This is a genomic window from Kribbella koreensis (genome assembly GCF_039525325.1).
Taxonomy (GTDB): Bacteria; Actinomycetota; Actinomycetes; order Propionibacteriales; family Kribbellaceae; genus Kribbella; species Kribbella koreensis.
Window position 1 is genome coordinate 113,941 of sequence record NZ_BAAAHK010000006.1, and the last position, 56,935, is coordinate 170,875.

Annotated in this window: 52 protein-coding genes and 1 pseudogene (2 of these 53 running past the window's edge); 18 read left to right on the forward strand and 35 right to left on the reverse strand. The window is 68.5% G+C overall.

What is annotated here, in order from left to right:
* The 5 genes from ABD116_RS12865 to ABD116_RS12885 all read left to right on the forward strand — a co-directional run.
* A protein-coding gene (locus tag ABD116_RS12865; RefSeq protein ID WP_343968422.1) for an SDR family oxidoreductase crosses the window boundary here: on the forward strand, nucleotides 1-391 show its final stretch. It extends 545 nt beyond the left edge of the window; the window shows 391 of its 936 coding nt (coding positions 546-936); its start codon lies beyond the left edge, outside the window; its stop codon occupies nucleotides 389-391.
* Between the two features lie 61 nt (nucleotides 392-452).
* Nucleotides 453-1,277 carry a metalloregulator ArsR/SmtB family transcription factor gene (locus tag ABD116_RS12870; RefSeq protein WP_343968424.1) on the forward strand — a complete coding sequence of 275 codons (825 nt, stop codon included), beginning with the start codon at nucleotides 453-455 and terminating at the stop codon, nucleotides 1,275-1,277.
* Nucleotides 1,274-1,861, forward strand: coding sequence for a dihydrofolate reductase family protein (locus tag ABD116_RS12875; RefSeq protein ID WP_343968426.1), 588 nt, complete (start codon nucleotides 1,274-1,276; stop codon nucleotides 1,859-1,861). Before ABD116_RS12870 ends, ABD116_RS12875 begins: the two co-directional genes overlap by 4 nt.
* Before the next feature lie 32 nt (nucleotides 1,862-1,893).
* Nucleotides 1,894-2,130, forward strand: coding sequence for a ribbon-helix-helix domain-containing protein (locus ABD116_RS12880; RefSeq protein ID WP_343968428.1), 237 nt, complete (start codon nucleotides 1,894-1,896; stop codon nucleotides 2,128-2,130).
* The gene (locus tag ABD116_RS12885) at nucleotides 2,130-2,438 is read left to right on the forward strand and encodes a type II toxin-antitoxin system PemK/MazF family toxin (protein ID WP_343968430.1); all 309 of its coding nucleotides are present in this window, start codon (nucleotides 2,130-2,132) and stop codon (nucleotides 2,436-2,438) included. Before ABD116_RS12880 ends, ABD116_RS12885 begins: the two co-directional genes overlap by 1 nt.
* A gap of 4 nt (nucleotides 2,439-2,442) precedes the next feature.
* Here ABD116_RS12885 and ilvD read toward each other — a convergent pair whose 3' ends face one another.
* A complete protein-coding gene (ilvD, locus tag ABD116_RS12890) occupies nucleotides 2,443-4,293 on the reverse strand; it encodes a dihydroxy-acid dehydratase (protein ID WP_343968432.1) in 1,851 nt (616 codons plus the stop codon).
* A 123-nt stretch (nucleotides 4,294-4,416) separates the two neighbouring features.
* Here ilvD and ABD116_RS12895 point away from each other — a divergent pair, with 123 nt between their 5' ends.
* Genes ABD116_RS12895 through recQ form a run of 5 tightly spaced genes read left to right on the forward strand, consistent with a single transcriptional unit; the run spans nucleotide 4,417 to nucleotide 9,632 of the window.
* Nucleotides 4,417-5,355, forward strand: coding sequence for an RNA polymerase sigma factor (locus ABD116_RS12895; RefSeq protein WP_343968434.1), 939 nt, complete (start codon nucleotides 4,417-4,419; stop codon nucleotides 5,353-5,355).
* 54 nt (nucleotides 5,356-5,409) lie between these two features.
* Entirely contained in the window at nucleotides 5,410-6,438 is a 1,029-nt protein-coding gene (locus ABD116_RS12900; protein WP_343968436.1) for an SAM-dependent methyltransferase, read from the forward strand.
* A 34-nt stretch (nucleotides 6,439-6,472) separates the two neighbouring features.
* The gene (locus tag ABD116_RS12905; protein ID WP_343968439.1) at nucleotides 6,473-7,315 is read left to right on the forward strand and encodes an AraC family transcriptional regulator; all 843 of its coding nucleotides are present in this window, start codon (nucleotides 6,473-6,475) and stop codon (nucleotides 7,313-7,315) included.
* Nucleotides 7,312-7,758, forward strand: a complete 447-nt coding sequence (locus tag ABD116_RS12910; protein ID WP_343968442.1) for a VOC family protein — start codon at nucleotides 7,312-7,314, stop codon at nucleotides 7,756-7,758. Before ABD116_RS12905 ends, ABD116_RS12910 begins: the two co-directional genes overlap by 4 nt.
* 26 nt (nucleotides 7,759-7,784) lie before the next feature.
* Nucleotides 7,785-9,632, forward strand: a complete 1,848-nt coding sequence (gene recQ / locus ABD116_RS12915) for a DNA helicase RecQ (protein WP_343968444.1) — start codon at nucleotides 7,785-7,787, stop codon at nucleotides 9,630-9,632.
* A gap of 76 nt (nucleotides 9,633-9,708) precedes the next feature.
* Here the strand turns inward: recQ and ABD116_RS12920 are convergent, their stop codons facing one another.
* Nucleotides 9,709-10,995 (reverse strand): DUF2254 domain-containing protein, encoded by a 1,287-nt coding sequence (locus ABD116_RS12920; protein WP_343968446.1) that lies wholly within the window; start codon nucleotides 10,993-10,995, stop codon nucleotides 9,709-9,711.
* An 80-nt stretch (nucleotides 10,996-11,075) separates the two neighbouring features.
* A complete protein-coding gene (locus tag ABD116_RS12925) occupies nucleotides 11,076-11,321 on the reverse strand; it encodes a hypothetical protein (RefSeq protein ID WP_425552086.1) in 246 nt (81 codons plus the stop codon).
* Nucleotides 11,322-11,495: 174 nt separating this feature from the next.
* Here ABD116_RS12925 and ABD116_RS12930 point away from each other — a divergent pair, with 174 nt between their 5' ends.
* Nucleotides 11,496-12,215 (forward strand): class I SAM-dependent methyltransferase, encoded by a 720-nt coding sequence (locus ABD116_RS12930; RefSeq protein ID WP_343968450.1) that lies wholly within the window; start codon nucleotides 11,496-11,498, stop codon nucleotides 12,213-12,215.
* Here ABD116_RS12930 and ABD116_RS12935 read toward each other — a convergent pair.
* The 4 genes from ABD116_RS12935 to ABD116_RS12950 are packed head-to-tail and all read right to left on the reverse strand — an operon-like array spanning nucleotide 12,184 to nucleotide 15,065.
* On the reverse strand, nucleotides 12,184-13,353 hold the full coding sequence (locus tag ABD116_RS12935) for a serine hydrolase domain-containing protein (RefSeq protein WP_343968452.1): 1,170 nt from the start codon (nucleotides 13,351-13,353) through the stop codon (nucleotides 12,184-12,186). The genes ABD116_RS12930 and ABD116_RS12935 overlap by 32 nt on opposite strands.
* A 59-nt stretch (nucleotides 13,354-13,412) precedes the next feature.
* Nucleotides 13,413-13,805: a DUF1801 domain-containing protein gene (locus ABD116_RS12940; protein WP_343968455.1), complete on the reverse strand. Its 393-nt coding sequence runs from the start codon at nucleotides 13,803-13,805 to the stop codon at nucleotides 13,413-13,415.
* Entirely contained in the window at nucleotides 13,805-14,674 is an 870-nt protein-coding gene (locus ABD116_RS12945) for a LysR family transcriptional regulator (protein WP_343968457.1), read from the reverse strand. The genes ABD116_RS12940 and ABD116_RS12945 overlap by 1 nt, the downstream gene beginning before the upstream one ends.
* Nucleotides 14,675-14,702: 28 nt before the next feature.
* On the reverse strand, nucleotides 14,703-15,065 hold the full coding sequence (locus ABD116_RS12950) for a VOC family protein (protein ID WP_343968459.1): 363 nt from the start codon (nucleotides 15,063-15,065) through the stop codon (nucleotides 14,703-14,705).
* A gap of 128 nt (nucleotides 15,066-15,193) precedes the next feature.
* On the opposite strand from ABD116_RS12950, the gene ABD116_RS12955 reads away from it, so the two are divergent.
* Complete coding sequence (locus ABD116_RS12955) at nucleotides 15,194-15,727, forward strand: dihydrofolate reductase family protein (RefSeq protein WP_343968461.1); 534 nt, start codon at nucleotides 15,194-15,196, stop codon at nucleotides 15,725-15,727.
* Here the strand turns inward: ABD116_RS12955 and ABD116_RS12960 are convergent.
* From ABD116_RS12960 to ABD116_RS12995, 8 genes are all read right to left on the reverse strand, one after another.
* Nucleotides 15,720-16,163, reverse strand: a complete 444-nt coding sequence (locus ABD116_RS12960) for a hypothetical protein (protein WP_343968463.1) — start codon at nucleotides 16,161-16,163, stop codon at nucleotides 15,720-15,722. The genes ABD116_RS12955 and ABD116_RS12960 overlap by 8 nt on opposite strands.
* Nucleotides 16,164-16,245: 82 nt before the next feature.
* The gene (locus ABD116_RS12965; protein WP_343968464.1) at nucleotides 16,246-18,159 is read right to left on the reverse strand and encodes a DUF3352 domain-containing protein; all 1,914 of its coding nucleotides are present in this window, start codon (nucleotides 18,157-18,159) and stop codon (nucleotides 16,246-16,248) included.
* A gap of 46 nt (nucleotides 18,160-18,205) precedes the next feature.
* Nucleotides 18,206-18,835 (reverse strand): hypothetical protein, encoded by a 630-nt coding sequence (locus ABD116_RS12970; protein ID WP_343968466.1) that lies wholly within the window; start codon nucleotides 18,833-18,835, stop codon nucleotides 18,206-18,208.
* 22 nt (nucleotides 18,836-18,857) lie between these two features.
* Entirely contained in the window at nucleotides 18,858-22,406 is a 3,549-nt protein-coding gene (gene dnaE, locus ABD116_RS12975) for a DNA polymerase III subunit alpha (protein WP_343968468.1), read from the reverse strand.
* A gap of 131 nt (nucleotides 22,407-22,537) precedes the next feature.
* Complete coding sequence (locus tag ABD116_RS12980) at nucleotides 22,538-23,179, reverse strand: Type 1 glutamine amidotransferase-like domain-containing protein (protein WP_343968470.1); 642 nt, start codon at nucleotides 23,177-23,179, stop codon at nucleotides 22,538-22,540.
* Between the two features lie 2 nt (nucleotides 23,180-23,181).
* Nucleotides 23,182-24,090, reverse strand: a complete 909-nt coding sequence (locus ABD116_RS12985) for an RluA family pseudouridine synthase (RefSeq protein ID WP_343968812.1) — start codon at nucleotides 24,088-24,090, stop codon at nucleotides 23,182-23,184.
* A gap of 20 nt (nucleotides 24,091-24,110) precedes the next feature.
* Nucleotides 24,111-24,725 (reverse strand): signal peptidase II, encoded by a 615-nt coding sequence (gene lspA / locus ABD116_RS12990; protein ID WP_343968472.1) that lies wholly within the window; start codon nucleotides 24,723-24,725, stop codon nucleotides 24,111-24,113.
* Entirely contained in the window at nucleotides 24,698-25,153 is a 456-nt protein-coding gene (locus ABD116_RS12995) for a TraR/DksA family transcriptional regulator (RefSeq protein ID WP_343968476.1), read from the reverse strand. Before ABD116_RS12995 ends, lspA begins: the two co-directional genes overlap by 28 nt.
* A 665-nt stretch (nucleotides 25,154-25,818) precedes the next feature.
* Between ABD116_RS12995 and ileS the strand changes: the two genes are divergently transcribed.
* Nucleotides 25,819-28,974, forward strand: a complete 3,156-nt coding sequence (gene ileS, locus ABD116_RS13000) for an isoleucine--tRNA ligase (RefSeq protein WP_343968478.1) — start codon at nucleotides 25,819-25,821, stop codon at nucleotides 28,972-28,974.
* Nucleotides 28,975-29,338: 364 nt separating this feature from the next.
* Here the strand turns inward: ileS and ABD116_RS13005 are convergent, their stop codons facing one another.
* Nucleotides 29,339-29,818 (reverse strand): MarR family winged helix-turn-helix transcriptional regulator, encoded by a 480-nt coding sequence (locus tag ABD116_RS13005; protein ID WP_343968480.1) that lies wholly within the window; start codon nucleotides 29,816-29,818, stop codon nucleotides 29,339-29,341.
* Nucleotides 29,819-29,864: 46 nt separating this feature from the next.
* Here ABD116_RS13005 and ABD116_RS13010 point away from each other — a divergent pair, with 46 nt between their 5' ends.
* Nucleotides 29,865-30,332, forward strand: coding sequence for a pyridoxamine 5'-phosphate oxidase family protein (locus tag ABD116_RS13010; RefSeq protein WP_343968482.1), 468 nt, complete (start codon nucleotides 29,865-29,867; stop codon nucleotides 30,330-30,332).
* A gap of 149 nt (nucleotides 30,333-30,481) precedes the next feature.
* On the opposite strand, the gene ABD116_RS13015 is transcribed toward ABD116_RS13010, so the two are convergent.
* The 6 genes from ABD116_RS13015 to ABD116_RS13040 all read right to left on the reverse strand — a co-directional run bounded on the left by ABD116_RS13015 (nucleotide 30,482) and on the right by ABD116_RS13040 (nucleotide 34,909).
* Nucleotides 30,482-31,252, reverse strand: a complete 771-nt coding sequence (locus ABD116_RS13015; protein ID WP_343968484.1) for a DivIVA domain-containing protein — start codon at nucleotides 31,250-31,252, stop codon at nucleotides 30,482-30,484.
* A 184-nt stretch (nucleotides 31,253-31,436) separates the two neighbouring features.
* The gene (locus ABD116_RS13020; protein WP_343968486.1) at nucleotides 31,437-31,742 is read right to left on the reverse strand and encodes a YggT family protein; all 306 of its coding nucleotides are present in this window, start codon (nucleotides 31,740-31,742) and stop codon (nucleotides 31,437-31,439) included.
* A 38-nt stretch (nucleotides 31,743-31,780) separates the two neighbouring features.
* Entirely contained in the window at nucleotides 31,781-32,305 is a 525-nt protein-coding gene (locus tag ABD116_RS13025) for a cell division protein SepF (RefSeq protein ID WP_343968488.1), read from the reverse strand.
* 37 nt (nucleotides 32,306-32,342) lie between these two features.
* Entirely contained in the window at nucleotides 32,343-33,059 is a 717-nt protein-coding gene (locus tag ABD116_RS13030) for a YggS family pyridoxal phosphate-dependent enzyme (protein ID WP_343968489.1), read from the reverse strand.
* A complete protein-coding gene (pgeF, locus tag ABD116_RS13035) occupies nucleotides 33,056-33,799 on the reverse strand; it encodes a peptidoglycan editing factor PgeF (RefSeq protein ID WP_343968490.1) in 744 nt (247 codons plus the stop codon). Before pgeF ends, ABD116_RS13030 begins: the two co-directional genes overlap by 4 nt.
* A gap of 108 nt (nucleotides 33,800-33,907) precedes the next feature.
* A complete protein-coding gene (locus tag ABD116_RS13040; RefSeq protein ID WP_343968491.1) occupies nucleotides 33,908-34,909 on the reverse strand; it encodes a S41 family peptidase in 1,002 nt (333 codons plus the stop codon).
* A 57-nt stretch (nucleotides 34,910-34,966) separates the two neighbouring features.
* On the opposite strand from ABD116_RS13040, the gene ABD116_RS13045 reads away from it, so the two are divergent.
* A complete protein-coding gene (locus ABD116_RS13045) occupies nucleotides 34,967-35,491 on the forward strand; it encodes an ArsR/SmtB family transcription factor (RefSeq protein ID WP_343968493.1) in 525 nt (174 codons plus the stop codon).
* A 676-nt stretch (nucleotides 35,492-36,167) separates the two neighbouring features.
* On the opposite strand, the pseudogene ftsZ reads toward ABD116_RS13045, so the two are convergent.
* The 13 genes and pseudogenes from ftsZ to mraZ all read right to left on the reverse strand — a co-directional run.
* A pseudogene (ftsZ, locus tag ABD116_RS13050) lies at nucleotides 36,168-37,163 on the reverse strand (cell division protein FtsZ); the annotation flags it as partial.
* A gap of 232 nt (nucleotides 37,164-37,395) precedes the next feature.
* On the reverse strand, nucleotides 37,396-38,136 hold the full coding sequence (locus ABD116_RS13055) for a cell division protein FtsQ/DivIB (RefSeq protein ID WP_343968495.1): 741 nt from the start codon (nucleotides 38,134-38,136) through the stop codon (nucleotides 37,396-37,398).
* A gap of 21 nt (nucleotides 38,137-38,157) precedes the next feature.
* Nucleotides 38,158-39,597, reverse strand: coding sequence for a UDP-N-acetylmuramate--L-alanine ligase (gene murC, locus ABD116_RS13060; protein WP_343968497.1), 1,440 nt, complete (start codon nucleotides 39,595-39,597; stop codon nucleotides 38,158-38,160).
* Nucleotides 39,594-40,682 (reverse strand): undecaprenyldiphospho-muramoylpentapeptide beta-N-acetylglucosaminyltransferase, encoded by a 1,089-nt coding sequence (gene murG / locus ABD116_RS13065; RefSeq protein ID WP_343968499.1) that lies wholly within the window; start codon nucleotides 40,680-40,682, stop codon nucleotides 39,594-39,596. Before murG ends, murC begins: the two co-directional genes overlap by 4 nt.
* 5 nt (nucleotides 40,683-40,687) lie before the next feature.
* Nucleotides 40,688-41,992, reverse strand: a complete 1,305-nt coding sequence (gene ftsW / locus ABD116_RS13070) for a putative lipid II flippase FtsW (RefSeq protein ID WP_343968501.1) — start codon at nucleotides 41,990-41,992, stop codon at nucleotides 40,688-40,690.
* Nucleotides 41,993-42,007: 15 nt separating this feature from the next.
* Entirely contained in the window at nucleotides 42,008-43,447 is a 1,440-nt protein-coding gene (gene murD / locus ABD116_RS13075) for a UDP-N-acetylmuramoyl-L-alanine--D-glutamate ligase (RefSeq protein WP_343968503.1), read from the reverse strand.
* The gene (gene mraY, locus ABD116_RS13080; RefSeq protein WP_343968505.1) at nucleotides 43,444-44,520 is read right to left on the reverse strand and encodes a phospho-N-acetylmuramoyl-pentapeptide-transferase; all 1,077 of its coding nucleotides are present in this window, start codon (nucleotides 44,518-44,520) and stop codon (nucleotides 43,444-43,446) included. Before mraY ends, murD begins: the two co-directional genes overlap by 4 nt.
* Nucleotides 44,517-45,956, reverse strand: coding sequence for a UDP-N-acetylmuramoyl-tripeptide--D-alanyl-D-alanine ligase (locus ABD116_RS13085; protein ID WP_343968507.1), 1,440 nt, complete (start codon nucleotides 45,954-45,956; stop codon nucleotides 44,517-44,519). Before ABD116_RS13085 ends, mraY begins: the two co-directional genes overlap by 4 nt.
* Nucleotides 45,953-47,494, reverse strand: a complete 1,542-nt coding sequence (locus ABD116_RS13090) for a UDP-N-acetylmuramoyl-L-alanyl-D-glutamate--2,6-diaminopimelate ligase (RefSeq protein WP_343968508.1) — start codon at nucleotides 47,492-47,494, stop codon at nucleotides 45,953-45,955. The genes ABD116_RS13085 and ABD116_RS13090 overlap by 4 nt, the downstream gene beginning before the upstream one ends.
* Nucleotides 47,495-47,544: 50 nt before the next feature.
* Entirely contained in the window at nucleotides 47,545-49,512 is a 1,968-nt protein-coding gene (locus ABD116_RS13095) for a peptidoglycan D,D-transpeptidase FtsI family protein (RefSeq protein WP_343968509.1), read from the reverse strand.
* Nucleotides 49,513-49,918: 406 nt separating this feature from the next.
* Nucleotides 49,919-50,569, reverse strand: coding sequence for a cell division protein FtsL (gene ftsL, locus ABD116_RS13100; protein ID WP_343968511.1), 651 nt, complete (start codon nucleotides 50,567-50,569; stop codon nucleotides 49,919-49,921).
* Nucleotides 50,569-51,549 carry a 16S rRNA (cytosine(1402)-N(4))-methyltransferase RsmH gene (gene rsmH, locus ABD116_RS13105; protein WP_343968513.1) on the reverse strand — a complete coding sequence of 327 codons (981 nt, stop codon included), beginning with the start codon at nucleotides 51,547-51,549 and terminating at the stop codon, nucleotides 50,569-50,571. Before rsmH ends, ftsL begins: the two co-directional genes overlap by 1 nt.
* Before the next feature lie 209 nt (nucleotides 51,550-51,758).
* Entirely contained in the window at nucleotides 51,759-52,190 is a 432-nt protein-coding gene (gene mraZ, locus ABD116_RS13110) for a division/cell wall cluster transcriptional repressor MraZ (RefSeq protein ID WP_328322582.1), read from the reverse strand.
* Nucleotides 52,191-52,494: 304 nt separating this feature from the next.
* Here mraZ and ABD116_RS13115 point away from each other — a divergent pair, with 304 nt between their 5' ends.
* The 3 genes in view from ABD116_RS13115 to ABD116_RS13125 are tightly spaced (at most 3 nt apart) and all read left to right on the forward strand, a layout consistent with a single transcriptional unit that may run on beyond the window.
* Nucleotides 52,495-53,448 (forward strand): AAA family ATPase, encoded by a 954-nt coding sequence (locus ABD116_RS13115; RefSeq protein ID WP_343968814.1) that lies wholly within the window; start codon nucleotides 52,495-52,497, stop codon nucleotides 53,446-53,448.
* Nucleotides 53,449-53,451: 3 nt separating this feature from the next.
* Complete coding sequence (locus tag ABD116_RS13120; RefSeq protein WP_343968516.1) at nucleotides 53,452-54,738, forward strand: DUF58 domain-containing protein; 1,287 nt, start codon at nucleotides 53,452-53,454, stop codon at nucleotides 54,736-54,738.
* Nucleotides 54,735-56,935 carry the 5' portion of a transglutaminase TgpA family protein gene (locus ABD116_RS13125; RefSeq protein ID WP_343968518.1) on the forward strand. It continues 163 nt past the right edge of the window, so 2,201 of the gene's 2,364 nt are visible here — the first part of the coding sequence; it begins with the start codon at nucleotides 54,735-54,737; the stop codon falls past the right edge of the window. The genes ABD116_RS13120 and ABD116_RS13125 overlap by 4 nt, the downstream gene beginning before the upstream one ends.

Below are 56,935 nucleotides of genomic sequence, written 5' to 3' on the forward strand. Positions count from 1 at the left end.
CCTGATCGCACTCGCGAAAGAAAAAGGCTTCGCCGGCTACCCCGGAGACGGCTCAAACCTGTGGAACGCCGTACACATCCGCGACGTCGCCTCCCTGTTCCGCCTGGCGCTGGAGAAAGGCCCAGCCGGCAAACACTGGCACGCAGTCCAGGATGAAGGCATCCCGCTCCGCCAGATCGCCGAAGCCATCGGCAACCGCCTGGGCCTGCCCGCCGTAAGCATCCCCCTCGACGAACTGATGCTGCCGGGCTACTTCGGGTTCCTCGCGAACATCGTCACGCAGAGCTACCCAGCATCCAACCTCATCACCCGCCGGACCCTCGGCTGGGAGCCCACCCAACCCGGCCTGCTCACCGACCTGGACAACGGCCACTACTTCCCCACCGCCTGACGGCTGGGTGATCAGAAATATTCCTTGACAGGAATATTCTCCACGGGGAATGCTATGGGTCATGGACGCACTGATCACCGCACTTGCCGACCCGGCTCGGTGGCGGCTGGTGGAGTTACTGGCCGAGCGGCCGAGGTCAGTGGGAGTGCTGGCTCAGCTTGCGGAGGCGCGGCAGCCCCAGACGACCAAGCATCTACAGACGCTGGAGCGGGCCGGGGTTGTCACCTCGGAGCGCACTGGGCAGCGGCGGGTCTATGCGCTGCAGTCCCATCCGCTGCGGGAGCTAGCGGCCGCGCTCAACCGATTGGCCGACAGTGCTGACCAGGTCAGCGAGAGCTTCGATCGACACCGGCTCAGCGTCGACGCTGAGCGGCTCGCCGCCGAAGAGGCCGGCTGGGCCGATGGACGGGCCTTCAGGTTCGTACGGTCATTGCCGGCGTCTGCCGAGCAGGTATGGCGGTATCTGACCGAGGTCGAGCTGCTGGCTCAGTGGTGGGCGCCGGAGGATCTTCGGGTTTCGGAGCTCGTCTTCGAGGCGCGACCGGGTGGGCGGGTCGTACTGGAGTACCGCGACGCGGAGGATGCCGACGGCTCCGACCAGGTCGCGGGCCGTTCCGAAGGAGTCGTCACCGACGTGCGGGCCGGCGAGCAGCTCGCTTACCGCAACTCCCCTGTGCTGCCTGACGGAAGTACCGCCTTCACCGCTCACACCGGCTACACGCTCCGGCCGTCCGACGCCGGGACCGAACTGGAGGTGGAGCTGCGGATCACCGACAGCACGATCCAGTCCGCCGACTTCATCGCAGGGATCGAGCTCGGCTTCGGCCAGAGCCTCGACAAGCTCGCGGCGACCCTCGCCGCCACCACCCCAAGGAGTGCGCAATGACCCGTCTGGTGACCGCGAACCTCAGCCTCTCCCTCGACGGCCGCTACAACGGCCCCGGCGGCCCGTACGACCTGGCCGCGATCGTCCCGTACGCGACCACCGACGTGGCCCGCGACCACCTGACCCGCCTGCACGAGAACGCCACCACGGCAGTCCTCGGGCGGCTCAACGCCGAAGGATTCCTGGGCTTCTGGCCGACGATCATCGGCAACCAGGACGCCGACCCGCGCGATCGCGGCTACGCGCAGTGGCTCGTCGACACCGACAAGGTCGTCTTCTCCACCACTCTCACCGAGGCACCCTGGGAGCGGACCCGCCTCGTGAACGGCCCCGTCGCGGACGTCGTCACCGAGCTCAAGGCGACCGGCGAGGGCGAGATCCTGGTCAACAGCAGCGCCAGCATCATCAAGGCACTGCTCGCCGCGGACCTGCTCGACCGGCTCTACCTGATGGTCACCCCCGAGATCGCCGGCGGCGGACAGCGCCTGTTCGAGGACGGCGTACCGGCGACGAAGTGGGCCGTCACGCATCAGGAGACCGGCAAGCTCGGCGAGCTGGCGATGGTCTACGACCGCGTGCGGTAGAGAATTGAATCCCAGAACGGTATGGTTCTGGTATGAGCAAGCAGATCACCGTACGGCTGCCGGACGAGCTCGTCGAGTTCATGGACCGGTTGGTTGATGACAACAAGGCGCCCAGCCGGGCGTCGGTGGTCGCGCGCGCGATGGAGCGGGAGCGCCGGCGTGAGCTGGCCGAGCGGGACGCCGCCATCCTCGCCGCCCACGGAGACTACGAAGACCTCGACGGACTGGCGGTCGCCGCCGGTGGGACCGTACTGACCGACCTCGACTGATGCGGCCACTGCACATCGCCCGGCTGGACAAACCCCGGCCGGTCGTCGTCCTGACCCGCGAGCTGATCCGGCCGCGACTGACCAACGTCACCGTCGCCCCGATCACCAGCACCATCCGCGGCCTGTCGACCGAGGTACTGGTCGGCGCCCAGAACGGCCTGGATCACCCCAGCGCGATCAGCTGCGACAACATCCAGACCATCCCGAAACTCCAGCTCGGCCGCCTGATCGGCTACCTCCTCCCCGACCAGGAAGCAGCCCTCGCCGAGGCAATCACCCTCGCCTTCGACCTCGAAGGCGATCTGTAAGAGGTCAGCCGAGTTTGCTGACGTCGCGGACGGCGCCCTTGTCGGCGCTGGTCGCCATGGCGGCGTAGGCGCGCAGTGCGGCGGACACCTTGCGATCGCGCGCCTTCGGGGCGTAGACACCGCCGAGCGCTTCGCGGCGGGCAGCCAGTACGTCGTCGGTCACCAGCAACTCGATCGACCGGCCGGGGATGTCGATCCGGATCCGGTCGCCGTCCTCCACCAGCGCGATCGTCCCGCCCGACGCCGCCTCCGGCGACGCGTGGCCGATCGACAATCCCGAAGTACCGCCGGAGAAGCGGCCGTCGGTGATCAGCGCGCAGACCTTGCCCAGCCCACGACCCTTCAGGAACGAGGTCGGGTAGAGCATCTCCTGCATCCCGGGACCACCCTTGGGCCCTTCGTACCGGATGACCACCACGTCGCCCGGCTTGATCGCCTTGGCCAGGATCTTCTCGACCGCCTCTTCCTGCGACTCGCAGACCACGGCCGGCCCCTCGAAGGTCCAGATCGACTCGTCGACGCCGGCCGTCTTCACGACACAGCCGTCGACCGCGAGGTTGCCCTTCAGCACCGCCAGCCCGCCGTCGACCGAGTACGCGTGCGCCGCATCGCGGATGCACCCACCAGCCGCGTCGGTGTCCAGCGTCTCCCAACGCTCGGACTGCGAGAACGCCGTCGCCGACCGCTTGCAACCAGGGGCCGCGTGCCACAACTCGACCGCCTCGGCCGACGGTGATCCGCCGCGCACATCCCAGGTCTTCAGCCAGTCGTCGATCGAGGCGCTGTGCACGGTGTGGATGTCCTCGTTCAGCAACCCGGCCCGGTACAGCTCGCCGAGGATCGCCGGGATGCCACCGGCGCGGTGCACGTCCTCCATGTAGTACGTGCCACCGGGAGCGACGTTCGGCGCGACCTTCGCCAGGCAGGGCACGCGACGCGAGACGGCGTTGATGTCGTCCAGGTCGAAGTCGACCTCGGCCTCTTGGGCTGCCGCGAGCAGGTGCAGGATCGTGTTGGTCGAGCCGCCCATCGCGATGTCCAGCGCCATCGCGTTCTCGAAGGCCGCGCGCGACGCGACGTTTCGCGGCAACACGGTGAGGTCGTCGGTCTCGTAGTACCGCTTGGTGATCTCGACGACCGTCCGGCCGGCGTTCTCGTACAGGGCTTTGCGGGCGGTGTGGGTGGCGAGCACCGAGCCGTTGCCCGGCAGCGCCAGGCCGATCGCCTCGGCCAGGCAGTTCATCGAGTTGGCGGTGAACATGCCCGAACACGAGCCGCAGGTCGGGCAGGCGTTCTCCTCGATCCGCAGGATGTCGGCGTCGGAGACGTTCTCGTTGACGGCCTCGGACATCGCGTCGATCAGGTCCAGCTTGCGGACGGTGCCGTCGACCAGGGTGGCCCGGCCGGCCTCCATCGGGCCGCCGGAGACGAACACGGTCGGGATGTTCAGCCGGAGCGCGGCCATCAGCATGCCCGGGGTGATCTTGTCGCAGTTCGAGATGCAGATCAGCGCGTCGGCGCAGTGCGCCTCGACCATGTACTCGACCGAGTCGGCGATCAGGTCGCGGGACGGCAGGCTGTAGAGCATCCCGCCGTGGCCCATCGCGATGCCGTCGTCGACCGCGATCGTGTTGAACTCGCGGGCGATCCCGCCGGCCGCCTGGATCGCCTCGGAGACGATCCGGCCGACCGGTTGCAGGTGGGTGTGACCCGGGACGAACTCGGTGAAGCTGTTCGCTACCGCGATGATCGGCTTGCCGAAGTCCTCTCGGGCGACGCCGGAGGCCATCATGAGGGCACGGGCGCCCGCCATGTTGCGGCCGTGGGTGACGGTACGGGACCTCAGTTCAGGCACGACGATCTCTCCAAATCCACTGGCGAACGACTGCTTGTCATGGTGCCACTCCAGGTCCAGATGCCGAAACGCTGGTCCCGTATACCGGGAATGCGGCTGGTCGGCAGCACGTATCTTGGGCCTGTGGACGACGCAGAGCTGGTACGAGCGGCCCAGTCCGGCGACGTCGCCGCCGTCGGCCTCCTGCTCGCCCGGCACCGGCCCGGGATGACCGCCGTCGCGATCAGCATGCTCGGCTACGGCCCCGACGCCGAGGACGCCGTCCAGGAGGCGGCGACGGTCGCGCTGGCCCGGATCGGCGACGTCCGGGACCCGGAGGCGGTCGGGCCGTGGCTGCGCCAGATCGTTCGCAATGCTTGCCGGATGCAACTACGCGCCAGGCAGCCGTTGCCGCTCGACGAGCACCTCCACGCGGTACCACCGTCCGCCGAGCCCGATCCCGCCCAGCTCCTGGAGCAGCACGCGTCCCGCGACTGGGTGTGGCATGCGCTGGAACGCTTGTCGCCACCCCTACGACTCGTGGTCATGTTGAGGCACTTCAGCGGCGTCACGGCGTACCAGGACATCGCCGCCACCTGCGGAGTGCCGGTCGGTACCGTCCGCAGCCGGTTGTCCGAGGCCCGCAGCAAGCTCTGCGCGAGCCTCCTGGCGACAGCGGACGACGCGTACGGCGACGTGTCGGCACTCGCCTCGGTACGACGCCGCCAGGTCGAGGACGTCCTCGTCGCGGCGCAACGTGGCGACCTGCCCGACGTGCTGGCCGCGTCCTGGTCACCCGAGGCGGAGTTCGTCTTCTCGGGCGGCCTTCACCTGAAGGGCTTCGACGCCTTCGTCAAGGGGATGGACCACGACATCGACCTCGGTGTCCGTGGGCGGATCACCAACGTCGTCGCCAGCCATGACCTCACGGTCGCCGAGATCGACCTGATCAACCCCGCCCACGACCCGTACCACTGCCCGCCGGCCGTCGTCTGGGTCCAGCAGCTGAGCGACGGCCTGGTGCAGAGCTGCAGGTTCTTCCACGCCAGCCGGGCCGGGCAGGCGCACGCCATCTCAGCGTGATCCAGCTCACAATCAAACGATCGAACTTCGACCGTCCTCCTGCATCCTGTCCTCGTGAGCACCCTTGACGCGGAAAACCCACTGGAACGCTTCGCGCTGGCCTCGGCGGCCCGGGAGTCGCTGGCCGCCTGGACCACCGGCGCGCAGGTCCTGACCCTGATCACGACGCTGCGGGACCGTGGCTGGACGAAGTACCTCGCCGAGCCGCGCGACCTCGAGACGCTGGCCGAGTTCTCCGGCCTGCCGCCGGCCCGGCTCGCCGACATCTTGTCGGTGCTGGAAGCGAACGGCATCGTGCGGCAGCAGGATGGGACCGTTCAGCTGACCCGGCCGTTCGAGGCACTGGCCGCGGACGACTCCTACATCGGGCTGGACGAGCTGCTCGACCACTCCGAGGTGATGTCCCGGCTGATCCGTACGGCGGCCGAGGGTCCCGGACCGCTGCCGTTGACCGAGCCCGATGCCCTGGTCGTCGCGCGCGCCCTCGGCGGAAAAGCCACCACGGTCACCCGGACCCTGTACGAGCAGAGCTTCCTGCCGAAACTGCCTGAGGTGAGCGAAGCAATCCGTGCCGGGCGCTGGCTCGACGTCGGCTGTGGTGTCGCCGGAGCGACGCTGACGCTGGCCACTCTGCTCCCCGAGTTCCGGGCGGTGGCGATCGAACTGGTTCCTACCGTGGCCGCTGAGACTCTGCGCCGGGTGAAGGAGCACGGCGTGGCCGACCGGGTCGACGTCCGCTGCATGGACGCGCGGGACTTCGACGAGCCGGCCTCGTTCAGTGGCGCGTTCTGGGCTCAGCCCTTCTTCCCCGAGCCCACCCGGGCGGCGACGCTCGCGGTGATCCTGCGCTCGCTCAAGCCCGGTGGCGTGCTCGTCCTGCAAGAGATGGAACCGCCCGAGCCCGATGAGTCCGACCGGCCCGCGTACTCCCTGCGGAAGCTGGTCGCGCAGGGTCAGGAGGTGCCGTTCGCCCGGTCCGCGGAGGACCTGGCGGCCGAGGCCGTCGCGGCCGGCTTCGAGTTGGTCCGGCTGGCACCGACGGACTTCGGCCGGATGATCCTGGTGCGGCGGCCGCTGAGCTGAACTTTTTGTCCACGGCCGGCTTTAGCCTGGGCAGATGGAGGGCTTCGAGTACCACGTGCGCAGGGCGCATCCCGCCCTGCGCCCGTACCTCGGCGACCTCACCGGCTATGCGTACCGGGGTGCGCCTCTGGAGCTGCATCGCGGCCTGCCCTCGCGGTACCTCACGATCGTGATCAGCCTGGACGAGCCGCTCGGTGTCGCCTGGCCGGACGAGCCGGTGGAGAAGTTCCAGACCCTCGTCGGCGGGCTGCACTCGACCGCAGTCCGGATCGCCGACTCCCCCAACGTGGCCGGCATCCAGCTCGCGCTCACGCCGGCCGGGTCGCGAGCGCTGCTGGGGCTGCCGTCGGGTGAGCTCGTCACCACGATCATCGACCTCGACAAGCAGCTCGGAATGCCGGCACAGGAGCTCGGCGAGCGGCTTCGCGCGACGCCGCACTGGCATGAGCGATTCGACCTCGTAGAGCGGCTGCTGCTCGAGGCGTGGCGGGACGAGCCGATCGGCGCGCCACGGGCCGAGCTCGGCTGGGCCTGGCGACGGCTGTGCGAGACGGCGGGCGGCATCGGCGTACAGGAACTGGCTCAGGAGGTCGGGTGGAGCCGACGGCATCTGACCGAGCAGTTTCGTGCGGAGTACGGATTGGCGCCGAAGGTCGCATCACGGGTCCTACGGTTCGAGCGGGCGGTCCGCTGGTTGAAGGCGAAACCGCAGACCAGGTTGGCGGATCTCGCGGCTGATCTCGGGTACGCCGATCAAGCACACCTCACTCGCGAATGGCACGCGATCGCAGGGTGCTCGCCGCGGCAATGGATGCTCGAAGAGCTCCCATTCGTCCAAGACGACGCGCGGACCGAGGTCGCAGAGTCGGGGGTATGAACACGACGACGAACGACACCGTGATCGGGGTCTGGCCGACGCTGGTCTACCGCGACGGCCAGGCCGCACTGAAGTTCCTCACCGAAGGGCTGGGGTTCACTCTGGCCGCCTCGTACGCCGGGGTCGCCGAGGGCTCGATCTCGCACGCCGAGCTGGCCTGGCCGGCCGGTGGTGGCGTGATGGTCAGCTCGGTCGACCGCAACGCCGAGCCGAACGAGTTCGACCACTTCGCCGGGCAACGGCAGTCGGTCTATTTGGTCTGCGAGGACCCCGACGCGGTGTGGCCCAAGGTGATCGCGGCGGGCGCGACCGTAGTACGGGAGAGGCGTTCCGAGGACTACGGGTCGTACGGATTCAGCGTGGCTGATCCGGAGGGCAATGTGTGGAGCATCGGGACCTATCGCGGTGAGATCGGCGCGTTGTCCACAGGGGGCCAGCAGTGACTGCGGGAACTCCGTAGAATCGCCGGGTGACAGAGACGAGCCAGCCGCTGGACGACACCTCGAGCGAGGCCTTGCAGGTCTTGCACCGAGTGTTCGGGTACGACTCGTTCCGGGGTGAGCAACAGGACATCATCGAGACCGTCGTCGGCGGTGGTGACGCCCTGGTGCTGATGCCGACCGGTGGTGGGAAGTCGCTCTGTTACCAGATCCCCGCCCTGGTCCGGTCGGGCGTCGGGGTGGTCATCTCGCCGTTGATCGCATTGATGCAGGACCAGGTCGACGCGCTGACGGCACTCGGCGTCCGGGCCGGCTTCCTCAACTCGACGCAGGACTACGAGCAACGGCGCGAGGTCGAGCAGGCGTTCCTGTCCGGCGATCTCGACCTGCTCTATCTGGCGCCCGAGCGGCTCCGGGTGGAGGCGACGACGCGGCTGCTCGACCAGGGCAAGATCGCGCTGTTCGCGATCGACGAGGCGCACTGTGTGTCGCAGTGGGGGCACGACTTCCGGCCCGACTACCTGATGCTGTCGCAGCTGCACGAGCGCTGGCCCGACGTACCGCGGATCGCGCTGACCGCCACCGCGACCGAGGCGACGCACGCCGAGATCGCCACCCGGCTGAACCTGAAGTCGGCGAAGCACTTCGTCGCGAGCTTCGACCGGCCGAACATCCAGTACCGGATCGTGCCGAAGGACAGCCCGCAGAAGCAGCTGCTCGATCTGCTCCGCACCGAGCACGCCGGCGATGCCGGCATCGTCTACTGCCTGTCCCGCAACAGCGTCGAGAAGACGGCGACCTTCCTCACCCAGAACGGCATCGAGGCCGTCCCGTACCACGCGGGTCTGGACAGCCGGGTCCGCGCGAAGAACCAGTCGCGGTTCCTGCGCGAGGACGGGCTGGTGGTCGTCGCGACGATCGCCTTCGGGATGGGCATCGACAAGCCGGACGTCCGGTTCGTCGCGCACCTCGACCTGCCGAAGTCGGTCGAGGGCTACTACCAGGAGACCGGCCGGGCCGGCCGTGACGGCCTGCCGTCGACCGCCTGGCTGGCGTACGGACTGCAGGACGTCGTCCAGCAACGCAAGATGATCGACACCTCCGAAGGCGACGCGGCCCACCGTCGCCGGCTCGGCACCCACCTCGACGCGATGCTCGCGTTGTGCGAGACGGTTCAATGCCGTCGGCAACAACTCCTCGCGTACTTCGGGCAGACCGGTGAGCCGTGTGGCAACTGCGACACCTGCCTCACCCCGCCGGAGTCGTGGGACGGCACCATACCGGCGCAGAAGCTGCTCTCGACCGTCTACCGGCTGCAGCACGAGCGCAACCAGAAGTTCGGCGCCGGCCAGGTGATCGACATCCTGCTCGGCAAGACCACCGACAAGGTCAAGCAGTTCCGGCACGACGACCTGACCGTCTTCGGTATCGGCACCGAGCTCAAGGACACCGAGTGGCGCGGCGTCATCCGCCAACTGCTCGCGCAACGCCTGCTCGCGGTCGAGGGCGACTACGGCACGCTGCTGCTCACCGAGGACAGCGCCGAGGTGCTCGGCCGCCGCCGCGACGTGATGATGCGCCGCGAGCCGGAGCGGGCCGCCCGATCCAGTTCGCGGTCCAGTGGCGGCAAGAAGAAGGCCGTTGCCGACCTCGCTCCGGAGGCCGAGCCGATCTTCGAGCGGCTGCGCGCTTGGCGTGGCGCGGTCGCGAAGGAGACCGGCGTACCGGCGTACGTGATCTTCCACGACGCGACGCTGCGGCAGATCGCCACCGACCTGCCGGGCAGCCTGGCCGAGCTGGGCAAGATCAGCGGCGTCGGCGAGAACAAACTCGCCAAGTACGGCGAGGGCGTACTGGAGGCGCTCGCCGCAGAGTAAGCGGCCGCGATCGCCTGCCCACTACCGGGCCGTTCATCGCGGTCGGCAAGCAGCAGGTCGACCTGCCCGGTCATTTCTAGGCTGAATCAGCGACGGTGACTGGGGCTTGGGGTTCGAGGTCGGGTCCTGAACCGATGCCCTGCTGGTCGGGGGTGAGGGCGGCGTCTTGATCGGGTCCGTCGTCGAACTGATGCTTTACGGCGGCGGTCAGGAGGTCGATTTGGCGGTCGAGGGGCGGCTGGCGGTCGAGTGGTGCCACGGTTTTCAGGTCGGTGAGGGCGGCGAACAGCCGGCGTGGGATCTGGGGTGAGGCGGCGCCGGCCAGGCGGAGTTCGTCGAAGACGAGCCGTACGTAGCCTTCCCAGCTGAATACGCGCTCGATCAGGCGGACGTCGCCCGCCGCGTCGCGGTGGCGGCCGGTGGGGAAGGTTCGGGTCGCGAGCTGGCGCAGGCTGTCGTGGAGCCGATCGATCACCATGACAGCGGTGGTGGGGTCGTTGAAGGGCGTGGCGATCCCGCGCTCGGCGATGTCGACGAGTTTGCGGAAGCCGTAGGCGGGGTCGTCGGAATGGGTGCGTTCGGCCGCGAGGACGACGAGGTCGGCCAGGTACTCGCGGTCGAGGCGGACGGGGTGTCCGTGGATCCGGAACAAGGGCGCTCCCGCGGGCACGAAGTCACCCATCATCGGGACCAGCTCGAGCACGCTGTCGGCTTCCTGGGCGGCGGCGACCAGGGCGGGGTAGTCGAGCTGGACCACGATTCCTGGTTCAGGCGACACCACGAGGTCAGGCGGGATCGACACGACCTCGTCTGATGGATAGAGCCGGTCGATCTGTTCGTGGAGGTCGTCGCCGACCAGGTCGATCAAGCCGGCGGCGCGCAGCGAGTCCCCGGCGTGGTGGATGTAGAGGAACAAGGCGGCGATGCTGCCGAGCATCAGCAGGTAGGCCACCAGGACCGTCAGCCCGGGTACCGTGCCGTCGCCGATGGCGTCCACCTCTCGCAGCGCGAGCATGGCGAAGGTGAAGGTGGCGGCGAACAACCCGTACGCGAGTTGGCCGGCGCGATCCTGTAGCAGGGCTCGCACGATCCGCGGTGAGAACTGCCCCATGGCGAGCTGCACGGCCACGGTGGTGACGGTCAGCACGAGTGTGGTCAGCGTGACCATCGCCGATGCGATCGTGCCGAGGATCGCCGACACCGCGTCGGGCTTGCCGGTGATACTGATCGGGATGAGCCGGTCGCCGACGGCACGGTCGATCGCCACGGTGATCAAGGACAGCAGAATCGCAGCCAGCACACAGAGCAGCGGAACGATCCACATCTCCACGCGCAAGCGGTGGCGGGCGCGCAGCGACAGCATTGACGATTCCTCTCAGTGGGCGAGCTGAGTGCCCTTGCCGAGACGCAGGCCGAACCTCTGTCCGGCCCGCGTCCGCGGGATCAGGCCGGAAGCTTCGACGCGAGGATGTCGACGTTCTCGATCGCGGGTGCCACGGTGAACAGCTCGTCAGCGCGCTTCCCGAGCGCGGTCCCCACGCCGCCGGCCAGGTGCGCCTGCCGGCCGGCATCGTCGGGGAACACGTCGAAGATGCCGAACGTGGACGCGTCGAACTGGACGGCGAACCAGGCCCGGGTATCGGGCTCCTCCTCGACGATCGCCTGCGCGTCGGTCAGGAACTGAGCCACCTCCGACTCCTTACCCGGTCTTGCGTGTACGCGGAGCAGCAGGCCGACTCGTACCATGATTCTTCCTCAGAACTGGTGTTCGCTGGTGCCCGGCACCATCGGCCGGCCATGTACGTTCTCCAACGGAGAACAACCCCTGGTACCCAAAAGGTGCACGAACATGCATGGACGAGCATGAGCAATCTGACGAGTTCGTACGACGAGCTGGCCGACGCCTACCACGCGACCATCGATCCGGACGGTGCCGGCCTGGACGATCCGACCTTCGACGAGCTGGTGGGTGATCCCCGCGGCCAACGGGTCGCGGCGGTCGCCTGCGGGCAAGGACGGGAGGCGCGCCGGCTGGCGGATCTCGGCGCGCAGGTGGTCGGCATCGACGCCTCCGCGCCGTTGCTGGCCCATGCCCGGTCACTCGAACAGCAGACCCCGCGCGGGATCGAGTACGTGCACGGCAACGCGCACGACCTCCAACCGCTCGCCGACGCCTCGTTCGACGGCGCCGTCTGCTACATGGCGCTGATGGACATCCCCGAACTCGAACCGACACTGCGATCGGTCGCCCGCATCCTCAAGCCCGGCGGTTGGTTCGTGGCCGCGATCATCCACCCCTGCTACAAGCCGCCCGCCCACGGCGAACTGATCGACCACATCGAAGGCACCTACCGCCGGATCGCCGGCCGGTACTTCGAAGAAGGCCCGCACAACAGCCCGACCCGCTGGGAGATCCTGCCGCGGGTCTCCTACCACCGGACGCTCTCCACCTACATCAACACTCTCGTGGGTTCAGGGCTGCAGATCGAGCGGACGGCTGAGCCGGTGGGCAACACACCGGTCTGGAAGGAGGCCGCCCAGGTGATCTTCTTCAGCTGCCGAGCAGCGGCTGCAGAGCGGTGATCAGTTCGGTGACCACGCCCTCCGGTTGCTTGTTGCCGTCAGCAAGGATCACGGCGACGGAGACCTTGCGGGACGGGACGGTGACCAGCAGGCTGGTGTAGTCGGGCAGTACGCCGCGGTGCCCGTACGCCGTACCGATGCCGTAGATCTCCGAGAACAGCATCGTCCCGAGGCCGTACTCGCCGTCGCCGGCCGTCATCTGCTGGACCAGGTCGGCCGGTACGACGCGATCGCCGTACAACTCATATCCCCAGCGGGCCACGGTCGGCGCGTCGGCGGCGAGGCCGGCGTTGGCGGCCGACAGGCTCGCGACCGCGCGGCATGGTGTGTACCCGTCGACAGCTTTCCCGCAGACCGGGTTGCGGTCCTCGGCGAGCGGGGCGGCCGGCTTCTGGCCGTCCTGGAAGGCGGCGCGCTGCAACCCGGCTGGCTTGGCCAGGTCGCGGGTGAGCACGGTCGCGAGCGGTTCGCCGGTCACCTTCTCGATCAGCATGCCGAGCAGGACGTAACTGGGATTGCTGTAGTCGTAGCGGACGTCCGGTTTCGTCGGCTCGGCCGTGTCGTAGGAGAGCGCCTGCTCCGGCGTCCAGTGTTTGCCGGGCGCGGCTTTGATCGCGACGTCCATCTTGGCGTAGTCGTCGGCCAGGAAGTTCGGTACGCCGGAACGCATGCTGAGGTGTTGCCGCACGGTCGCGTTGTTGGCGGTCAGCTTGTGCTTCAGGTACTGCGACAGCGGGGCGTCGAGGTCGACCTTCTCGGCCTTCGCGAGCAGCATCACCTCCGAGGCGACGAAGGTCTTGGTGATGCTCGCGACGCCCATACTCGTCTGCGGGGTGAGCGCAGTACCGGCCGCGTCCTTGCCGGCCGCGCCCGACCAGATCCACTTGTCAGTCACCACTGCTGCGGTGACGCCACGGGAGCCCGACTCGGTCGACGGATCGCTGATCACCTTCGCCAGCACGGCCTGCAAGGCCGCCGCCTTCGCTGGGTCGAGCACGGTCGTCGCTGGGTCGGGCAGCATTTGCCCGCCGGCGTCGGTGAAGGTCGAGTTCGGCGCCGGTGACGAGTTGCCGTCCGGCGAGCAACCACCCACCAGCACAGCCATCGCCACCGCGAACACCACCCCAGTCCTCACCATCAACAGATCGTCTCGTGCCCCGAGGGTCACGTCGAGGCCCGATCGGGCAGCCCCTTGGGCTAGGCGTTCTTGAGTTTGCGCCAGCCGCCTGCGCGGTTGTTGGCGATGATCTGGCGGAGCATCGCGGTCAGGGCGGGCTCGTTGATCGGGTCGTTCTCGTGGAGGGAGATCATCCGGGCGGTCTTGTTGTCGTGGCCGCCGGTGATGATGCCTTCCGGGTCGGGGACGATCGCGCCGTCGTACAGGAAGATGTTGACGTGCGTCTTGGCGGCCAGCAGCGCGCAGACGTTGCCCTGCAGCACGAAGTACGGCTGGACCGTGCGCTTGATCGTCTCTTCGAGTTCGGGGTCGGCCGCGTGCACGAGGTCGCGCACACGGTGGCAGATCTCCTGCTGCCAGTCGGGCAGCTTGTCGATGTACTCGTCGACCCGCGGGTCCTTCTCATAGCTCATCAGGTGCTCCAGGTGAGTCCGATCGCGATCTCCGCGAAGTCATGGATGGTTCGGGCCCGCCGGCCGGCGCTCCAGGCCAGGCAGACGTGGTTCGGGCCGATGTCCTCGATCGGCACCGCGACCACGTCCGGGCGGGTGTAGAAGCTTGCGGTGGAGAGTGGCAGCACCGAGATTCCGTTGCCGGCAGCAACGTGCTCGAGTTTCTCCTCGACGTTGTGGAAGACCGGTACCCGGCCTGGCCGCCGTTCCCGGAGCTCGACGGCGATGTCGCGCCACTCCGGTACGGCGTCCGGGTCCTGCAACAGGTGATCGTCGGCGAGGTCGCTGATCCGCAGCGACGACTTGCCCGCGAGCCGATGGTCGGTGGGCAGCATGACCACCCGCGACTCCTCGAACAGCGGGCGGACCGTCAAACCCTGCTGGTCGATCGGCAGCCGGACGATGCTGACGTCGGCGCGGCCGTCTCGTAGTACCTCGACCTGGTCGTGCCACGACGTCCGGAGCAGCTCGATCGTCAGCTCCGGGTACTGCTTGGTGAACGCGCGCACCGCCGTCGTGACGGTGATACCCGGCATGAACCCGATCGTGAAGGTGCCCGCCGGCCGCGCGGCCCGAACCACCCGGACCCGGGCCGCCTCGGCCGCGGCGAGCAACGGACGGCCGTCCTCCAGCAACTGCCGGCCGGCCTCGGTCAGCTCGGTCGCCCGCTTGGTACGGACGAACAGCAGGACCTTGAGCTCGTCCTCCAGCGCCCGGATCTGCCGCGACAGCACCGGCTGGGCGATGTGCAACCGCTCCGCCGCGCGGCCGAAATGCAGCTCCTCGGCCACCGCGACGAAGTACCGGACCTTGCGCAGATCGACGTCCATTACGCCACCTCCTGATACCTGCAGGGTATTACTCCTGGGTCAGGTAGAGCCGGTTGCCGTCCTGGTCGGTGAAGGTGAACATCGGCGGCACGCCCGGCCAGGAGATCAGCTCGCTCGTCTCCACGCCCTGCTCGCCGAGCGCCGCGTGGGCAGCCGCGGCATCCGTCGTGGCGAGCCGGATGCCTGTGTCGACGCCGGTGTCCGACGCCTGTAGCAGCGCGATGGTGGTGGTACCGCCCGGCAGACCGACGACGAGCCAGCGGCCGCCGAGCTGTGGCAGCGGCGCGTCCCACAGCTTCTCGAAGCCCAGCTTCCGCTCGTAGAACTCCAGCGCCCGGTCCTGGTCGCTGACGGGGATCGAGATGGTCCGGACTGCGGTGATGTGAGGCATTTTCTGGTCCTTCCTAGGTGTCTTTACCCCTAGGTAGAGACTGCTTGCCGGATTTCGACACGATCCACCGATGAGTTTTCGCGGGCTCGCTCGTCTTGATGGTCAAACCCCACCAAGGAGGCGGAACGATGGCGAAGGTCCTGTACCACGTGACGATGTCCCTCGACGGTTTCATCGCCGGCCCGGAGCACTCGATGGAGTGGATGAAGGCGGCCGGCAGCGGCCCTCAACCGGAGGGCATGGAGGTGGCGAAGACGTCAGGCGCCGCGCTGGCCGGGCGGAACGGGTACGACGCCGGGCGCCGGGTCGGCGGCGAGCTGTACGGCGGCGCCTACGACGGACCGATCTTCGTACTGACCCACAACCCACCCGCCGACGAGCCGAACCCGGCGTACACGTTCGTCAGCGGCGACATCCGCCCAGTCGTCAAGACCGCCCTGGAGGCGGCTGACGGCAAGGACCTGCTGATCCTCGGCGGCACGGTAGCCGCCCAATGCATCGAAGCCGGCCTACTCGACGAACTCTTCATTCACATCGCCCCCATACTCCTCGGCCAGGGCATCCCACTGTTCCGCAGCACCGGCCCGCTCGTTTCTCTCGAACCGATCTCGATCACCCAGGTCGGCGCATCCGCCAACCTCCGCTACCGCGTCCTCACCTGACCTCACCCGGCGGCACCTCATTGAGATAGGCCTCAAGGTCCGGCTCACCGGTGAGCAGGTGCCGAACCCAAGCAACCCGCTCATTCTGAGCGAGCGCCAGCTCCCAGACGCAGCCGGTCGCGAAGGCGGGCATGGGTGTGATGGCGGTCGGCTGGTCCAGTGGCGACCGGAAGTACGCCAGCGAGAGGTCTACGTCGCTGCTCCACCAGTAGATGAGCAGGAAGTTCGCTGGGCGGGCGCGGTGAGCGATGACGAACGCGGCTCGGCCTTGGGAGTCGGCCGGCAGGGTTGCTTCTGCGAACATACGTGCGGCCTGCAGCAGTACAGGGTCTGGTTCTCCTTCAACCGCCAAGCCGTAGAGCTTCGTCGGCCAAGTACCGAGCATCTCCACGCCATAGTGCGTGACGGGACGTGGGCTGTGGCTGGCTGGCTGCATCCAGCCAGGGTGCATTGTTCGAGGGTCTTGAACGACAAAGCCCGGACAGCCGCTGGGGCTGTCCGGGCTTTGTGGGGTTGGGTTACTTGGCTACGACCCGCAAGGTGAATTCGCCTTGGCCGTCGCCGGTTACGCGGCTGGTCAGGCCGGCGGAGCGGAGGGCGGCGTAGTCCTTGTCGCGGCCGATCTCCTCATCCAGCGAGCCGATCGAGGCGAAGTCGACGTAGCCGACCAGCACGGCGCCGGACGTGTCGGGGACCGCCTGCTTGAAGCTCTCGGACTGGCCGAGGTTGCCGCCCTTGAGGACCTGATCGGCGTAGTCCTGATCGGTGGCGATGACGAGCGTCTTGTCGTCCTTCGCCTTCTTGATCGGGATCTCCCCGACCGGCGAGTGGGTCTGGATCAGGTCGGTCACCTTGTCGACGACCGCCTCGGCCTTGGCCGGGTCGGTCTCGATCCGGGCGGCGATCTTCGGGCCGTTGCTGCTGTCCTTGTCGACCGCGACCGACAGGTTCTTGCCCAGCAGCGGCTTCAGGTCGTCCGGCAGGACCAGCCCGTACTCCTCGGTGAAGCCCTTCGTCAGCTCGGGCAGGTTGAGGCCCGCGCCGGACTTCTCCAGTTGCTTCCAGACCGTGTCGACCAGGTTGGCGCCGTCGGACAGCGTCAACGCGGCGGCCGTGGTGTCGGGCAGCTTGGCGATCTGGTCACCGGCGTTGGCCGAGTTGACCTTGATCGACTTGTCGCCGCGCGCGATGCCCTTCAGCTCGACGTACTGCGAGTCGAACCGCAGCGCCGCGGCCGCGCTCCCCTCCGGCAGCGCGGAGCTCTCCGAGGCCATCCCCTTGGGAGCCAGCGCCGACAGCCCCTTCAGGTCCGCCCACATCGAGACGAAGCCCTGCTCGCCGAGCGCGTCCATGTCGGCCTTGAAGGTGGCGTTCTCGGACAGCGGGCTGTCCTTGCCGGCGGCAACGGCCGCGTCGACGGTCGCCTGGTCCTCGGACAGCAGCACGTAGCCTTCGGTGAACACCCGGCCCGGCTTCTTGTCCTCTCCTGCGAACAACTTGTCCAGCCCGGCGTTCGCCTTGTCCTCGTTCTTCACCTCGACCGCGACGATCGCGTCCGGCTCCTCGCCGTCCTTGCCCGGCACCGCGGCGGCACCCGCGCGGTCACCCAGCCACGGCTTGATGTCCTTGTCGAAGTCGACGTCGGCCAGCTCGTCGTCGGAGTCCTTCTTGATCAGGTCGAACAGCTTCTGGCGCAGATCGTCCTTGTCGCTCGTCAGCCCGATCTTCTCCTTGGCCGACGGGAACTTCAGCATGAACCGGACGGCGGCGACCTTCTGGCCGGCCGACGGGTTCAGGTCGACCCGCGCGTAGGCAACGGCGTTGCCCGGCAGCACGTCTGCCGGCTGCCCGCCACCAGCGAGCTTGCCGTAGGCGAAGATGCCACCACCGGCGACTACTGCGACGACCGCGACCCCTGCGATCAGCGGGATCAGCTTGCCGCGCTTCTTCGGCTCAGGCTGCCACTCCATGGTCTCCGGCGAACCGTACGGCGGTTGCCCGCCACCGCCATACCCCTGCTGCGGGTAGTCCGGCGACCCCGGCTGCGGCCACAACTGCCCACCCTGCGGCGGCTGCTGTCCGTACTGCCCCGGCTGCGCCTGCCCTGCGCCGTACTGCGGCTGCCCGGCCCCGTACTGCGGGCCCTGCGGCTGCTGCCCGTACTGCGGGAACGGCTGCCCCTGCGGCGGCTGCTGACCATACTGCGGGCCCTGCGCCGGCGGCTGACCGTACTGCGGCCCCTGCGGCGGCTGTCCTGGCTGGCCGGGCTGCGACCCGCCGTACGGCGCGCCCTGCGGCGGCTGGCCGCTATAGCCTGGTTGCTGGCCCTGCGGAGCGTACGGATTGTGCTGCGGCTGGCCGCTGTATGGCCCCTGCCCGCCAGCGGCACCCGGGTGGTGCCCGCCGGTCGGCGGATTGGTGTCGTCAGACATATGCCCCCCTCACGTCGCCGGTAGCCTCACCACCGGCCGAAACAGGCTAATGCACCTGCGGTGACGATTCTGACGCGGCAGATACCGATCCGGTTGCAACAGGATCTGCACGCCAGGTGGAGGCGGCGATGATGGCCGCGGCGAGCGCTGCGCCCACCAGCCAGGCGGCCAGCGGTGTCCAGGTGTGCAGCTCCAGCGGAGCGTCCAGCAGATCCCCCGGCTTGGCCGTCTCCAGCCGCGCCTGCAGCGGGTCATGCCCGAGCAACATGCCGACACCCCAGGCGACCCCGGAGCCCAGCGCCGACCCGAGTACGACGATGCTGACCGCCCACGGACCGTAGTTGCGCAACCACCAGAACAGCAACGCGCCCAGCACCAGGGCGGCCAGGAACCCGATCGCGGTGAAGGTGCCGTCAGGTCCGAAGACCTTCGTCATCTGCTCCTCGCCGAGCGACCCGCCGTTCTCGTCCACCGTGTACTGCGCGAGCGGCGAGAACTGCTGCCACGCCCACCCCGCGATCGCCCCGGCGACGAGGAACACCCCGATCGTCACCGCGATCGCCCGGCTCCACGGCAACTTGGGTTCCTCAACCACTACCGGCGTACCGAAGGGCGCTTGGCCATAGCCCTGTCCGTACGCTGACGGACCGAGCGGGTTCTCAACTGGCTGACTCACGTGGCAAGTGTTGCAGGTCCCGCTAGCCGGCCAGGCACGACGGGCCCAGCAATGCCTTCAGGTCCGCCATCAGCGACGAGGTCGGGGTCACCCGGAATCGGTCGCCGATCCGCATCACCGTCGTCTTCTGCCGCGCCTGCAACCGCAACTGCACCTCGGTCATGCCCGGGTGCGACTGCAGCACGTCGCGGAGCTGATCGACCACCGGCGGCGTACACCGGTTGACCGGCATGGTGATCACGACCGGGCCGCTCGGTCCCTCGGTCAGGTCGGGCACGGAGACCTCGTCACCGCTCAGCTCGACCCGGTCCTCGCGCCGGCGGATCCGGCCCTTCATCAAGATGATCGCGTCGTTGCTCAGCAGGTGCGCGTGCAACTGGTACGCCGAGGAGAACATCATCACCTCGATCGAACCCTCGAGGTCCTCGATGGTGACGATCGCGTAGATGTCACCGCGCTTGTTCACCTTGCGCTGGACCGCGGTGACCAGACCGCCGATCGTCACCCTGCTGCCGTCCGGCCGGTCCTCGTCGGCGAGCAACTGGCCGATGGTGCAGTCGGTGCCGTTGGTGAGCACGTGCTCGACGCCGAACAGCGGGTGGTCGGAGACGTACAGGCCGAGCATGTCCCGCTCGTGGGCGAGCTTGGTGGCCTTGTCCCACTCCTCGATCTCGGGCACCCGGACGGTCAGCCGGCTGTTGCCGTCGGCCTCGGTCTCGTCGTCGTCGCCCATCGAGAACAGGTCGAACTGGCCGTGCGCCTCGTTCCGCTTGAGGTCGATCGCCTCGTCGACGGCCTGCTCGTGCACCGCGACGACCGCGCGCCGGGCATGACCCATCGAGTCGAACGAGCCGGCCTTGGCCAGCGACTCGATCACCCGCTTGTTGCAGACCGGCAGCGGCACCTTGTCGATGAAGTCGACGAAGTCGGTGAACCGGCCCTCGGACTGGCGGGCCGCGACGATCTCGGCCACCACGTTGACGCCGACGTTGCGGATCCCGGACATGCCGAAGCGGATGTCGGTGCCGACCGGGGTGAAGTCGGAGTCGGACTCGTTCACGTCCGGCGGCAGCACCTTGATGCCCATCCGGCGGCACTCGTTCAGGTAGATGGCCATCTTGTCCTTGTCGTCCTTCACGGACGTCAGCACAGCGGCCATGTACTCCGCGGGGAAGTTCGCCTTCAGGTACGCGGTCCAGTACGAGACCAGCCCGTACGCCGCCGAGTGCGCCTTGTTGAACGCGTAGTCGGAGAACGGGACCAGGACGTCCCAGAGCGCCTTGATCGACTGGGCGGAGAAGCCGTTGGCCTTCATCCCCTCGGAGAACCCGACGTACTCCGCGTCGAGCACCTCGCGCTTCTTCTTGCCCATCGCCCGGCGGAGCAGGTCCGCCTTGCCGAGCGTGTAGCCGCCGAGCTGCTGGGCGATCGCCATGACTTGCTCTTGGTAGACGATCAGCCCGTACGTCGTCCCGAGGATCGGCTCCAGCGCGACCGCGAGCTCGTCGTGCGGGTAGCTGATCTCCTGCTGCTTGTTCTTGCGCAGCGCGTAGTTGGTGTGGCTGTTCGCGCCCATCGGGCCGGGCCGGTAGAGCGCGCCGACGGCCGAGATGTCCTCGAAGTTGTCCGGCTTCATCAGCCGCAGCAGCGCCCGCATCGGGCCGCCGTCGAACTGGAAGACACCGAGCGTGTCACCGCGGCCGAGCAGCTCGAAGGTCGGCTTGTCGTCGAGGCTGCGGCCGAGCGCGTCCAGGTCCAGCTTGATCCCGCGGCTGGCCTCCACGTTCTTGACCGCGTCGTCCATGATCGTCAGGTTGCGCAGACCCAGGAAGTCCATCTTGACCAGGCCGAGCGTCTCGCAGCTCGGGTAGTCGAACTGGGTGATGATCTGGCCGTCCTGGTCGCGGCGCATGATCGGGATCAGGTCGATCAGCGGCTCGCTGGACATGATCACGCCGGCCGCGTGCACACCCCACTGGCGCTTCAGGTTCTCCAGGCCGCGGGCGGTGTCGACGATCTTGCGGACGTCGGCGTCGGCCTCGTACAGCTGACGGAACTCGCCGGCCTCGGAGTACCGCTTGTGCTGCGGGTCGAAGATGCCGGACAGCGGCACGTCCTTGCCCATCACGGCCGGCGGCATCGCCTTGGTGATCCGGTCGCCCATCGCGAACGGGTAGTCGAGCACCCGGCCGGCGTCCTTGATCGCCTGCTTGGCCTTGATCGTGCCGTAGGTGACGATCATCGCGACCCGGTCGTCGCCGTACTTCTCGGTGACGTAGCGGATCACCTCGGGGCGGCGACGGTCGTCGAAGTCGATGTCGAAGTCGGGCATCGACATGCGCTCGGGGTTGAGGAAGCGCTCGAAGATCAGGCCGTGCTGGAGCGGGTCGAGGTCGGTGATCCGCATCGCGTAGGCGCACATCGAGCCGGCGCCGGAGCCACGACCGGGGCCGACCCGGATGCCGTTCTCCTTGGCCCAGTTGATGAAGTCGGCGACGACCAGGAAGTAGCCGGCGTACCCCTTCGAGGTGATGACCTCGATCTCGTACTCCGCCTGCTTGCGCACGTGGTCGGGGACCCCGGCGGGGTACCGCTTGTGCAGGCCGGTCTCGACCTCGGCGACGAACCAGGACTCCTCGTTGTGGCCCTCAGGGCAGGGGAAGCGCGGCATGAACCGGCCCTCGCCCTCGGTGAAGCTCACGTCGCACTGCTCGGCGATCAGCAGTGTGTTGTCGCAGGCCTCCGGGTAGTCCTTCCAGACCTCGCGCATCTCGGCCGCGGTCTTCACGTAGAACTCGTTGGCGTCGAACTTGAACCGGTTCGGGTCGGACAGGGTCGAGCCGGACTGCACGCAGAGCAGCGCCGCGTGCGCGACCGAGTCCTCGGGCTTGGTGTAGTGCAGGTCGTTGGTCGCGACCAGCGGCAGGCCGAGCTCCTTGGCCAGCCGCAGCAGGTCGCCCTGGATGTCGCGCTCGATGCCGAGCCCGTGGTCCATCAGCTCGCAGTAGTAGTTCTCTTTGCCGAAGATGTCGCGGAACTCGGCGGCCGCCTTGATGGCCTCGTCGTACTGCCCCAGCCGGAGCCGGGTCTGCACCTCGCCGGACGGGCAGCCGGTGGTCGCGATCAGGCCCTTGCCGTAGGTCTGCAGCAGCTCGCGGTCCATCCGGGGCTTGAAGTAGTAGCCCTCGAGACTGGCCAGCGACGACATCCGGAACAGGTTGTGCATGCCGCCGGTGTTCTTCGCCAGCAGCGTCATGTGCGTGTACGCACCGCTACCCGAGACGTCGTCGCGGCCGGAGTTCGCATCGCCCCACTTGACCCGCTTGCGCTCGCTGCGGTGGGTGTGCGGCGTCAGGTACGCCTCGACGCCGATGATCGGCTTCACGTCGTACTTCTTCGCGGTCTTCCAGAACTCGTACGCCCCGAAGACGAATCCATGGTCGGTGGTCGCGATGGCCGGCTGACCCATCTCCTGGGCCGTTTTGAACAACTCGTCGATCCGCGCGGCGCCGTCCAGCATCGAGTACTCGGTGTGCACATGTAGATGCACGAAACTGTCGCTGGACGCCATGTCTTCGCAGACCTCCCAGAGGCGTGAATGAGTGGAACTGCGCCAGCCTATGCGGGGCCATGGACAGTCTTTGAATCGGCTCACCGAGGGCTGGACTCAGCGCCCGATATCCGTTCGTGGACGACACCACTTCACACCAGTTCGCGCCGCTGTCCGTCCACCACGAGCGCCTGCCCGTCACGCATCTTGAGGTGCCTGACGCCGCTGCGTTCGTACAGCTCGACGACCTTCTCCAGCAACTCCGTCTCCGGGTGTCCCGGCGAGTTGAGATGCGGCACGATCGCCTCGTCGAGCACCCCGAGGCCGTCCCAGACCACCTCGCCGTCGACGTCCCCGACGGGATCACACAGCTCCAGCCCGCGCAGGCTCGGGGCCAGCACGCAGCAGCCGGCGCTGTACCCCGCGTAGACGACGGTCTCCGAGGTGATCAACCCGGGCAGGATCAGATCTGCGCCACTGGTGGCCATGGCGGCCCGGAGTACGAAGACGTTGCCGCCGCGGACCCATAGACCGTCGTACTCCGCGAGGCGCGCGCCGAGGTCCTGGCCGGCGCGGGCGCCGCGTTCGGAGTACGAGCGCAGGTCCAACTCCTCGGGGCGCAGTCCGAGGTCGCGGAGCCAGGTGAGCTCGGCGGCGACTTCGTCGCGGCGTACCGCGGGATCCTCGGCGTCGATGGCGTTGCAGATGACTGCGACCCGGCCGGCCTCCGGGAGTAGGGCGACCAGGTGCTCGGGGTGGTCGCCCAGCCGGAAGGAGGACAGGTACAGCTTCATCGCTACTGGTCGGCGGCGAGTTTGTTCAGTGCGTTGTCGAGGTCGGCCGGGTACTCCGAGGTGTACTCGACGTACTCGCCGCTGCCGGGGTGGGTGAAGCCGAGGCGCATGGCGTGGAGCCATTGGCGGGAGAGCTCGAGGCGTTCGGCCAGGACCGGGTCGGCGCCGTAGGTGAGGTCGCCGGCGCAGGGGTGGCCGATGGCGGACATGTGGACGCGGATCTGGTGGGTCCGGCCGGTCTCCAGGGTGATCTCGAGGAGGGTGGCGAAGCGGAACGCCTCGAGCGTCTCGTAGTGGGTGACGCTCGGTTTGCCGCCGGCTACCACGCCGAACTTGTAGTCGTGGTGGGGGTGGCGGTCGATCGGGGCGTCCACGGTGCCGGTGAACGGGTCGGGGTGACCCTGGACCAGCGCGTGGTAGATCTTCTTGACCGTGCGCTCCTTGAAGGCGCGCTTGAGCACGGTGTAGCTGTACTCCGTCTTCGCGACCACCATCAGGCCCGACGTACCGACATCGAGGCGGTGGACGATGCCCTTGCGCTCGGCCGCGCCGCTGGTGGAGATGCTGAAGCCGGCGCCGGCGAGGTGGCCGATCACGGTCGGGCCGGTCCAGCCCGGTGACGGGTGGGCGGCGACTCCGACCGGCTTGTCGACGACGATGATCTCGTCGTCGTCGTGGACGATGCGGAGATTGTCGACGGTCTCCGGTACGACGGTGATCTCACCCGGCGGCGCTGGGAGCTCGACGTCGAGCATGACCCCGGCGGAGACGCGGGCGGACTTCAGCGCCGGCGAGCCGTCCATCTGGACCAGGCCGGACTCGATCATCTCGGCGGCCTTGGTCCTGGAGACCCCGAAGAGGCGGGACAGTGCGGCGTCGAGCCGCTCACCGGCGAGGCCGTCGGGAATCATCACCGTGCGTGCGTCGCCGCTCACTTCTTCCCCATATCTTTCGTACCGTCCAGCCGGATGCCGCGCAGGGTCTGGATCACCAGCAGGATCGCCGCCGAGGTCACCGCCATGTCCGCGACGTTGAAGATCGCCCAGTGCGGCGTCTGCAGGAAGTCGACCACATGCCCGTGGAACGGCGACGGCTCCCGGAACACCCGGTCCGTGATGTTCCCGATCGCCCCGCCGAACAGCAGCCCGAAGGCCACCGCCCACCCGATGGACCCGAGCTTGCGCGACAGGTACACCACTCCGACCGCCACGATGATCTGAATCGCACTGATCACCGGCGTCAGATTCGACCCCAAACTGAAAGCCGCTCCCGGATTCCGGATCAGATTGAACTTGAGCAGAGAGCCGATGACATTGACCGGCTCCCCCGGCGTCAGATGATGCAGAGCCAGCACCTTGGTCAACTGATCCAGCCCAAGCACCAGCAGACCGACCGCGGCGAACAGGCCGATCAGTCGAGGGGAACGGGACGGCGAGGAACCGGCCGACTCGAGGTCGGCCGGTTCCGGCTTGGGGTCTGGTGAGTCGTCCGCTGGCAGGTCGGACGGTTCGGGGTTGCTCAGCGGCGTTCTTCGCGTTCTTTGCATGACACGCACAGTGTCGCACGCGGGAACGCCTGCAACCGACCCTTGCCGATCGCCTTGCCGCAGCTCTCGCAGACGCCGTAGGTGCCGTCGTCGATCCGGGACAGCGCCCGCTCGATCTGGTCGAGCATGTCGCTCGCGTTCCGGGCCAGCGACATCTCGTGGTCGCGCTCCAGCGTCGTCGACCCGACGTCGGCCTGGTCGTTGCCGGCCCCGTCGCCACCGTCGCGGAGCAGCCCGACGATCTCCTGCTCGGCGTCGCGGATCTCTTCCTTCAGGTGGATCGCGTCGGCCTCCAGCTCACCGCGCAGCTCCTCCATCTCGGCCGCGGTCCACGGCGTCTCGCCGTCCTTGACGGTGAAGTTCTCGGCCTTCTTCGCAGGCACCTTGGCCGGTGCAGTCGCCGGACTGCGGTTCTCGTTCGTCTTCATGGCCACCCTCTTCGTCGGAGTCTGCTTGGCAGCGGCCTTCTTCGCTGAAGGCTGGTTGGCCGGTGCCTTCGTGGCGACCGGTTCGGCGGATTGCGCGGCACTCTTCGAGGCCGCGGCGGGACGTCTGGGGGCGGACTTCTTCGGAGCCGATGTAGCCATGGTCGACTACCCCCTGCCTTCGTCGGAGACTGAAGCGGACTGGTCGCAAGACAGTAGGTCACGTGAAGGCCACGTGCCAGCCCGACGCGCAGACCGTGGACATACGGTAGTCGGTTCTTCAAGCCCACTCGATGTTCCGCGCGTCACAGCCGCGTCTCGGAGCTTCTTCAGGCAAGCAATTGCTTCAGTTTCGGCACCGTCTCAGCAACCCGCACGAGCATTGTGGGGGACGGATCCCGTCCTGACCAGCGATTAACGATTCGTAGCCGGATGGTACGGAGTCGTACACTGGCCCGGCACACCGCAAGGCAGTGATGGGGCGATCACCCCGGAGCCGCCGGAAGAACGGTCCATCACGGACTCACTAGACCCGGCAGCGGAGCGTAACGAAGTGGGCAGGTCCCCAGGGACCGGCCAAGGAGGGTGGTACCGCGGAGCCCGGCGACGACGCCGAGGCCTCGTCCCTTCGTCCGGCAGGCACGACGCTCGACGAAGGAACGAAGGAAATGGCGGAGAACCCCACCACCAACGGTTGGCTACAGATCCCGGCGCAGGTCGATCTGCCGGCGATCGAGCGCGACGTGCTCGCGCACTGGGACGAGCAGGACACCTTCGCGAAGAGTCTCGAGCAGACTGCCGGCGGTGAGCCGTGGACCTTCTTCGAGGGCCCGCCGACCGCGAACGGCATGCCCGGCACGCACCACATCGAGGCGCGCGTCTTCAAGGACGTGTTCCCGCGCTACCGGACGATGAAGGGCTTCTCGGTCGAGCGCAAGGCCGGCTGGGACTGCCACGGCCTGCCGGTCGAGGTGGCGGTGGAGAAGGAGCTCGGGTTCAGCGGCAAGAAGGACATCGAGGCCTTCGGGATCGCCGAGTTCAACGCCAAGTGCCGCGAGTCGGTACTCCGGCACGTCGACGCCTTCGCCGACCTGACCACCCGGATGGGCTACTGGGTGGACATGGAGCACCCGTACCGGACGATGGACCCGGAGTACGTGCAGTCGGTGTGGTGGTCGCTCAAGCAGATCCACGACAAGGGTCAGCTCGTCGAGGACTACCGGATCACTCCGTACTGCCCCCGCTGCGGCACCGGCCTGTCGGATCACGAGCTCGCCCAGGGCTACGAGACAGTCATCGACCCGTCGGTCTACGTCCGCTTCCCGCTCACCTCTGGCCCGCTGGCCGGCAAGGCGTCGCTCCTGGTCTGGACGACGACCCCCTGGACGCTGGTGTCCAACACGGCTGTCGCTGTGCACCCGGACGTCGACTATGTGGTCGCCACCGACGGCAACGAGTCGCTGGTCGTGGCTGAGCCGCTGGTGAGCGCGCTGGGCGAGGGCTGGACGGTCACTGACCGGTACGTCGGACATGACATGGAGCACTGGACGTACCAGCGGCCGTTCGAGCTGGTGGAGTTCACTGAGGCGGCGCACTACGTAGTACTGGCCGACTATGTGACCACTGAGGACGGTACTGGTCTGGTGCACCAGGCTCCTGCGTTCGGTGCCGACGACCTCATCGTCAGCCGCGCCTACAACCTCCCTGTGGTCAACCCGGTCGAGTCGGACGGCACGTTCAAGGCTGACGTGCCGCTGGTCGGCGGGCAGTTCTTCAAGAAGGCCGACGAGGACCTGGTCAACGACCTGCGCGACCGCGGCGTCCTGTTCAAGCACGTGCCGTACGAGCACCCGTACCCGCACTGCTGGCGCTGCCACACCCCTGTCATGTACTACGCGCTGCCGTCCTGGTACATCCGCACCACCCAGGTGAAGGACGCACTGCTCCGGGAGAACGAGAAGACCAACTGGTACCCGGACTCGGTCAAGTGGGGCCGGTACGGCGACTGGCTGCGCAACAACATCGACTGGGCCGTCTCCCGCTCCCGCTTCTGGGGTACGCCGCTGCCGATCTGGCGCTGCGCCGACGACCACCAGGTCTGCGTCGGCTCGCTGGCCGAGCTCGGCGAGCTGGCCGGGCGCGACCTGAGCGCGACCGACCCGCACCGGCCGTTCGTCGACGACATCACCTTCGCCTGCCCGACCTGTGGCGAGGAGTCGACGCGGGTCGCCGAGGTGATCGACGCCTGGTACGACTCGGGCGCGATGCCGTTCGCGCAGTGGGGCTACCCGTGGGCCGAGGGGTCGCAGGAGAAGTTCAAGAAGTCGTACCCGGCGGACTTCATCTCCGAGGCGATCGACCAGACGCGTGGCTGGTTCTACACGCTGATGGCGATCGGCACGCTGGTGTTCGACGAGTCGTCGTACCGCAACGTCGTCTGCCTCGGGCACATCCTGGCCGAGGACGGCCGGAAGATGTCCAAGCACCTGGGCAACATCCTCGAGCCGATCCCGCTGATGGACAACCACAGCGCCGACGCGGTGCGCTGGTTCATGGCGTGCTCCGGCTCGCCGTGGAAGGCGCGCGGCATCGGGCCGAACGTGCTCAACGAGATCGTCCGCAAGGTCATGCTGACCTACTGGAACACGGCCGCCTTCCACGCCCTGTACGCCCGGTTGGCCGACTGGTCACCGACGGCTGCCGCTCCCCCGGTGGCCGAGCGCTCGGTGCTCGACCGGTGGCTGGTCAGCGAGACGCACCGGCTGGTCCGCGACACGGACGAGGCGTACGCGGCATACGACACGCAGAAGCTCGGCGCTCTGATCAGCCAGTTCGTCGACGTGCTGTCCAACTGGTACGTACGCCGCTCGCGCCGCCGCTTCTGGGCGGGCGATGCCGGCGCACTGGCCACGCTGCACGAGACGCTCGACGTGCTGACCCGGCTGATGGCGCCGCTGACCCCGTTCGTCACCGAGCGGGTCTGGCAGGACGTGTTCCGCCCGGTCACGCCGGGGCTGGCGGAGTCGGTGCACCTTGCCGCTTTCCCGTCGTACGACGCCTCCGTGATCGACGACCGGCTGGCGACGCACGTGTCGATGGCTCGGCGGGTTGTCGAACTCGGCCGGTCCGCGCGGGCCGAGGCGAAGGTCCGTACCAGGCAGCCGCTCGGCCGCGCGCTGGTCGGGTCGGCCGCGATCGCCGATCTGGACGACGAGCTCCTCCGCGAGATCGCCGAAGAGCTCAACGTCGGCACGGTCGCGCCGCTGTCGTCGGCCGGCGAGGACCTGATCGACTACTCGGCGAAGGGCAACTTCCGCGAGCTCGGCAAGCGCTTCGCCAAGCAGACCCCGGTCGTCGCGGCCGCCATCGCTGCTGCCGACGCCGCGGGTCTGGCCGCGGCGCTCAAGGCCTCCGACACGGCGACCGTCCTGGTCGACGGCGAAGAGGTCCAGGTCAGCGCCGACGAGGTGCTCTTGTCGGAGCGGCCGCGGGAGGGCTGGTCGGTGGTGAACGAGCAGGGCGAGACCGTTGCCCTCGACCTCGAAATCACCCCCGAGCTGAAGCAGGCCGGCCTCGCTCGCGAGGTGGTCCGGACGTTGCAGGAGGCCCGCAAGAACTCCGGCCTCGAGGTCTCCGACCGGATCACCGTCTGGCTCACCAGCACGGACTCGGAGCTTTCCGATGCCCTCGGCAAGCACGCGGACGAGATCGGCCGCGAGGTCCTGGCCACCACCCTCACCCAGGCGGCTCCCCCGGCAACGGACGCCCTGACCACCGGAACCGACGACGACCTGGGCCTGACCTACTGGCTCACCAAGGCCTGACGCGACGATCGGGGTAACCGGGGTTGCCGATACGCCAGCCGGCCACTGACAGCTCTTCGGCCCGCCGACGTCAGCATCACGCCGGCGGTACAAGAACCCGCCGGCGAACGGCGTTCCTTCGGCCGCTGACGCCCTACAGGTCGCCAGCGGCCGAATAACCCGCCAGCCGGCGCCCGATCAGGCCGGATCAGGCCGGATCAGGCCGGATCAGGCCGGATGAGTCGGTTCGTCGCGGGGCGGATCGCCGTGCATGCACAACTCCCGCTGACTGGCCCGACACGCCAGGGGTGAGCGATTGCTCGGGGGGTTGTGCGTGCGTGGGGGGGGGTCGGGTCGTTGCTGTTGGCGACTGATTGCGGAGGGGTTAGGTGGGTGGGCGGACTTGGCGGGACTTGAGGGCTGGGGTTGCGTTGAGGTGGTGGAGGGCGTCGATCAGGAGTTGGCGGGCGGACTCGACCCGGTCGGGGCCCAGTGCCTTTTGGAGTTCGCGGTCGATGGCGGCTCGGTGTTTGCGGGCAGCGGCGATGATCGCCTGGCCGCGAGGGGTGAGGGTGACGAGTTTGGCTCGGGCGTCGGTGGGGTCCGCGGCGCGGGAAAGGTAGCCACGCGCTTGCAGGTCGGCGACCGACTTCGAGGCGGCTTGCTGGGTGACGCCCAGGAGGTCGGCGAGAGTGCTGATCGTCACAGGTGCGGTGACCAGATGCTGGAAGATCACGCCGTCGGCGAAGCGTGAGTCCTCGAAGCCGTCGACGGCCAGGCGGCGCTGGAGTTCGTCGGCGAGGGCCCAGCCGGTGAAGAGGGAGGCCAGCGAGAGGTCGGCATCGGCGGGGTCGAAGGCTGCCATGCCCAGAACTGTACAACCATGGTTGTGCATCGGATAATCTACAACCATGGTTGTGGAAAATGTGCAGAAGGAGTTCATCGAGGTGGCGCACCGGATCGTCTGGTGCACGGTGGCGACGGTCGACCGGCACGGCCGGCCGCGGTCACGGATCCTGCATCCGTACTGGGAGCTCGACGGCGACCAGCTGGTCGGCTGGATCGTCACCAGGCCGACTCCGGTCAAGGTGGCCCACCTGGCCAACTCGCCGTACCTGAGCTGCAGCTACTGGGATCCGAGCCACGACACCGCGTTCGCGGACTGCCGGGCGGAGTGGATCGACGACGTGCCGACCCGGCAACGCGTCTGGGAGCTGTACCGCGATGCCCCCGAACCACTGGGGTTCGACTTCTGGTCCGTCTTCGCGGACGGACCGCCGAGCGAAATCGTCTCGCTCCTGAGACTGACGCCCTACCGGCTGCGGATCACCGATGTCGCGACGCTCAGCGGACAGAAGGCCCCACTCAGCTGGCCGTGAATTCCGGCGGCCGGCAGTGGGGACCCTTAGTCACGAAAGAACAACCCTGAGTCAGAAAAGTCCGGACATGACAAAGAGGCGGTGCTGCCGGATTAGCACCGCCCCTAGTCACGCCAAAGACCAGGTACTACGTCACTACAGGTTAGTGCTTAAACGCCGTGGCCGTGAGCCTGGGCGCGGGCCTCCGGGCGGAAGCCGTTGCGCGGGCTGAGCGTGTCGTCGCCGTTGCCGAGCGCCTTGAGCTGCTCGGTGAAGTACGTCTTCAGGCGGCTGCGGTACTCACGCTCGTACGCGTGCAGGTCGTCGATGGTGCGCTCGAGCTGACCCTTCTGCTTCTCCAGCGTGCCGAGCATCTGAGCACGGCGCTCGGCGATCTCGCCGTCGAGCTTCTCGGCCCGGGCGCGAGCCTCACCGGTCATCCGGTCGGCCTTGCCCCGTGCCTCGTTCTCCAGCCGCTCGGCCTTGGCGCGGGCCTCGCCGATGATCTTGTCGGCGGTGTCCTTCGCCTCCTGGACCAGGTCGTCGGAGTGCTTGGTGGCCATCTCCAGCAGCCGCACGGCGGAGCTGGAGGCGTCGCCGACGGTTCCTGCTGCCGCAGCAGCCCCCGCGGCGGCTACAACCGGAGCGACGACTGGCGGCGGCTCTTCCTTGGGCTTCTCGACGACCACGGGGGCCGGCTTGGGCTGCTGCACGACAGGCGGCAGGGCGGCGGTCTGGTCGACCACCGGGCGGTCCTGCCCACTGCCGGCGCGCTGGGCCGCGGCAAGCTTGGCCCGCAGCTCCTCGTTCTCGGCGAGAAGTCGCTCGAGCTCTGCTTCGACCTCGTCGAGGAAGGAGTCGACCTCAGTGACGTCGTAGCCCTCCCGCAATCGGACGGGCGTGAACTGCTTCGAGCGGACGTCATCCGGCGTCAGCGGCATCTTTCACCTCGTTTGTCTGTGTCTTGGCGGAGTCGTCGTGGCCTGGACCTCGGCGACTCAGTAGATCACGTTATCGCTTCGTTGTGTTCTGGCGGAATCCGGGCGGGCGATAACGGTCCCCATGGTCGGTGTTTCCGGGCGGCTCCTACCCAGCTGGTCGCATCCTCACGCTTGTCGTCACGGCTCAGATCGACCGGATCGCGGTGGAGTTGATCGACATCGCCAGCGAGACGAGGACGAACAACATCAGCATCGACAGGTCGACCCGGATGCCACCCGCGCCGATCGGCGGCAGGATCCGGCGCAGTGGCCGGAGAAACGGATCGGTCACCGAGTAGATCAGCTCGAACAGCAACAGCAGCGGCCCTTTCGGGTGCCATTGCGGCGCGAACATCACGATCAGGCTGAGGACGAACCGGGCCACCAGCATCAGGAAGAAGGCGAGCAGAACCCAGCTCAGAACACCGAGGACGAGCACGAGAGCATCCATGTCAGACAAGAGTGTAGAAGACGGCCGAAGCCACGTCCTCAGCTCTGGTTGTAGAACCCGTCGGCGGCGATCTTTTCCTTCTCCTCCGCGGCCAGCGTCACGTTCGGCGGGCAGACCAGGAAGACCTTGGTGGTGATCCGCTCGATCGAGCCCCGGCAGCAGAAGATCAGCCCGGCGGCGAAGTCCACCAGCCGCTTGGCGTCCGCGTGGTCCATCTCGGTCAGGTTCATGATGACGGGGGTACCGTCGCGGAAGTGCTCACCGATCACGCGCGCCTCGTTGTAGCTGCGCGGGTGCACGGTGGTGATGCGGGCCAACTCGGTAACCTCCGGGGATGAAGCGGTGACGCCACGTCGATCTGGAAACTTGCTGACCGTGCCGACCTGCTGCTCGGCGCCGCGATCCGGCACCGGCGCGGTCTCGTCGGACTCCCCGTCGACGGCTTCTTCGTCGTACTCGTCGTCGTAGCCGTCGTCGTACTCGTCGTCATAGCGCGCGTTGTACCGCTCGCCGTCCTCGACCAAGCCGAGGTACACACCCATCTTGCGCAACGCGCCGCTCATGGCCCTCCAGCCCTTCGGTCGAGTCTCGATGTCGACACTAGCCCAGAGGAGTACGTGTACCGAGTAATGCGCGCCCGAGCCGAACGTGTGTCGCCCCACGCCTGATCGCGGCCTCCAGATCGCCGCTCATCCCAGCGGAGATCCAGTCCGCGCCCGGATGTTCGGAGCGTAGCCGGGACGCTACTGCTTCCAGGCCGGCGAATGCCTCGTCGGGATCGGACCCGAGCGGCGCCACGGCCATCACACCACCCAGCTCCAGCCCGTCAGCCGCGGTGACCTCAGCGGCCAGCGCCGGTACGTCGGCAGGCGCGACGCCACCGCGGCTCATCCCCGTCGCCACCTCTTCCCGCCCGTACTCCGCCAGGCTCACCTGCAGCAGGCAGCGCAGGACCCGGCCTTCGTCGACTGCAGCCCGGGACAGTGCCGTCACCAGGGACGACCGGTCGACCGAGTGCACCACCGAGGCGTTGCGGACGACCGAACGGGCCTTGTTCGACTGCAGCTGGCCGACGAAGTGCCAGGTGACGTCCTGGCAGTCGGGCGCCTTGACCTTGAGCTCCTGTTCCCGGTTCTCGCCCAGGTCCCGTACTCCGAGCGCCGCCAGTGCCCGTACATCGCTGATCGGGAAGGTTTTGGTGATCCCGATGAGGGTGACCGCCCCCTCAGGCCTCCCGGCCGCCACACAGGCCGCCTGGATCCGCTCACGTGCCGCCTTGACGTTGGCGCTGAGCTCCTCCTCCCGGGTGCCGGTCACGCGGCGGCCAGTCTCGACGGCAGCCTGATCAGGCCGGCCATCCGGCCGCTGACGGCGCCTTCACGGCGGTACGAGTAGAGGTTCTCCGACTCGATCGTGCAGGCGGTCGCCTTGACGACGGTGCAGTCGAGCTCGGCCAGCTGGGCGGCGACACCGGCGGCGACGTCGATCGACGGGGTGCCCCAGCTCGTCTCGGCGTACGAGGCCGGGACACGCTCGGCGACCTCGGCTCGCATGTCGGCGGGGACCTCGTAGCAGTTTCCGCAGGCGTACGGGCCGAGTACTGCGGTGATGTGCTTGGCTCCGAGGGCGCGCATCGCCTTGACGGTGGCCGGTACCACCCCGACGTACAGGCCTTTGCGGCCCGAGTGGGCGGCGCCGATCACGCCATTGGTCTGGTCCGCGAGGAGGACGGGGAGGCAGTCGGCGGCGCGGACGCAGAGCACGACATCGGACTGGGTGGTCACCATCGCGTCGGCGCGCGGGCGCGGGTCGATCGCGATGTCGCCGGGTCCGACGACGTGGACGTCGGGGCCGTGGACCTGGTTGACCCGGATAACCCGCTCCGGCGCGACCCCGAACTCGGTCGCGACCAGCCGGAAGTTCTCGGCGATCGCTGAAGCCTCGTCCCCCTGCGCACTCCCCAGGTTCAGTTCCCCGTACGGCGGTTGGCTCGCTCCCCCGAACCGATCGGTGAAGGCGAAGCGGACACCATCTCGAACCTCGTCATAACCGAACACATTCAAAGGCTATCCGTCCGCCGCGCCCACCTGCTGCGCAGGCGGGCGCGGCGGACGGGGAAGAGCGAGGTGCGCGCGCACAGCGCGGAGTGGGAGCCGGGTCGAGGGTCAGCGCGGAGCGTCGGCGTGCGCGGGGGCGGCGCTCAGTGCCTCGCGCGCTTCGCGCGCCTCGTCGGTCAGCGCGCGACGGGCGGGGTCGGTGGGGAGGGCGAGGACGTGGTCGAGGGCTTGGCTGTAGGCCTCGTTGAATGCGCTTGGGGCGGGGAGTTCCAGGTCGGGGATGACGCCGGTGCCTTCCCAGTTGGTGTGGGAGACGGGGTTGAGGGCGCGCTTGATCGGGATGGTGGCTTCGAGGTGGGGGTGGAGTTTGAAGCCGTCGCGCGGGTGGGCGCCGCCGCCGGTGCGTTCGCCGATGACGGTGGCGCGGCCGAGTTGCTGGAGGTCGTAGGTGAGTTCCTCGGCGGCCGAGAAGGTGGTCGAGCTGGTCAGCACCCAGATCGGCTTGGTACCACCGAAGCGCGGCCCGGGCAGGTGCGGAATGGTCCAGAACTGGCGGACCGTACCGTCGGCGGGAGTGACCAGATCGTTCAGGTGGACCGGCTCGCCGTCGAAGAAGTGGCTGCACAGGAACGTCACCATGTCCGGCGAACCACCCAGGCAGCGGCGCAGGTCGATCACCAGCGCATCAGTTGCCGACAGCAACGACATGGCGGCGCTCACGGCGGCACCGGCATGCGTCGGATCGAAGATCAACGGGCGGATCTCGAGTAGACCAATGTTGCCCGCCAGCCGCTCCACCCGGGCCATCCCGCCCGCGGTCAGCTCGGCATGCCGGCGCCACGCCGCGTCCTCGGCGACCGGATCGGTCTCGTCGACCACCTCGTCGACATGGAACTTCAGCCGCAGGTGGCGATCCTGGTTGCCCTCCTGCAGGTCAGCCGTCACCCGGGCCGCCAACTCCTCGGGCTCGGCCAGGGCGTCGTACCGCCCGTCCGCCGCGGCCGCTTTCAGGCGGGTGGCGATCTCGGCGCCGACCTCGGGGAACACGTAGAGCTCGCTGACCAGGGTCGCGAGCCGGTCGATCAGTTCGGCAATCTCGTCTGTGCGCATGGCGAGGATTCAAACACCCGGATTGACAAAGCGTCAAGAACCCTTGACGCTTGATCCATGACCGACGAGATGGTGGACCGGCTGGAGATCTCCACCGCGGAGCAGTTCAAGGCGCTGGGGCATCCACTGCGGCACAGACTGCTGTTCGCGCTCGGACAGGAGGCGGCGACGATCAGCCAGCTCGCGACCTCACTCGGTACGGCGAAGGGCAACGTCGCCCACCACCTCGGCGTACTGCGAGACGCCGGCATGGTCCGCGTCGTGGAGACCCGCCAGGTGCGCGGCGGGACCGAGCAGTACTACCGCCGCGCAGCGAAGCTGTTCGACTTCACCGGCGAAGGCGAACGCGCCAACACCGCCGTCACCCTCCAGGCGGTCGCAGCCGAACTGCAGTCAGCCACCGGCCGGCCGATGCTGAACCTCCGCAACGTCCGCCTGACCGAGACCCAGGCCGAGGAACTCCAGGCCCGCCTCGACGAAATGGTCCACAACCTCGTGGACGCCGGCCCGGGCGAAGCCCGCTACGGCGTCCTCGTCTCGGTCTACCGCCCCCAGCAGCCCGAGCCGACCCCACCCAACTGAAACCGGGTCGGCGCCGGCTGATCGCCGGCACCGCCCCGGTGCACCACAAGTTGTCCGCTTACTTCAAGAAGTCCGGGATGTCGAGGTCGTCCTCGTCGTTGTCCGGCTTGCGCGGCTGACGCTGCGGAGCGGGCTGCGAGGACGGTGAGTTCGACGGGCCGGTGGTCGGCCAGCTGTGCTGGGTCGGCTGGGCAGACGGTGCCGGAGAGGCGGGCGTGTGCGGCACCGGCGGCTGGCTCGACGGCTGGCCGGTCGGCTGCGCCGTACGGACCGGCTCGCCGCCCTGCGGCCGGGCCGAGTGCGTGGTGCCCCGCTGCTGGTCCGTGTTGGGCACCGGCACGGTGTCGTCGGTCGGCGTCCCCGCCGGCGGCTGGTAGCTCGGCGCAGGCGACCCTGCGGTCGTGCCCTGCCCGAACCCGCCCTGGCCCCCGGCGCCCTGGCCGGCAGTCCCCTGCCCGAAGTTCCCTTGCCCAGCGGCGCCCTGGCCAGCAGCTCCCTGACCATTAGCGGCCTGGCCGCCAGTGTTCTGGTTGGCGGGCTCAGCAGCGGCCGTCGTGTTCGCCGGCGGCGTGCCGTAGGGCGGCTGGTTCGCCGGCTGCTGGGCCTGGGTGTGAGCCTCGGCCTGGGTGGCGCGGGGGATCCCCTGGGTGGCGACGTCGCCGCCGGCGGCGGGGAGCTTGTTCTGCGGGCGGGCCTGGTTCATCGCCTGCTCGCGGCGCTTCGGCATCCCGCCGTCGAAGCCGGCCGCGATCACGGTCACCCGGACCTCGTCGCCGAGCGCGTCGTCGATCACGGCGCCGAAGATGATGTTCGCGTCGGTGTGCGCCGACTCCGAGACCAGCTGGGCGGCCTCGTTGATCTCGAACAGGCCCAGGTCGGAACCGCCCGCGATCGACAGCAGGACGCCGTGCGCGCCCTCGATGCTTGCCTCCAGCAACGGAGACGAGATGGCCGCCTCGGCCGCCGCCACCGCGCGGTCCTCGCCGCGGGACGAGCCGATCCCCATCAGCGCCGAGCCGGCGTTGGACATGACGGCCTTGACGTCGGCGAAGTCGACGTTGATCAGGCCGGGGGTGGTGATCAGGTCGGTGATACCGGAAACACCCTGCAGCAGCACCTGGTCGGCCTGCTTGAAGGCGTCCAGGACGGAGACGGCGCGGTCGGAGATGGTGAGGAGGCGGTCATTCGGAATCACTATCAGGGTGTCGACTTCTTCACGCAGGGCGGAGATACCGTCCTCCGCCTGGGTCGCGCGGCGCTTGCCCTCGAACGAGAACGGCCGGGTGACCACACCGATGGTGAGCGCGCCGAGCGAGCGGGCGATCCGGGCCACCACGGGCGCGCCGCCGGTACCGGTGCCACCGCCCTCACCCGCCGTGACGAAGACCATGTCGGCGCCCTTCAGCGCCTCCTCGATCTCCTCCGCGTGGTCCTCGGCGGCCTTCTGCCCGATCGCCGGGTTCGCGCCGGCGCCGAGGCCCCGGGTCTCCTCCCGGCCGATGTCGAGCTTGACGTCCGCGTCGCTCATCAACAGCGCCTGGGCGTCGGTGTTGATGGCGATGAACTCAACGCCCTTCAGACCGTGCTCGATCATCCGGTTGACGGCGTTGACGCCGCCTCCGCCGATGCCGACGACCTTGATGAGTGCCAAATAGTTCTGCGGTGCCGCCACGTCCGCGCCTCTCGCCTCGTTCTGTTCCCGTTATGGCCAGTTGGCCGTCCGAGCTGCGCCTGCCTCGGACCCTCCCGTCCGCCGATCGCTTCGACGACGGAAAAGCCTTTACCTCAAGTACATGATTAGAGTTCTGTCAACCCTAGATTCCCTCGAACGCTACGGGAGACGCTCCGGCAATGTCCACGCGCCTCGCCGCCGGTACCACGATGTATGCCCGATGTGGGCACGGTCACTTCTTTTCCCCTTTGGTGACAGGGAGATCGGGCGCCGAGACGTCGTAGACCTTCGCGTCCCGCTTCATCAGCACGCTGAGTACTTCGGCCTTTCGCTCACTGTCATCGGCGCTGCCCCAGACCACCTTCACGTTGGACCCGAGGTTGAGGGTGATCGAGTCCGGCGAAGCGGCCGAGATCGAGTTCACCTGCGCCCGCAGCGTCTCCGGCAGAGCCGCTGAAACCTTCACCACCGAACTGATCGTGACTTCCCGCCGCGTCCCGACCACCAGCGCCTCGGGCAGATCCACCGGCCGGGCCGGCACCGTCTTGAAGGCCACCCCGGTCGCGTCGACCAGCTCGAAGTTGCTGCCGTCGGTGACGACCACCACCGGCACCCGCTCGGTCACCACGATCTTGAGCTGGTTCGGCCAGGCCCTGGTCACCTGTGCGTCCGCGACCGACTGGATCGTCCGCACCCGGTCCGCGATCGCGGTCAGGTCGACCTTGGCCAGCGGCGTTCCCAGCGGTGCCGCGGCGACCTGGGTGATGGTTGCCACCGGCACCGTATCGGCGCCGGCCACCTTCACCCCGGAGACCGCGAGCACTGACGAGAAGTAGAACAACCAGGCGATCACCCCGGCGAGCAGGACGACCACACCGCCGGCCGCCCAGGGCAACCAGCCGCGCCAGCGCACCAACCGCTGCCGGCGCGCGAACCGCTCCTGTGCCCGGGCAAGGTCAGTGCTCTGACTCATCTCACCACCGCATCCGCGAACTCACTCCGCAGCCGCCGCCGCGAGCGCGGCCCGCTCGGCCAGCAGGCCGAGCACCTCGGGTCCGATCAGCGTCACGTCGCCGGCACCCGCAGTGACCACCAGGTCACCCGGCTCGGCCAGGTCGGCGATCACCTGCGGTACGGCGGACCAGGACGGCTCGAACCGGACCTGATCCGGCTTCAACGGAATGTGGTTGGCGATCAGCGCACCGGTGACGCCCGGCTCCGGGTCCTCGCGGGCCGCGAAGATGTCCATCACGACGACCTCGTCGGCCAGCGCGAGCGCCTCGGAGAACTGGGTCGCGAAGATCCGCGTGCGGCTGAACAGATGCGGCTGGAAGCAGGCGATCACTCGCCCCTCCCCCGCCACGGTCCGGGCGGCGGCCAGATCGACGGCTACCTCGGTCGGGTGGTGGGCGTACGAGTCGAACACCCGCACACCGTCCTCCTCACCCTTGAACTCGAACCGCCGGCCGGTGCCGGTGAAGGCAGCGAGCCCCTCGGCCAGGTCGGCCGCGGACAAGCCCAGCCCGAGTCCTACGGTCAGCGCCGCCGCCGAGTTCAGCGCGTTGTGCTTGCCGGCCTGCTGCAGCTTCACCGCCGGCAGCTTCCGGCCGTGGAACACCGGCACGTACGACTGGGTCGATCCACTCGCGACCAGCTCGGTCACCCGGGTGTCCGCATCAGGCGATTCCCCGTACGTCCGGACGTCGATCCCCTTGGCGCGGGCGAATTCGACCAGCTGCCTCGCGCCGGCGTCGTCGTAACAGACGACCATGAAACCGCCGGGCAGAACCCGGTCGCAGAACTGCTCGAAGGCGAGCCGGTAGCTGGCCTCGTCGCCGTAGTTGTCCAGGTGATCCGGCTCGACCGAGGTGACGATCGACACCTCGGGGCTGTAGGTCAGGAAGGACTTGTCGGACTCGTCGGCTTCCGCGACGAACAGGTCACCGCTGCCGTCGTGGGCGTTCGAGCCGGACTCGTTCAGGTTCCCGCCGATCGCGTACGACGGGTCCGCGCCGCAGTGCTGCAACGCGACCGTGAGCATCGACGTGGTGGTCGTCTTGCCGTGCGTACCGGCGACCGCGATCGTCCGCCGGCCGACCATGACCGAGGCCAGGGCGGCCGCTCGCGGCAGGATCGGGATGCCCGCGGCGCGCGCGGCGACGACCTCGGGATTGTTCTCCCGGATCGCGGTCGAGACGACCACGGTGTCCACCTCGGCGACGTGCTCGGCGGCGTGGCCGACCCAGCAGGTCGCGCCGAGCGCGCGCAGGGCGCCGAGCACCTTGCTGTCCTTGCCGTCCGAACCGGAGACCTCGATGCCGCGCGCGGCCATGATCCGGGCGATCCCGGACATCCCGGCGCCGCCGATGCCGATGAAGTGCACCCGGCCGAGCTTCTCGGCGGGTAGATGGCTGTCAGGTGCGGTGACGATCACGAGGAAGACCTCACCACATCGAGGATGATCCGCGCCAACCGGTCGTCGGCGTCCAGCTTGATCAGACCCTTGGCTGCGTTGGACATGGCTGTCAGACGCTCGCGGTCGTGCAGAAGTTGCGGCACGGTGGCGCGAACCCAGTCCGGAGTCACCTCGGCGTTGTCGACCAGCAGGCCACCGCCGGCCTCGACCACGGCCTTGGCGTTCTGGCGCTGCTCACCGTTACCGTGCGGCAACGGAACGTAGATGGCCGGCAGGCCGACACCCGACGCCTCGGTGACCGCGTTCGCACCCGAGCGGCAGACGACCAGATCGGCGGCGGCGTACGCGTAGTCCATCCGGTCGATGTAGTTGAGCACCCGGTACGGATACGGCCCGGTCTGGGCGACCTCGAGGCTGTTCTTGGAGCCGATCGCGTGGATCACCTGGACGCCGGCGGCGAGCAGGTCGGCCGCGGCCCCGCCGAACGCCTCGTTCAGCTGCCGGGCGCCCTGCGATCCACCGGTGATGAAGACGGTCGGCGCCTCCGGGTCGAGCCCGAAGAACTCACGCGCCTCGGCCCGCAGCGCGGCCCGGTCGAGCGTCGAGATGGCCCGGCGGATCGGCAGCCCGACGTACTGGGCGTGCGGCAGGTCCGTGCCGGGGAAGGAGGTGATGACGTTCTCGGTGCAGTAGCGGGCGGCGAACTTGTTCGCGATGCCCGGGGTCGCGTTGCCCTCGTGCACGACGATCGGCGTCTTGCGGCGCCAGGCGGCGACGTACGCCGGGGTGGACACGTACCCGCCGAAGCCGACCAGCACGTCCGCCTTGGCCTCGTCGAGCACCTTGCGGGCCGCGCTGACCGAGCTGAGCATCTTGCCCGGTACGGCGAACAGGGCCGGCGTGGGCTTGCGCGGCAACGGGACGGGCGGAATCAGCTCGAGCCGGTACCCGGCCTCGGGCACGACCCGGACCTCGAGTCCGCGCTCGGTCCCGAGGGCGAGGATCTCGACCGTCGGGTCGATCCGGCGCAAGGCGTCGGCGGTAGCGATCAGGGGGGAAGTATGGCCGGCGGTACCACCACCGGCCAGGACGATGCTCGGCACAGCTTTCAACGCTCCCGCGTGTTCTCACGGCCAGTACGGCCAGGTGTGCGCCACGAAGACATCCACCCGAATCGGGGCCGCCGGATCTCCTTGAGAGCGGCCTGCGCGCCGGGTTCGGCCTTCGCGAAGGACAGCAACATGCCGATCGCGATCAGCGTCGGCAGCAGTGCGGACCCACCGTACGACAAAAGCGGGAGCGGGATACCCACGATGGGTAGCAGTCCGATCACGGCGCCCAGGTTGACGAGCGTCTGGGCCATCAGCCACACGGTGATTCCGGCGGACGCATAGCGGACGAAGGGGTCCGAATTGCGGGTCGCGATCCGGACGCCGACGTAGGCCAGCATCAAGAACAGGGCCAGCACGGTGAGTGAGCCGATCAGCCCGAGCTCCTCGCCGATCACCGAGAAGATGAAGTCGGTGTGCGCCTCGGGCAGGTTGCCCCACTTCTGCCGGCTGTTGCCGATCCCGACGCCCCACCAGCCACCGGTGGAGAGCGCGTAGAACGAGTGGTACGCCTGCCAGCCGACGCCACCGGGGTCGGCCAGCGGGTTGGTGAAGTTGAGCAGCCGGTCCATCCGGTGCTGCGCGGTGGTGACGAAGTACGCCGCGATCGTGCCGACCACCACGATCGTCGCCACGAACAGCCGGGTGGGCGCGCCGACGATCCAGATCATCCCGATCATCACGGCCATCAGGACCAGCGCCGTACCGAGGTCGTGCTGGCCGACGACGAGCGCGATCACCAGACCGCAGACCGGCACCATCGGGACCAGCAGGTGCTTCCACTGGGTGAGCAGTTTCTGCTTGCGGGCATAGAGATCCGCGCACCACATCACCAGCGCGAGCTTGGCGAACTCACTTGGCTGCAGCTGCAGCGGCCCACCGAGGTTCAGCCAGTTCGTGTTGCCCTTGACGCCGACGCCGAGTCCCGGCACGTAGGTCAGGACGAGCATGAAGACCGATCCGAGCAGCGCGATGTACGCCAGCATCCGGAAGTGCCGGGGCGTCATCCGCGAGGCGACGTACGCCATCGGCAGACCCACCCCGACCCAGATCAGCTGGCGGTAGAAGATCGCGTACTGGTTGCCCTGGTTGGCCCGGTACGACAGCACGCTGGACGCGGACAGCACCATCAGCAGCCCGAGCACGAGCAGCAGCCCGGTGGCGCCGAGCAGGATGTGGTACGACGTCAGCGGCCGGTCGAGCACGTCCTTGATCGCCGCCAGCCACGGGCGTTCGGTCGCTGCGGTCCTGTCCTTCGACTGCCCCTTGGACGGTCCACCCGGCTGATCCGTGATCGTCGTCATGCGATCACCTCCGGATCAGTTGTCGCCCAGCCGCAGTACGGCTTCGGCGAAGGCGTCTCCGCGGGCTCCATAGTTGGCGAACATGTCCCAGGAAGCGCAGCCGGGCGCGAGCAGCACGGTGTCCCCCACCTGTGCCAGCTTCGCCGCCTCCCCCACCACGGTCTCCATGGCTCCAGTGTCCGTCGCCTCCACGATGATCACCGGGACATCCGGCGCGTGTCGGGCAAGTGCTTCGGCGATCACGACCTTGTCCTGGCCGAGCAGTACGACGCCGCGCAACCGTTCCCTGGCAGCGATCACCAGCTCGTCGAAGGTCGCGCCCTTCGCCTGCCCACCGGCGATCCACACGACCGGGTCGTAGGCGAGCAGGGAGGCCTGCGCGGCGTGCGGGTTGGTGGCCTTGGAGTCGTCGATGTAGTTGACGCCGGCAACCTCGCCGACGGTCGCGATCCGGTGCGCGTCCGGGCGGAACACCCGCAACCCGTCACGGACCGCTGACGCCGGTACGCCGAACGCTCGGGCCAAGGCAGCGGCCGCGAGCGCGTTCGCGACATTGTGCGGTGCGGCGGGCGTGATGTCGGCGAGGCTGGCGATCTCGAGGGCTGAGCTGGCTCGTTGTTCGACGAAGGCTCGATCGACCAGCAGGTCGTCGACCAGGCCCAGCATCGAGATGGCCGGCGTACCGAGGGTGAAGCCGATCGCGCGGCAGCCCTCGATCACGTCGGCTTCCTCGACGAGCTGTTCGGTCGCGGGGTCTGCGACGTTGTAGACGCAGGCGACCTGGCAGTTCTCGTAGATCTTGCCCTTCGCGGTCGTGTAGGCGTCCATCGAGCCGTGCCAGTCGACGTGGTCGGGCGCGATGTTCAGGACGGCGGCCGAGTGCGCCGACATCGAGTCGGTGAAGTGCAACTGGTAGCTGGACAGTTCGACCGCGATCACGTCGTACGGCTCGGGATCCATCACGGCTTCCAGCAGCGGCAGCCCGACGTTGCCTGCGGCAACTGCCCGGTGGCCGGCCGCGGTCAGGATCGAGGTCAGCATCTGGACCGTCGTGGTCTTGCCGTTGGTACCGGTGATGCAGAGCCAAGGGGCCGCGTTGGCGGGATCGCGCAGGCGCCAGGCGAGCTCGATCTCACTCCAGACGGGGATCCCGCGCTCGACGGCGGTCGCGAGCAGCGGCGCGTGGGGCGGGATGCCGGGTGACGTGACGACGACCTCGACGTCGGCCGGCAGTCCCGCAGTACTGCCCTCGCCGAGGTTGATGTCGGCGCCCAGTGTCTCGAGGATCAGCGCCTTCTCGCGCAGCGCCTCGTTGTCGCGGTCGTCGAGGACGGTGACGTGCTCGGCGCCTGCCTGCAGCAGGGAGTCGGCGCAGGCGTAGCCCGCGGTACCGAAGCCCAGTACGACGAAGCGCGTCGTCGCCCAGCCGTCGTCGGTCCGTGTCGTGAGGCTCATCCGGCCACCCATTCCGCATAGAACAAGCCGAGACCCATCGCGACGCACAGGCCGGAGATGATCCAGAACCGGATCACCACGTTCACCTGTTCCCAGCCGAGCATCTCGAAGTGGTGTTGCAGCGGCGCCATCCGGAACAACCGTTTCCCGACGCCGCCGGTCTTCTTGGTGATCTTGAACCAGCTGACCTGCAGGATCACCGAGGCGGTGATGATGACGAACAGGCCGCCGAGCAGCAGCACCAGCAGCTCGGTCCGGGTCATCACCGCGAAGCCGGCCACCGCGCCACCCAGCGACAGCGAACCGGTGTCGCCCATGAAGATCTTGGCCGGCGACGCGTTCCACCACAGGAAGCCGAACAACGCGCCGGTGAGGGCGGCCGCGACCACCGCCAGGTCGAGCGGATCGCGGATCTCGTAGCACTTCGAGCCCGGCGCGGTCGCGCAACTCTGGTTGTTCTGCCAGATGCAGATCAGCGTGTACGCGCCGAACACCATCATCGACGCGCCGGTCGCCAGACCGTCCAGGCCGTCGGCCAGGTTGACGCCGTTCGACATGCCGGCGATCAGCAGCAGGATCCAGATCACGACCAGGACCGGCAGCAGGTGCAGCCACTCGATGTCGCGGATGAACGAGATGAACGGCGAGGCCGGCTTCTGCCCGCGCTCGTCGGGGAACTGCAGGGCCAGTACCGCGAAGGCGACCGCGACCATCGTCTGGCCGGCCAGTTTCGCCTTGCTGCGCAGGCCCAGGCTGCGCTGCCGGAAGATCTTGATGAAGTCGTCGAGGAAGCCGACCGCGCCCATCCCGGCGAACAGGAACAGCACCAGCAGCGCCGAGGCGCTCGGCGCCCGGCCGGTGAAGATCTTCGCGGCGAAGTAGCCCACGATGGTCGCGACGATGAAGACCGTGCCGCCCATCGTCGGGGTGCCGCGCTTGGTGTGGTGCGAGGTCGGGCCGTCGTCGCGGATCTCCTGCCCGTATCCACGGCGGGCCAGCAGGGTGATCGCCCCGCGGGTTCCGACCAGCGTCAGCACCATCGAGATGGCACCGGCCAACAGGATCGAGATCACTGCGAAGCCTCCTCGAGCAGGGCGGTCGCCAGCCGGTCCAGCCCGACGAATCGGGACGCCTTCACCAGCACCACGTCTCCCTGCTGCAATTCCTTGCGAAGCAACTCGAGTGCTTCGTCGAAGCTGTCGACGTACGCCGACTCGTTGCCCCAGGATCCTTCCAGCGAGGCGCCGAGGTGGATCGGGCGGGCCCCCTCACCGACGACCACCAGCCGCTGCACGTCCAGCCGGACAGCCAGCCGGCCGATCGCGTCATGCTCCTCGGTGTGGCTGTCCCCCAGCTCACCCATCGGGCCTAGCACCGCCCAGGTCCGCCCACCGCCGGCCTGCCCTGCTCCGGCCTGCCCTGCTCCGGCCTGCCCTGCGCGGCTCCGGCCGATCGCGACCAGCGCCTTGAGCGCCGCGCGCATCGACTCGGGGTTCGCGTTGTACGCGTCGTTGATGATCGTCACGCCGTCCGCGCGCTCGGTCACCTCCATCCGCCACTTCGACGCGGCGGTGGCAGTGCTGAGCCCCTCCGCGATCTGGGCGGGAGTCAGCCCGACCGCCTGGACGGCGGCCGCCGCGGCCAGCGCGTTGGCGACCTGATGCTCCCCGACGACCTGCAGCTGCACCGCGTGCTGTTCGCCGCCTAGCTCCAGCGTGAAGCCCGCCCGGCCCAGCGCGTCGAGCTCGACCCCGTTGGCCCGGACGGTCGCCTCAGGTGCCTCGCCCCAGAACACGACGTTCTCGCTCGTCCGGGCGGCCATCGCGGCGACGCGTGGGTCGTCTGCGTTGAGTACGGCGGTTCCGCCCGCAAGTACGGCCTCGATCATCTCGCCCTTGGCGGCGGCGATCGCGTCCTGGCTGCCGAACTCGCCGATGTGCGAGTGGCCGACGTTGAGCACCAGCCCGACCTTCGGCGGCGTGATCCGGCACAGGTAGGTGATGTCGCCGACATGCCGGGCGCCCATCTCCGCGACCAGGAAACGCGTGGTCAGGTCCGCCTTCAGCGAGGTCAGCGGGTGGCCGATCTCGTTGTTCATCGAGCCGGCCGCGGCCACCGTCGAGCCGTACGGCGCGAGCAGCTGGGCGATCAGGTCCTTGGTGCTGGTCTTGCCCTGCGAGCCGGTCAGGCCGATCACGGTCAGGTCGGGCAGCTGCGAGATGACGTATCTCGCCAGTTCGCCGACCGCCGTCTGTACGTCGGCGACCACGATGCACGGGCTGCCGTCGACCGGCCGCGTGGTGATCGAGACGGTCGCGCCGGCAGCGGTCACCGCTGGGACGTAATCGTGCCCGTCGACGTTCGCACCGGCGAAGGCGAGGAACAGGCCACCCGCGGTGATCGCGCGGGAATCCCGCTCGACGCTGCCGTCGACGATCGCGGCGGGATCGACCCCGGCCAGCTCACCGCCCACTGCTTCGGCGATCTGGGCACAACTGAGGGGGATCACACTGCTGCCTCTCCGGTCGCCGCGATCAGCTCGCGCACGGTCTGCCGGTCGTCGAACGGGTGGATCACGCCGCCGACGTCCTGGCCGGTCTCATGGCCCTTGCCCAGCACCACCACGGTGTCGCCGGGCCCGGCCAGCCTGATCGCGGTCGCGATCGCCTGCCGACGGTCGCCGACCTCCTGCAGATCCACGGCGGGAACTGCGGCCCGAGCGCCTTCGATCGCCGCGGCACGGATTGTCGCCGGGTCTTCGCTGCGCGGGTTGTCGTCGGTGACGATCACGACGTCGGCCGCGCGGGCTGCGGCAGCGCCCATCGCGGGCCGCTTGCCGGGGTCACGGTCGCCGCCGCAGCCGACTACGGCGAAAAGCTTGCCCTTGGTGGCGGTACGGGCTGCTTTGAGTGCGAGCTCGACCGCGTCAGGCGTGTGCGCGTAGTCGACGATCACGCTGAGACCGTCGGCGCGGCTGAAGGTCTCCATCCGGCCCGGTACCGCGGCGTGCTGCAACCCGGCAGCGATCGCCTCGGCCGGTACGTCGATCTGCCGCAGCATCACCGTCGCCAGCAGCGCGTTCGCCACGTTGAAATCGCCAGGCAGCCCGATCTCGACGGTCAGCGCCTCGTCCGGCCCCTGGATGTCGATCACCGTCGTCCCGTGCTCGGACTGGTGCGTGCCGCCGACGGTCCAGTCGGCGTCGCGGGTGGTCGAGACGGTCACCAGCGGAACAACCGTCTGCGCGGCGAGACGGCGACCGTACTCGTCGTCGATGTTCACCACGGCCAGGTCGCAGCGCTCCGGGGTGAACAGCGACGCCTTGGCGGCGAAGTACTCCTCGAAAGTCTTGTGGAAGTCCAGGTGGTCCTGCGTCAGGTTGGTGAACCCGGCGACCGCGAACCGCGCGCCGTCCACCCGGCCCATCGCGAGCGCGTGGCTGGAGACCTCCATCGCGCACCAGGCGACGGCCTTCTCCCGCATCACCGCGAACAACGCCTGCAGATCGGTGGCTTCCGGCGTCGTCCGGGCGCTCTTGACCGCCTCGTCGCCGATCCGGGTCTCGATCGTGCCGATCAGCGCGGACCGGCCGAGAGTCTTCAGCACCGAGTCGAGCAGGAAGCTCGTCGTCGTCTTGCCGTTCGTACCGGTGATTCCCAACAGGTGCAGCCCGCTCGTCGGCTCGCCGTAGATGCGGCTGGCAACGGCGCCGAGCACGTCGCGCGGCTTGGCCACCACCAACACGGGCAGGCCGGTGGCTCGGGCCCGCTCCTCCCCCGCTGGGTCAGTCAGTACTGCGACAGCGCCGGCCGCCTGCGCGTTGGCGGCGAAGGCAGCTCCGTGGGTCACCAGGCCCGGCAGGGCGGCGTACAGGTCGCCCGGGTGGATCGACCGGGAGTCGAGTGACACACCGGTCACAGAGACGTCAGCGAGGTCCGTCGAAGCGCTGGCTCCGGCGGTCTGGACGAGGTCGGCGAGGCCGACCGGCACGGTCCGTTGCGGCCTGATCGCGGCAACGGCTCCGCCTGCGGCGGTTGGGGTGGACACGGGCCCAGAGGTTACCGCTCCGGACCCGGTGACACCTACCTGACCCGGCGTCACCAGGTCAGCGGGACGTTGGGCTGCTTCGCGCCGGTCGGCGGTACTGCGTACTTCTGGAGCGCGTAGCTCATCACGTCGCGGAACACCGGACCTCCCTGGAAACCACCGCCCCGCCCATTCGTCGGGTTCTGCAGTACGACGTACGTAACGAAGCGCGGGTTGTCTGCAGGGGCGAATCCGGCGAAGGAGGTCGCCCACTTGCAGTACCCCTCGCAGCCCTCGCCGGTCTCCTGCGCCGTACCGGTCTTGCCTGCGACGCGGTAGCCGGGGATGGCCGCCTGGAGCGCGGTACCGCCGTCAGCGGTCACCGACTCCATCATCGTGGCGACCTCCTTGGCAGCGGTCTCGCTCACCACCCGGCGGGACGGGCCGGCCGGGTTGGGGATGTCGTTGCCGTTGGAGTCGACGTAGTTCTTGACCAGCTTGGGCGGTACGTAGACACCGCCGTTGGCGACAGCGTTGACGGCGGCAGTCATCTGTACGGCGTTCACGGCAAGGCCCTGCCCGAAGGCGACCGTCGAGCGGGTCAGCTCGGGCCACTCGTCGCCCTGCGGCATCACGCCCCGGCTCTCGCCGGGGAAGTCCAGGCCGGTCGGCTCACCGAAGCCGAAGTCGTGCAGGTACTTCACGAACTGCGGGATCGGCATCTCGCGGGAGGCGATGATGGTGCCGACGTTGGACGACTTGGCGATCACCCCGGCGATGGTCAGCTTCAGCACGCCGTGGTCGAAGTGGTCCTTGATCTTGCGCCGCTGCACGGTGATGCTGCCCGGCACCTCCAGCTTGGTGTCGAGCGAGATCTTGTTCGCGTCGGCCAGCGCGGCCATCGTGACGACCTTCTGCACGCTGCCCGGCTCGTAGACCTGCTCCAGCGCGTTGTTCTTCAGCGACTGGCCCTTGAGCGGCTTGTTCGGGTCGTAGCCGGGGTAGTTGGCCATCGCGACCAGCTCGCCGGTCTTCACGTCCATCACCACGACCGTGCCGGACTCGGCCTTCCACTGCTTGACCGCTTCCTCGATCCGCTTCTCGGCGAACCACTGCAGGTCGGAGTCCAGGGTGAGCTGCGCGCTGACGCCGGGCTTGGGCTCCTCGACGGTGTGGTCGGCGTTCGGGATCTTGTTGCCCTTGGTGTCGACCTCGTACATCGCCTTGCCGTCGGAACCGGACAGCTTGTCGTTCAGCCCGTACTCCAGGCCGGCCAGGCCCTTGCCCTCGTCGCCGACGACGCCGACCACGCTGGCGCCGACCGAGCCGAGCGGGTGGCTGCGGATCGGGTCCGACTCGGTGAACAGGCCGACCAGCAGCGGCGCCTTGGCCTCGGCCGGTTTGCCCTTGTTCTGCTCGTTGATCGCGGCGTTCTGCTTCTTGATCTCGGCCGAGATCTGGTTCCAGGTCTGCGGGCTGACCTGGTGCGCGAGCAGCACGTAGCGCTTCTTCAGGGTGAGGTCGGCGTAGAACTTCGCGTACGTCGTACCGGGGATCTTCGAGGTCAGCAGGCTGGCCAGCTGGGCCGCGACCGGTGCGGTCTGGGTCGGGTCGGCGGTGATCGCGACGGCGTCCTCGGAGACCGACAGCGGCACGCCGTTGCGGTCGAGGATCGCGCCGCGGGTCGCGTGCAGTACGAACGGCTTGGTGTTCTCCTTGGTCGCGGCGAGCGCGTAGGAGTCCGGGTCGACGCCCTGCAGCAGGATGAGGCGGCCGGCGAACAGCGACAGCACGAACGCCATCACGCCGAACGTCATCCGCAGCCTGAGCGCGGGACGGCCGAGCTTCAGCGTGCGCGGCGGCTTCTTCACCCGCGGCTTGCGCGGAGGACGCCGGTTCTGCGGCGGCCGCTTCCGCGGTCCCCCGTTGGCCGGGCGCTTCCTTGCTGGCTCACCCGTACGCCGAGGCGCCGCCCCCGCCCGCACCGGACGAGCAGCAGCAGCCTTCTTGGCAGTACGCCGAGGCGCGTCCCCACCCACCGGACGCGCCTTCCGCACTTCACCGCTACGACCGACAGACTTGCGAGGCTCTCCCGTGGCCTTGCGAGGTCCAGCAGCCTTCCGCCCCTCAGCACCGGGCCCTGCCCGGCGAGGCGTACTGCCGCTATCCCGGGCGGCCCGCTGCCGCTTCGGCGGCTCGCCATCGCCCGCAGACGTCCTCCGGCCGCCTGCGGCTGGGCGGGAGGGACGCGGTGGCTCACCGCTCGCCGCGCGGCGGCTGCTGCCGGACTCGCCTGCAGCAGGCCTTCTGGGGCGGGGTGTGTTGGAGCCGGTGCTGTCTGTAGTGGGGCGACGGCGCGGCGGGGTGGCTCGGCGCGGGGGTTCCCGGCCGGGGTCGCCGCCACGTTTGCGTGGCGGTTCGCTGCCCCGTCGCTCCGTCATCCGATCATCCCCCGGTCGTCGTGTTGGCCCCAGTAGTCGCGGGCTTGTTCGTAGTCGCCGGCTTGTTGTTCGCGGGCGGCTTGGTGCTGTTCGCTGGCTTGTTGGCCGTCACCGGCGGCTTGTTGGCGGTCACCGGCGGCTTGGTGCCGGTCGCTGTGACCGGTGGCTTGGTGGTGGCCGGCTTGACGGGCGGCTTCGGTACGACCGGCGTGTTGGTCGCCGGGAGCGCAGGGCCGAACATCGCCTTCGCCGTACCGGCCTTGCCCTCCGCCGGTACGCCGAGCACCTTGCCGTCGGAGAGCCGCAGGAAGACCGGGTTCGGGTTCGGCACCATCCCCATCCGCACCGCCCGGTCCGCCAGGTTCTGCGGCGCCTCCAGCGTGCGGACCTGCTTCTCCAGCTGCTCCTGCTGGTCACGCAGCTGATCAGCCTGGTTGTTCAGAGCGGTCACCTGGAACGTCCCACGCTGCAGCTCGGTGTTGAGCAGCAGCAACCCGACCAGACCGGCCGCGAGCAGCGCGACCACGAAGATGACGAACGGCATCCGCGGCGGCCGGAACGGCGCACCGTAGACGACCCGGAGCTTCGGCTCCTGCTTGACCACCGGCTGCGCGGGAGTGACCCGTGCCTTCGACGGGCTGAACACAGTGCTCATCAGGCCACCAACCCCTTCTCGCGTACGCGCTCCGCCGCTCGGACCCGGGCCGATGCAGCCCTCGGGTTCTCCGCGACCTCTTCCTCCGTCGGCTTCTCCGCTCCACGCGTCAGCAACTTGAGGTATGGCTCATGCCCCGCCGGAATCACCGGCAGGTCGTCCGGTACGTCGCTCTTCGCGCCGGCCGCCAGCACCTGCTTGGCGATCCGGTCCTCGAGCGACTGGTAGCTCATCACCACGATCCGGCCGTGCAGCGCGAGCGACGCCACGGCAGCAGGCAGGGCGCGACGCAGTACCTCGAGCTCGCCGTTGACCTCGATCCGCAACGCCTGGAAGGTCCGCTTCGCCGGGTGTCCCCCGGTACGCCGGGCCGCCTGCGGGATCGCATCGCGCACCAGCTCGGACAGCCGCGCGCTGTTCGTGAACGGCTCGGTCTCGCGGGCCTTCACGATCCGGTCCGCGATCCGGCGGGAGAACTTCTCCTCGCCGTACTGGAACAGGATCCGGGCCAGCTCGGCCGAGCTGTACGTGTTGAGGATGTCCGCGGCCGTCGTCGGCGCGGTGCTGTCCATCCGCATGTCCAGCGGCGCGTCCTGCGAGTACGCGAAGCCGCGGTCGGCCTCGTCGAGCTGCATGGAGGAGACACCGAGGTCGAACAGGATGCCGTCGATCGCCGGGATGCCCAGGTCGAACAGCACCTGGGGCAGCTCGTCGTACACGGCGTGCACCAGCGTCACGCGTTCGGCGTACGGGGCGAGCCGGTCGCCGGTCAGCCGCAGCGCCTCGGGATCGCGGTCGAGGCCGATCAGGCGGATGTCGGGGAAACGCTGCAGGAAGGCTTCGGCGTGTCCGCCGAGTCCGAGGGTGGCGTCGACGAGGACGGCACCGGGGTGCTGCAGGCCAGGGGCGAGCAGGGCGACGACGCGGTCGAGCATGACCGGGACGTGGCGTCCCTCTGCTCCGCGCTCAGCACCGTCCATCTCGACCCCTCCATAGCTTTACCTGCCGGCCTTGCGAATCGTGCGAGGGGCGGTGGTGGAGCAGAGTGGAGCGGAAATCGTCCGGTCAGATCGCGGGTTCGCCTTCCGGGGAAGTACCTGATGCCTTGGCGCCGGGGAAGTGGCGCCAACACTCAGGTCGGAAGTCGGACCCGTGATCTCACCGGACGATCCGGTGCTACCTCGGGCTGTCAGAAAATGCCGGGCAGTACCTCCTCGGACAGGTCGGCGAACGCCTGCTCCTGTGCCGCTGAGTACGTGTTCCAGTTCTCCGTGTTCCAGATCTCCACCCTGTTCATCGCCCCGATGACGACACAGTCGCGATCCAGCCCTGCGTAATCGCGAAGCATCGGCGGGATGGTGACCCGGCCCTGCTTGTCCGGCACCTCGTTGGAGGCCCCGGCGAACAACATCCGTAGGTAGTCCCGAGCACCCTTGTTGGTGATCGGAGCCTGCTTCAACTGCTCGGTCATCTGCACGAACTCGCTTTCCGGCCACACGGACAGCGACCGCTCCTGTCCCCGGGTGATCACCAGGCCTTCAGCCAATTCGTCGCGGAACTTCGCCGGCAGGAACAGTCGGCCCTTGTCGTCGAGCTTGGGGAAGTGCGTTCCAAGGAACACGCTCCACCTCCCCGTTGCGGACTCTCCGTCTCAGGTCGAGCTTGTTGTCCACCATTTCAGTACCACTGCGCTCCACCTTACTCCACTTTGCCCCACCGTCAACCAGATTCGCCCCGTTTCGCTCCCCCGTACGCTGGAGGTCACGAACCGGCAACAACGGGTGAGGGCGATTGAGATGAACGCCGAAACGACTGGTAACGAAACGCACGGAGATCTAGGCCCGACCCCTACGCCGGGTCAGAATGAGTCGGCCAACAACCAATGGGGAGGACTCAGGGTGAGCACCACCGCGACCAGCTCGGCCATGGAATTCGACGAGCTGACAGAGGTGGCGGGACGGGTCCGCCGAGCCATCGAGACTGTGATCGAAGGCAAACCCGATGTGGTCGAAGTAGCCGTCACCGTGCTACTGGCCGAAGGACATCTGCTGATCGAGGACGTGCCCGGCGTCGGCAAGACGATGCTGGCCAAGGCACTGGCCCGGTCGATCGACTGCACCGTGCGCCGGATCCAGTTCACGCCGGACCTGCTTCCGTCTGACATCACCGGCGTGTCGGTCTTCAACCAGGAGAACCGCGAGTTCGAGTTCAAGCCGGGCGCGGTGTTCGCGAACATCGTCGTCGGCGACGAGATCAACCGCGCGTCGCCGAAGACCCAGGCCGCGCTGCTGGAGTCGATGGAGGAGCGCCAGGTCACCGTCGACACCACGACGTACCAGCTCGAGGCGCCGTTCATGGTGATCGCGACGCAGAACCCGATCGAGATGGAAGGGACCTATCCCCTTCCCGAGGCACAGCGCGACCGCTTCATGGCCCGGCTGTCGATGGGCTACCCGGAGCCGGCCGCCGAGCTGCGGATGCTCGACGGGCACGCCGCCGCCGAGCCGCTGGAGTCGCTGCAGCCGGTGACCGACGGACAGCAGATCCTCCGCCTGGTGAAGACAGTGCACTCGGTGCACGTATCGGAGTCGGTGAAGGAGTACGCCGTCGCCCTGGTCGGGGCCACCCGCCGCTCGCAGGAGCTGCGCCTGGGCGCCAGCCCGCGCGCCACGCTGCACCTGATCCGGGCCGCCCGGGCCGCTGCCGCGCTGGACTCGCGGGAGTTCGTCCTCCCGGACGACATCCAGGAGCTCGCCGTACCAGTCCTCGCACACCGGGTACTACCGGCCGCCGAAGCCCACCTCGGTGGACGTGGCGCGGCTGACATCATCTCTGGGCTCGTGGCCTCGGTGCCGCTGCCCCGCACTCGTCGGGACTGAGACATGCGGCAGGCTTTGCGCGGACTGACCACCCGGGGGCGGGCGTTCGTCGCAGCCGGGATCACTGCTTCTCTTTGTGCGCTGTTGCTCGGCCAGAAGGACCTGCTGCGTGTCGGCATCCTGCTGGTCGCGCTGCCGCTGGTGGCGGCACTAGTGGTCGGCCGGACCCGGCTGCGCCTGCAGGTGCGGCGCAGCCTGGCTCCGGACCAGGTACCGGTGGGCACCCAGTCGACAGTGGAGCTGACGCTGTCCAACCAGGGCCGGATGCCGGCCGGACTGCTGCTGCTCGAGGACCGCATTCCTTATGTACTAGGGCACCGCCCGCGATTCGTCGTCGACCGGGTCAGCCCGAACTGGAGGCGCACGGTCACCTACCCGGTGAAGTCCGACGTGCGTGGACTGTTCCAGGTCGGCCCGCTGATGCTGACGGTCGCCGACCCGTTCGGGTTGGTGGAGACGAGCCGGACCTTCACCCGGAGCCAGCATCTGCTGGTGACGCCACGGGTTTACCAGCTTCCCGAAGTACGGCTGGGAGCTGATCGGGCGGGGTCCGGCGAGAACCGGCCGCGGGCGATCGCGTCGGCAGGAGAAGAGGACGCGACTGTGCGCGAGTACCGCGACGGCGACGATCTGCGCCGGGTGCACTGGCGGTCGACCGCGCGGCGTGGGGCGATGATGGTGCGCCGGGAGGAGCAGCCCTGGCAGAGCCGGTGCGCGATCTTCCTGGACGCCCGGAGCATCTCGCACCACGGGCACGGGCCGTCCTCGAGCCTGGAGTGGGCGGTGAGCGCCGCGGCCTCGGTCGGTACCGACCGGATCCGGCGCGGCTATGTCACCACCTTGCTCGGCGGACCGACGACGCTGTCGGCGATCAGCCACCGCAACTCGACGGCGATCCATCATCCGCTCACCAGCCAGCAACTGCTGACCGAGTGCGCGACGGTGGAGGAGCACAAGTACGCCGAGATCGGCCCGCTGCTGACTGTCGACCGGCACATCCAGGAGCCGAGCCTGGTGGTCGCGATCGTCGGCGCCTGCAACACCGAGGACGTCACCTCGCTCAACCGCTGGCGGACCACCCAGGCGACCGGGGTGGCGCTCTTGCTCGATGCGGCAAGCTGGTCGGTGGGCGCGGAGGGCACCGAGAAGGCCGCCCGGCTCACCGCGGCCACTGATGCCACCGAGAACGATCTGCGCCGCAACGGCTGGCGAGTCGCCAGAGTGCAGCGCGGAGACCATCTCCCGACCGTGTGGTCCACCCTCGGACTACGGAGCGGAAGGATCGCATGACAGGCCATGTGAGGATCTCGATCGCCGCCTGGGTCGCGACCGTGCTCGGGGCGCTGGTGCTGACGCCGGTGTTCTCCGGGCCGTTCCTGTTCATCAGCGCCTTCTTCTGCGCGATCGTGACCGCGGTCGGGATCGGGCTGCAGAACTGGCGGGCGCCGCGCATCGTCGTACCGATCGTGCAACTGGTGGTGCTGATCGAGCTGATCTCGCTGTCGTTCCTGCACAACACGATGAAGTGGGGGCTGGTCCCGTGGAAGGCCACGGCGATCGCCTTCAACGATCAGATGGTCGACGCGATGGACGCCATCAACCGGTACAGCGCGCCGCTGCCGTACGACCGGCACCTGTTGCTGTTCGCGTCGACGGTGATCGCCTTTGCGGGGTTGCTGATCCACCTGGTCGCCGTACAGATCAGGCAGGCTGCATGGGCCGGTCTGTTGCTGCTGACGATGTACACGGTGCCTGCGGCGACCGTGCACGGCGGACTGCCCGCGTTGCTGTTCATCCCGCCGGCAGTCGGCTACATCATCTTGTTGTCTGCGGAAGGGCGGACCAGGCTCAGCCGTTGGGGGCGCCGGATCTCCGGGGTCTCGCACCTGGACGCGGCCGAGCCGATCGAGGCCTCCGCGCTCGGCCAGGCCGGGCGACGGATCGGGCTGAGTGTGGTCGCGTTGGCCGCATTGCTGCCGGCGTTGATTCCCGCTCTGCCCGAAGGCGTGATCGGCAACGGCTCAGCCGGTGGTGGCGGGTCGGGTAGCGGCGCGATCGTCTCCCCCAACGACACCATGCTCGACATGGGCAAGAACCTGAAGCGCGGCGACAACGTGACGGCGCTGACCTACACCGGCGGCCCGCCGGAAGGCGTCTATCTGCGGCTGACCGCGCTGGACCTCTTCGACGGCAACACCTGGCGCAGGTCGGATTCGGGTGAAGGCCAGAAGATCGGCAGCGGTCCGTTGAGCCCGCCGCCCGGCTACACCGGCGACCTGAGCAAGGTCCCGGAGAACAAGCTGAAGATCCAGGTCAGCCGCAGCTTCCGGTCCCAGTTCGCGCCGGTGCCGTATCCGTTGCGGACGATCTCGCTGAAGAAGAACTGGAAGTTCGACGCGAGCACGCTGGACGTGCTGTCCACCAACGGCAGCGTCGTCGGCGGCCAGGACTTCAACCTCAGCTGGTACGACCTGAAGCCGACCGCGGAAGAGCTGAACGACAGCGTCCCCGGCGGCGAGCCCGACCAGACCACCAGCGACGTCCCGGCGCGGACCCCGCCGAAGATGACGGAGCTGGCCCGCTCGATCACCGCCAAGGCGAACGGCAACCACTACCTGCAGGCGACCATGCTGCAGGACTGGTTCCGCGGCGGCGACTTCACCTACAGCACGGCGACGGACAGCTCGAGCGGCATGCGTGCGCTGGAGAAATTCCTGTTCCAGGAGAAGACCGGGTACTGCGAGCAGTTCGCGACCGGGATGGCGCTGCTGGCCCGGACACTCGGCATTCCGGCCCGGGTCGGGATCGGCTTCCTGCCGGGTACGACGGGCAAGAACAACCAGCACATCGTGAAGATGCACGACATGCACGCGTGGCCGGAGCTGTACTTCGAGGGCAGCGGCTGGGTCCGCTTCGAGCCGACTCCGTCGGTCCGGGCCGCGACCACGCCGAGCTGGAGCAACCCGGCCAACATCACCCCGAGCAACCCGACGACCGCGCCGACCACGGCGCCGACGACTCCTGGCTCGACCGTCGACCCCGAGAACCCCCGGCTGCCCGGCGAGCGCAACCTGCCCGGCGAGAGTGGCCTCGCTCCGGTCGGCGGCGGCAACTGGTTCACCAACGGCGGCGCCAAGATCATCGGCAGCTCGCTGGCCGTGATCCTGCTGCTCGGTGTGCCGTGGCTGGTCCGCACGCTGACCAGACGTCGCCGCTACAGCCGCGAACCGAGCCGGATCGGGATCGAGGGCTTGTGGGCCGAAGTCCGCGACACTGCTCGCGATCTCGGCCTGGACTGGTCGGAGGTCGCAACACCTCGGCAGCTGGGCGACTGGCTGATCACCCAGGTCCCGGAGGAGACGCAGCCTGCTGCCCTCCGCCTGGCCCGCGGCGTCGAAGCCATGCGGTACGCCGGCCTCGGCGACTCGTTCCCCGACCTCCGCCCCGAAGCCGAGCAAGTCCGCAAGGCCCTCTGGCAAGACGTCCG

Bases quoted from the DNA above. Each gene is read 5' to 3' on its own strand.
- ABD116_RS13020 (WP_343968486.1), bottom strand. From the start codon at position 31,742: ATGGATGCTCTCGTGCTCGTCCTCGGTGTTCTGAGCTGGGTTCTGCTC.
- ABD116_RS12870 (WP_343968424.1), top strand. From the start codon at position 453: ATGGACGCACTGATCACCGCACTTGCCGACCCGGCTCGGTGGCGGCTG.
- ABD116_RS13015 (WP_343968484.1), bottom strand. From the start codon at position 31,252: ATGCCGCTGACGCCGGATGACGTCCGCTCGAAGCAGTTCACGCCCGTC.
- ABD116_RS12980 (WP_343968470.1), bottom strand. From the start codon at position 23,179: ATGAAGCTGTACCTGTCCTCCTTCCGGCTGGGCGACCACCCCGAGCAC.
- rsmH (WP_343968513.1), bottom strand. From the start codon at position 51,549: ATGGACGGTGCTGAGCGCGGAGCAGAGGGACGCCACGTCCCGGTCATG.
- ABD116_RS13045 (WP_343968493.1), top strand. From the start codon at position 34,967: ATGACCGACGAGATGGTGGACCGGCTGGAGATCTCCACCGCGGAGCAG.
- lspA (WP_343968472.1), bottom strand. From the start codon at position 24,725: ATGCAAAGAACGCGAAGAACGCCGCTGAGCAACCCCGAACCGTCCGAC.
- murD (WP_343968503.1), bottom strand. From the start codon at position 43,447: ATGAGCCTCACGACACGGACCGACGACGGCTGGGCGACGACGCGCTTC.
- ABD116_RS12935 (WP_343968452.1), bottom strand. From the start codon at position 13,353: ATGGTGAGGACTGGGGTGGTGTTCGCGGTGGCGATGGCTGTGCTGGTG.
- ABD116_RS13055 (WP_343968495.1), bottom strand. From the start codon at position 38,136: ATGAGTCAGAGCACTGACCTTGCCCGGGCACAGGAGCGGTTCGCGCGC.
- ABD116_RS13010 (WP_343968482.1), top strand. From the start codon at position 29,865: ATGGTTGTGGAAAATGTGCAGAAGGAGTTCATCGAGGTGGCGCACCGG.
- ABD116_RS13005 (WP_343968480.1), bottom strand. From the start codon at position 29,818: ATGGCAGCCTTCGACCCCGCCGATGCCGACCTCTCGCTGGCCTCCCTC.
- ABD116_RS12940 (WP_343968455.1), bottom strand. From the start codon at position 13,805: ATGAGCTATGAGAAGGACCCGCGGGTCGACGAGTACATCGACAAGCTG.
- ABD116_RS12945 (WP_343968457.1), bottom strand. From the start codon at position 14,674: ATGGACGTCGATCTGCGCAAGGTCCGGTACTTCGTCGCGGTGGCCGAG.
- ABD116_RS12950 (WP_343968459.1), bottom strand. From the start codon at position 15,065: ATGCCTCACATCACCGCAGTCCGGACCATCTCGATCCCCGTCAGCGAC.
- ftsL (WP_343968511.1), bottom strand. From the start codon at position 50,569: ATGAGCACTGTGTTCAGCCCGTCGAAGGCACGGGTCACTCCCGCGCAG.
- ABD116_RS13040 (WP_343968491.1), bottom strand. From the start codon at position 34,909: ATGCGCACAGACGAGATTGCCGAACTGATCGACCGGCTCGCGACCCTG.
- ABD116_RS12905 (WP_343968439.1), top strand. From the start codon at position 6,473: ATGGAGGGCTTCGAGTACCACGTGCGCAGGGCGCATCCCGCCCTGCGC.
- ABD116_RS12960 (WP_343968463.1), bottom strand. From the start codon at position 16,163: ATGCAGCCAGCCAGCCACAGCCCACGTCCCGTCACGCACTATGGCGTG.
- ftsW (WP_343968501.1), bottom strand. From the start codon at position 41,992: ATGACGACGATCACGGATCAGCCGGGTGGACCGTCCAAGGGGCAGTCG.
- ABD116_RS12955 (WP_343968461.1), top strand. From the start codon at position 15,194: ATGGCGAAGGTCCTGTACCACGTGACGATGTCCCTCGACGGTTTCATC.
- ABD116_RS12995 (WP_343968476.1), bottom strand. From the start codon at position 25,153: ATGAAGACGAACGAGAACCGCAGTCCGGCGACTGCACCGGCCAAGGTG.
- ABD116_RS13025 (WP_343968488.1), bottom strand. From the start codon at position 32,305: ATGAGCGGCGCGTTGCGCAAGATGGGTGTGTACCTCGGCTTGGTCGAG.
- ileS (WP_343968478.1), top strand. From the start codon at position 25,819: ATGGCGGAGAACCCCACCACCAACGGTTGGCTACAGATCCCGGCGCAG.
- ABD116_RS13120 (WP_343968516.1), top strand. From the start codon at position 53,452: ATGCGGCAGGCTTTGCGCGGACTGACCACCCGGGGGCGGGCGTTCGTC.
- ABD116_RS12910 (WP_343968442.1), top strand. From the start codon at position 7,312: ATGAACACGACGACGAACGACACCGTGATCGGGGTCTGGCCGACGCTG.
- ABD116_RS12875 (WP_343968426.1), top strand. From the start codon at position 1,274: ATGACCCGTCTGGTGACCGCGAACCTCAGCCTCTCCCTCGACGGCCGC.
- ABD116_RS12885 (WP_343968430.1), top strand. From the start codon at position 2,130: ATGCGGCCACTGCACATCGCCCGGCTGGACAAACCCCGGCCGGTCGTC.
- ABD116_RS12880 (WP_343968428.1), top strand. From the start codon at position 1,894: ATGAGCAAGCAGATCACCGTACGGCTGCCGGACGAGCTCGTCGAGTTC.
- ABD116_RS12965 (WP_343968464.1), bottom strand. From the start codon at position 18,159: ATGTCTGACGACACCAATCCGCCGACCGGCGGGCACCACCCGGGTGCC.
- ABD116_RS12920 (WP_343968446.1), bottom strand. From the start codon at position 10,995: ATGCTGTCGCTGCGCGCCCGCCACCGCTTGCGCGTGGAGATGTGGATC.
- ABD116_RS12930 (WP_343968450.1), top strand. From the start codon at position 11,496: ATGAGCAATCTGACGAGTTCGTACGACGAGCTGGCCGACGCCTACCAC.
- ABD116_RS12985 (WP_343968812.1), bottom strand. From the start codon at position 24,090: ATGATTCCCGACGGCCTCGCCGGTGAGCGGCTCGACGCCGCACTGTCC.
- ABD116_RS13115 (WP_343968814.1), top strand. From the start codon at position 52,495: ATGGAATTCGACGAGCTGACAGAGGTGGCGGGACGGGTCCGCCGAGCC.
- dnaE (WP_343968468.1), bottom strand. From the start codon at position 22,406: ATGGCGTCCAGCGACAGTTTCGTGCATCTACATGTGCACACCGAGTAC.